This window comes from Mesorhizobium sp. STM 4661, assembly GCF_000359125.1.
In the GTDB taxonomy this organism is placed as follows: domain Bacteria; phylum Pseudomonadota; class Alphaproteobacteria; order Rhizobiales; family Rhizobiaceae; genus Mesorhizobium.
Window position 1 is genome coordinate 1 of sequence record NZ_CAAF010000031.1, and the last position, 57131, is coordinate 57131.

A 57131-nucleotide genomic window follows, 5' to 3' on the forward strand; every position below is an offset into this window, starting at 1 on the left:
CCTCTGAAGGTTGTAAACCTTCCTTTGGCCGGGCCGCATTCGAGCCCGGCCATTTTTCTGCACCCCGTGCAAATCGCCTTCGGTGAAAGTTTTGATGCTGTTCTTCGCTTCTAACTTCCCACCAATGACAATCCGCCGGCACGCTCGCGCAGCAGCGCGAGCAGTTCGCTCCGCCGTGCTTCCGGTGTGTCCACGGGCAGCACGAAGCACAGCGTCCTGTTGACGGCGCCGTGGCCGTCGCGGATGGGCGCTGCCATGCACCAGGTGAAGCGGTCGGCCAGAGCAGCGGTCTCGCTGAAGCCCTGCCGGCGCGCCAGGGCGACGTCGGTGAAGAACTCGTCGGGCGCGATAGTGCGGCCGTCGGGAAGCTTGTAGTCGCCCGCCGGAATGAAGGTCCTCAACGCCTCCTCGCTCATATGACCGACCAGCAGCCGCCCCGACGCCGTCCACGGGATCGGCACCTCGACGCCGACATCGCTTGAAATCCGGAACGGACCGGGCGAGTCCCGGCAGTCCAGAACGACATATTTGTTGCCGCGCAGGCCGCACAACTGGACGGTCTCGCCGGTCTCCGCGGCCATCTTGTCCAGCGTCTCGATGATGCGCCGGTAGTGGGCGTTGTGATGCGAATAGGCCCAGCCGAACAGATGCATCGCCCGCCCGAAATAGACGTAGCCTTCGGTTCCGACATTCTCGAGCATTTCGGCTTCGAGCAGGCTGTTGACGATTTCATAGGTGGTCGAGCGCGGCGCGTTGATCATCCTGGCGATATCGCCGACGCGCATCGGCGCCCGGTGCTTCAGCAAGGCCTCGAGCAGCATGATGACGCGGTCGATGCCGCGCCGCCGTTCGCCATTGCGCGGCTCCGCGCCGGCTTCCATTTCGATTCGACCCATGGCGCCATCGCTCATGCCAGCCGTACCCGCGCTAAAATCATTTCGGTCCTCGTCTCAAGACGCTTGAAAGATGTCAAGGCTGAGTCTAGCATCCAATTTGTCCGATATACAGACACATTGTCTGAAATATCAGACACCAATGAGCCAGGCGCAGAAGGTCCTGACGAGAGAACAGACGGTTTCCGTGACGCGGCAACCGGCGGGTTCTCTCGTCCCGAACCCGCACGTCCGGACACAACCACAGAAGGGGAACAATCATGATGAAATCATCGTTTTTCGCATCCGCCAGCGCCCTTTGCCTCGGTCTTCTCCTGGCGATAGGGGCCGGCTCGCAGGCCAATGCCGCCGCCAAATGCATCAAGGGCGACCGCAAGGCGCCGTATACGATCGGCTGGGCCAACATCTATTCCGTGCCGACCTGGATGAAGCAGACGCAAGGCACCATCGAAGCCGAAGTCGAGACCCTGAAGAAGCAGGGGCTGGTCGACAAGCTCGTCGTGACCGACGCCCAGGGCGACGCCAACGTCCAGATCCAGCAGATCCAGTCGATGATCGACTCCGATGTCGATGCCATCATCCTGATTGCCGGTTCGTCGACAGCACCGGCGCGTGTGCTGGCTGACGCCTGCGCCAAGGGCATCGCCATCATCAACTTCGACAGCCTCGTCGACACCGACGACGTAACCGCGAAGGTCAACACCGATTCCGCCCAATGGGGTGATCAGGCGGCCAAGTTCCTGATCGACGCCATCGGCGGCAAGGGCAAGATCCTGATCCTCAACGGTCCGGCCGGCGTTTCGGTCAGCGATGACAGGCGCAAGGGTGCCGACGCGGCACTCAAGGCCCATCCTGACGTGACGGTCCTGGCAGAGACCAACACGCCCTACAATGTCGCGCCTGCCCAGGAAGCCGTCACCAGCCTGCTCTTCGCCAATCCAGAGATCGACGGGATCCTGTCGCTCGGTGGCGCTCTCTCGGCGGGCGCCGTGCTCGCCCTCGACAAGCAGGGTCGCGAACAGGTGCCGATCACTGGCGAGAACGCCCGCCAGTTCCTCGAGCTGTGGAAGGAAAAGGGCCTCAAGAGCTGGGCGACCATGCAGCCGAACTGGCTGGGCGCCTTTGCCACCTACACCGCCGTCCAGGCGCTCGAAGGCAAGGACGTGCCGGCTTTCGTCAAGATACCGCTGCCGGTGATCGACAACTCCAACATGGATCAATACCTCGCCCGGGCGGCCGATTTTCCGGCTGACGGCTACATCTATTCGCCCTACGATGAGGATCTGTTCAAGAAGCTCCTGGCTGGAAAATAAGCCAGAAAGGCCGCAGAAATTGGTCACCAGGGCTCCGCTTCTTGCCGCGCGGGGAGTGTCGAAGTCCTTCTTCGGCAACCCCGTCCTGCGCGACGTTTCCATCGCTCTCCAGCCGGGCCGCGTGCATGCGCTGCTCGGCGAGAACGGCGCCGGAAAGTCGACGCTGATCAACCTCCTGTCCGGCGCCTTGCGCCCGGACGGCGGGACGATCGAGGTCGATGGATACACTGTGTCGCGCATGACCCCCACTTATGCGCGACAGGCCGGGATCGCCGTCGTCCAGCAGGAACTCAGCCTGACGGCCAGTCTCTCCATCGCCGAAAACATCGGCCTTGGTGCCTATCCCAAGCGGTTCGGCCTGATCGACTATCCCGAACTCGCCGCGCGGGCCGGGGCAGCCTGCGATCTTGTCGGGCTTCATGAGCCGCTGTCGACGCCGGTCGGACATCTGCCGCTCGGCCGCCGGCAGATGGTGGAGATCGCCAAGGCGCTTTACCGCACGCCACGCGTGCTCATTCTCGATGAACCCACCTCGTCGCTGTCGGCAACCGAAACAAAGATCCTGACGGACCTTTTGGAGAGGCTGCGCAGCGAGGGTATCGCCATTCTCTATATCTCGCACCGGCTGAACGAAGTCATGACGCTGTGCCAGCATGTCACCGTTCTGAAGGATGGCACTTGTACGGCGGACCGCACCCTGGAAGGAACCGACGCTGCCGGGCTGGTACGGCTGATGGTCGGCCGCGATCCCGGTGATCTGTTTCCGCGATGGCAACCTTCGGCACCGCCTGCCGACGTTATCTCGGTTCGCAAATTTTCGGCCGGCTTGATGCGCGACGTCGATCTCGACATCAGGGCGGGCGAGTTGCTGGGCATTGGAGGCCTGGTCGGGCAGGGGCAGGAGGACTTGCTGCTCGGCCTCTATGGCGCGATCCCGGCCGGCACGGCATCGGCGACTGTCAACGGTGCTTCGGGCTTGCCCGGCGGCGTGCCGAAAGCCAACGCGCTCGGCCTCGCCTATGTGCCCGCCGACCGCAAGCGCGAAGGCCTGCACCTGATCCACCCCATCATCGCCAACATGATGCTGCCCGCCTTCGCAAGGTTGCCGGCGCTGAAGCTGCGCAGCCGCCGCGCCGAGCGCGAGACGGCAAGAGGCCTCGCCGCCCAGCTTGCCATCAAGGGCGACCTCGACCGGCCGGCGCAAGCGCTCTCGGGCGGCAACCAGCAGAAGGTGGCGCTGGCGAAATGGATGCCGCACGATCCGCTTGTGCTGCTCCTCAACGATCCGACGCGTGGCGTCGATGTCGAGACCAAGCGTGAGATCTACATGATGCTTCGAAATTTCGCCGCGGCCGGCAAGGCGGTCGTGCTGCTCAGCTCCGACACACCGGAGCTGGTGCACCTTTGCGACCGCGTCGCTGTGGTCCGGGAAGGCCGCATCGTCGCCATGCTCGATCGCGGGGCATTGAGCGAGGAAGCCATCGTTTCCGCCGCGATGGGCGCCGAACAGCGGAAGGTTGCGGCATGAGCACAGTTCCTTCTGCAGGCCAGGCCGGTGCGCTCTACTGGCCAGTGCAAGCGCGCCGCAATGTCGGTGTGCGCGGCCTGTTTGCGGTCGTTCTGGCGTTCCTCTTCGCCTACGGCTTCCTCTTTCCAGGGCTCTTGACCGCTTCCGGCTTCGCCAAATTCACCCAGAGCTGGTTTCCGCTGGCATTGGTCGCCATGGCCCAGGCAATCCTCATGCTCACTGGCGGCATCAGCCTGGCCATCGGCGCAATGGTCAGCCTGGGTGCGGTCATCGCCGCAACCACGATGACCGGGCCGCTGGGCGTAGCCGGCGGCGCCGCCGCGGTGGCGCTGACCGGTCTTGGTATTGGTGCCGCGACCGGCTTCATCGTTGTAAGGCTTCGCTTGCCGGCCATCGTGGTGACGCTCGCCGGTTCGTTCATCATCGGCGGTGCGGCACTGCTCATCCTGCCAAGGCCCGGCGGCGCCATTCCGGAATGGCTTTCCGACCTGCTTGCCGGCAACACGCCCGCGGCATTCGTGGTGCTGGTGCTCATCGTTCTCTTGTGGAAGCTCTATCTCGCCACGCCGCTGGGTTTGAGCCTCTATGCGGCCGGCGAGAATCCGGTCGGCGCCTATCGCTCCGGCGTGCCGGTCGACGGTGCGCGGATCGCGGCCTACGCGATCAGCGGCCTGCTTTCCACCGGCGCCGGCCTGTTCGTCGCCGCGCAAACGGGCTCGGGCGATCCGGTCATCGGCGCCGCCTTCACACTGAACTCCATCGCCGCCGCCGTGCTCGGCGGCATCGGCTTCCTCGGCGGCCAGGGCACGATGCGCGGTGCGCTTGCCGGCAGCCTGCTGCTCAGCCTGATGATCAGCGTCATGTTCTTCCTCGGCTTCACGCCGGTCGCCCAGTATGTCGCCCAGGGCCTCATCATCATCGGGGCGGTTGCCATCCCGCAATTCCGCAAGGTGCAGCAATGACAGCATGGAAAGACAGCGCGTATGGCAGGCGCGCCTTGACGATCCTGCGCAGCCGGCCGTTCCTCACGGTTGCCATCGTTGCGGCGGTCTGGATCGCGGCAAGCTTTGCTTCGCGCGGCTTCGGCGCCTATGGCCATTTGCGCTATCTGGTCGAGCTGGGCGCCGTCATCGGCCTGGTCGCGGCGGGCCAGACCTTCGTGGTGATCGCCGGCGGCATCGATCTTTCCGTCGCGGCCATCGTCACGGTCAGTGCCGTCAGCCTGCCGCTGCTGTCGTGGCAGGCGGATCCGACCGGCGTTACCGGCATCCTCGCCGTTCTTGTCTTGACGACGGCGATCGGCTTGGTGAATGGGCTGGGCGTGGCGCTGTTGCGTGTTCATCCCATGATCATGACATTGGCGATGGCGACATTCCTGCAGGGTCTGCTGATCATCATCGCCGGCGGCAGCGCCGTGACCGCCGAGAACCCTGTGGTCCGCTGGCTCGGCAATGCGCGGCCGGCCGGGATTCCGGCAGGCGTGCTTTTATGGGTGCTTGTCTCCGTGATCGTGTTGACGACAATGCATGCGACCTCCTTTGGCGCCCGCATCTTCGCCATGGGTGCCAATTCGCTGGCCGCGGCATTGTCGGGGGTTCCGGTCACGTCCACGACGCTTGCGGTCTACGGCATCAGCGGCTTCACTTCAGGGCTCGCGGGCGTGCTGGTGCTCGGCATGAACGGACAAGGCTATGTCGGGATCGGCGATCCCTATCTGCTCGCCTCGATTGCCGCCGTGGTGCTCGGCGGCACCTCGATCCTCGGCGGGCTCGGCACCTATGCCGGCACCATCCCTGGCGCCATCCTGCTGGTCACGATCACCGCGCTGATCACCGTCGTCAACGCCTCGCCCGGCTGGCGCAGTGTCATGTTCGGTTCGCTCATCCTGGGCCTGTTGCTGCTCTCAGGCAGGGAGCAGGCCCGCCGATGACACATCGCCCTGCCGATAGATGCGCCTTGCATTGCCGAAGAACAGCGCCGTCTGATCGTCCGTGGAAAAGTTCTCGGTAATGGCCTTGAAGCTGTCATATACCGCATCGAACGACGCGTGCAGGCCGGCGACCGGGAAGTCGCTGCCAAACATGGCGCGTTCGATGCCGAAACAGTCGATGCAATGCAGGACCACCGGCCTCAAACTATCCAGCGTCCAGTCATGATCGTAGGCGACCAGATCCGATATCTTGATGGCGACATTCTCGCGCTTGGACAAGAGCCGCAGCCCGTCGCGCCACGCCTGCATGCCGTTGGCGTCGCGGTCGATCGGACTGCCGCAGTGGTTGAGGACGAACTGCTGGTCGGGAAAGGCAGCCGCAAGCCGCGCCGCATCGGCGAGCTGGCGCGCAAACACCATCAGGTCGAAGGCAAGCCGGTGTCCGCCGAGCAGGCCAAGGCCGGCGCGCCAGGCCGCGTCGTCCATGATGCCGTCGCGGGCAGCGAAGCGGCGGGCAGGATCGGGATCCCAGCTCAATATGTCGCGTACGCCGACGGCGCGATCGAAAGCGGCCTGCGCCTCGATCAGGGCCGGAGCGCTCGGGCTCGCCAGCGGCACGTGAACGACATAGCGCGCGGCCACGCCCCGCGATTTGTCGAGCGTTTCAAGCCAGCGCGTTTCGCCGACGCAGTCGTCGCTCGCCCAGCCGGCTTCGACATGGACGGTGGCGACGACATCGTGGCGGCTGGCGTCGCGCATATAGTCGTCGGGCAGATAGTTGCGGCGCAACGGACCGAGTTCGCCAAGGCCGCCGCGTTCGTCGGCGGTGGCGGCGAGCCAGGGATGCCGCCCAAGGCCGAGATCCCAAAGATGATGATGGGCATCGATGATCGGTCCGGAGTAAGGCTTTGGCATGCATCGCTCTCAGGGTGCGGCCGGCGCCGGCAATCGGCCCGGCTGTCGTTCCGTAGGGGTAAAAGGGCTAGCATCGTATGATAGAAAACGCACCGGTCCCGCCGCTCGCGGCCCAGGAAAAATTTTCGCTCGACGATCGCATCCGTGGCGTGCCTCCCGGCACCGCAGGGCTGGATGCCAGCCTTGTCGCATCCGAGCAATGGCATCCGGCCGATGGACGCATGTCGCTGCCGGTGCTGACCCTCGACGAGGCGGCCTTTGCCGCCAATCGCGACCTGTTCCTGCGCTATGCGCGCGAACAGGGAGCCGTGATCGCATCGCATGCCAAGACGCCGATGGCGCCCGACCTTGCCCGGTCGCTGGTCGAGGCCGGAGCGTGGGGCACGACTGTCGCCGATATCAGGCAGGCCACGGTGATGCTCAGAGCCGGCCTGACGCGGCTGATCATCGCCAACGAGGTCGGAGGACTGGGCGGTGCGAACCGGCTTGCCGCGCTCGCCTCCGCCTGGCCGGACGCCGAACTCCATGTCTTCGCCGATTCGGTTGACGCCGTGAACGCGCTTGCCGATGCGTGGCGCGCCAATGCGGCGTTGCCGCCATTGCGCGTGCTTGTCGAACTTGGCGCGGGCAGGGCGGGTGCCCGGACCACGACGCAGGCTGAGGCGATCGCCGATGCGATAGCAGCGGCGGGCGGACGGCTGCTGATCGCCGGCGTCGCCACCTACGAAGGCGCAGCGGCGCAACCCGAGCCTGGCCGCACCGACGAGGTGATATCCGCCTTGCTGACGATGGTGTCGGACATGTTCCTGCGGCTTCGCGCCCGCCTCGGCGGCGATGTGCCGCTGATCGCCACCGCCGGCGGCTCGGTCTTCTTCGACAAGGTGGTCGCAGCACTTTCGCCCGTTGTTTCCAGGGACGGCAATGCGACGCTGGTGCTGCGCAGCGGCGCCATCTTCTTCCACGACCACGGCATCTATGACCGCTCGCTGGGCGCGCTCGATTCCCGCAAGGGTTTTGCGGTCGGTGGCGTCAGCGCCTCGGCGCGAAGTTCCTTTCGCCCGGCCTTGCGCCTGTGGGCCGAAGTGCTGTCGCGGCCCGAACCCGGCCTGGCGATCTGCGGCATGGGCATGCGCGACGTGTCGTTCGATCAGGGCTTTCCAACGGTGCTGACGGTCTTCCGTGACGGCAGGCCGCTGCCGCAGCTGGGCGCGCGCGCCGAGGTCGTCAAGCTCAACGACCAGCACGCCTTCCTGTCGCTCGGCGCTGACGCCGACCTCGCCGTCGGCGACGTTGTCGAATTCGGCATCTCCCATCCTTGCACCTGCCTTGATCGCTACCGCGTGATCTTCGGCGTCGATGCGACCGGGCATGTCCGCAACGCTTTCCCAACCTATTTCGGCTGACCGGATCGTGCGGCGGCCGCCAAAAAGAGAACCTCGAAAGGATCCGATATGATCAAGTACTTCCAGTCCGGCTCCCGCATGTCGCAGGCGGTCGTCTATGGCGGCCTCGTGCACATAGCGGGCCAGGTGGCCGACGACCGCAAGGCCGGCATCGAGAGCCAGACCAGCGACGTGCTGGCCAAGGTCGAGGCGCTGCTGGCCGAGGCGGGCAGCAGTAAGTCGAAGCTTGTGGCGGTCAACATCTTCCTGCCGCAGATCGGCGACTTCGAGGCGATGAACGGCATCTACGATGCCTGGGTCGACCCTCAGCGCCTGCCGGCGCGCGCCTGCGTCGAGGCGCGTCTGGCCGATCCCGATCTGCGCATCGAGGTCACAGCGGTCGCCGCGGTCTGAGCCGGCGCCATGCACACCGGCCTCGCCCACACGCTCGACTTCGACCGGGATGGCAAGACATCAGGTCATCTCAGCATTCCCTTTTCGGTCGACCGTTCGCCCTATTTCCAGGTCAAGGTGCCGATCTGCCTCATCCGCAATGGCGAAGGTCCCTCGCTGCTTTTGATGGCCGGCAATCACGGCGACGAATATGAGGGCGAGCTGTCGCTGGCAAAGCTGATCCGCCGGCTCGATCCGAAGCGCATCAGGGGCCGCATCACCATTTTGCCGATGGCGAACGCGCCGGCGGTCATGGCCGCCAAGCGTTGTTCGCCGCTCGACGGCGGCAATCTCAATCGCGCCTTTCCGGGCGACCCGTCCGGCATGCCGACCAGCCGGCTCGCGAATTTCCTCGAGACGGAGCAGTTCCCACGCCACGACGTCGTCTTCGACATCCATTCCGGCGGCACGTCGATGGAACATCTGCCGACAGCACTTGTCGAGCGCAACTCCGATCCCGAGCGCCACCGGCGTGGGGTCGAGCTGATGCGCACGCTTGGCATGCCTTACGGCTTCGTGGCCGACAATGGTGAGGCCTCGCCAACCTCGATGGGTGCGGCGCGCCGGGCCGGCGCCATCGGCATCAGTGGCGAGTTCGGCGGCGGTGGCACCGCCACGGTCGATTCGATGGCGATCACCGCCCGGGCGCTCGACAGCCTGATGGTCGCGCTGGGCGTGGTCGACGCGCCGGTTCTGGCGCCGGCATCGAAACCTTCGGCGCCGACACGGCTGCTTTCGCTGTCCCGGCACAGCCAGGGCGTCTACGCCACCCGTCGCGGCTGGTTCGAGCCCGCCGTGAAGCTTGGCGACAGTGTAAGTTCAGGACAATTAGCCGGCTGGTATCACGATCTCGAACGGCTCGACCTTGTCGAGGAAGCCCTGTATTTCGCCGAAAGCGGCATCGTGCTGTCGCGCCGGCTGCATACGATGTGCGAGGCGGGAGACTGTCTCATGCAGGTCGCCGAACCGGTGGAAGGCTGATGGGAATCCAACCCGGCGTCCGCCCGTGACGTCTTTTCAGAAACTGAGGATATTTCATGCAGCTTTCGATGTGGACCTACCCCTGGGATGTTCAGGATATGGGCCTGGAAACGGTCGAACGCGATCTTGTCGAGCGCGCTGGGCTCAACATGATCAGCCTCGCCACCTCCTATCATGCCGGCCGCTTCCTGCAGCCGCGCAGTCCGCGCCGGAAGGCCTATTTCCCGGAAGACGGCACCATTTATTTCAGGCCGACGGCGGCACGCTGGGCCAGTCTCGCCATCCAGCCCAAGGTCGCGGACGTGATCGCCGAAGGTGGCGACGTGCTTGGTAGCCTTGTCCGCAGGCGCGATGCGGGCGGGCTCGGAGTTTCCTGCTGGACGGTCTGCCTGCACAACACCCGCCTTGGCATGCTGCATCCGCAGGCGGTCACCCGCAATGCCTTCGGCGATGCCAACTACTACAATCTCTGTCCGTCGCATCCGGATGCGCGCGCCTATGTCCGCGCGCTGGTCGCTGATGTCACGCACAGCTACAGGCCGGACAGGATCGAGCTTGAAAGCCCGTCCTTCATGGGCTTTGCCCATGAGTATCACCACGAGAAGGATGGTGTCGGGCTGACGCCGGAAGACGACTTTCTGCTGTCGCTGTGCTTCTGCCCGTCCTGCCTCGCCCGTGCGGCCGGCGCCGGCGTCGATGGCGAGGCGGCGCGCAGGCGCGTCGGCCAGTGGATCGTCGAGACCTGCGAACGCGCGGTGCCCGAACGGCGCTTTCCCGACTTTCCCGCCAGCGGCCTCGACACCTTTCTGCCCTGGCCGGAACTCCATGCCTATCTCATCTGGCGCTTCGAGCCGGTGACCAGCCTGGTCGCGGAACTGCGCGAGGTGGCCCATCCCGCAACGAATGTCGTCATCATCGATCTTAAGGACGGCTGGCTCGGCGGCTGCGATCTGGCGGCACTCGGCAAGGTCTGCGACGGGGCGATCCTGTGTGCATACGACATGCAGGCCGGCGATGTCGCAAGCCTGATGGCGGCCGGCCGCGCCACGCTCGGAACCGGGAAATTCTTCGGCGCCGGCTACCGGCTATTCTATCCGGAAATGGCCGCCCCCGACATCCTTGCCGCTAAGGTCAAGCCGGCGCTGGCGCCCGATGTCGACGGCATCAATTTTTATAATTACGGCCTCGTCCCCGCCGCGCGTCTGGACTGGATAGGAGCCGCGCTGCCTGTTTGAACAGATCGATCAGTGCCCGGTTGAATTCGGGAGCCGTGAACCTGAAAAAAGCACCGCCGGCGTTATCCCGTAAGTCATCCATATGTGCCTGCCTTCCACACTGCGATGCGTGGGAGGCAGCAAATGCGCAAGAATGCACGAGCAAAAAAGCCGGGTGGCGTCGCATGACGGCCGACGCCCTGTTGTCGCCGGCAACGGTGTCCGGCTTCGTGTTCGGCCTCGGGCTGATCTTTTCCCTCGGGCCCCAGAACCTCATGCTTGTCCAGGCGGGATTGACTCGCAGCCATCCTTTCGCGGTCGCTTCCACCGGCTACGTCTCGGAGATCGCCCTGGTGACTATGGGAATTGGCGGGTTTGGAACGCTGCTGACGCACAATCCCGCGATCTCCGGCATCCTGCAGGCGGCATGCGCCGGATTTCTTGCCTTGTGGGGAGCGCGCATCTTGCTTGCGGTCAACGGGACATCCCGCGTGGAGGTTGCGGCAGGCTGCAAGTCGCGATTTCAGGCGATCGGCTCGATGCTTGCCGTCACCTGGCTCAATCCGCTGGTCTGGCTCGAGGCGATGTTTCTCGTCGGGGTGCTCTCATTCAGCTATGGCAGCGAGGAACAGGCAGGCTTCGCCGCAGGGTTCCTCGCCGCCTCCGCAATCAAATTCTATGGCTGGAGCCTGGCCGGGTTGAGCCTGTCCCGCCGTTTCGACCGCCCGATCCATCGCAAGCGGATGGACATTGTCGCCGGCCTCGTTCTGATCCTCGCCGCCCTTGTCTTGGCTGCAAACATCCTGAAAGGCGCTTGAGTGATAGCCGGGCTCACGATTACCCGGAGTTTTGCTGGGCCGCGCGGAGAATTTTCGTCAGCGCGCCTGCCGCGCGAGATGCGGATCGACCAGGGCGCGGATTTCGGCCGCGGGCCCGCCTTCTCCGGCGGCACGCAGCGCCCGCTCGTAGCGTGCATAATCGTCGACCGCGCCTTCGAAATCACGGCGCGACAGCCGCTCCTTGATCAGCGCCTTGCAGATCGGGCCGGCATCCGGATAGAAATCCAAGACCCTGAGATAGACGGAACGCGCCTGATCGGCGTTGCCGGTCGCCTCCATCCGCTGGCCGATCCGCAACCCCAGATCGATCAGGTCGCGACGCACTCTTTCGGAAGCGGCGAGCGACCAGGAACTGGTTCGCTCGTGCACAAACAACGGGCCGGGGAATGCGAGGAAGAGCGCCTCAACGTCGAGGCGCAGTGCCCCGCCATTGGCTGTCGCGACGGCCTTGAGCCGAGCATCCCAGTCGGCAAGGTCGACCCAGACCCTGTCCGACGCCAGGCGAAGCTTGCCTTCGCGCTGGGCAATGAGGTCGGTCCGCCCGAGCAGCTTGCGCAGCCGGTGCAGCGCCTGCTCGCACGCCGCCCGCGCCTGATCGCCGTCAAGGTCGGGCCACAACCAGTCCTGAAGGGTTTCCATCGAACAGGTGTTGTCCTTCGAGATCGCCAGCACCCGCAATATGTCGAGCGCCTTGGTCGGTGGCTTGGCGCCGAGAGGGAGGGGTTCTCCGTCGAGTTCGAGCCGGAAGCCGCCGAGAGCATGGACCTTGAGCGGCCAGGGCCAGGCCGCCGGCCGCCGCTGCGGCACGCCCAGCCGGCGTTCGCGGATCAACGAGCGGCAGAGCTCCGGTTCGATGCCGCGCTCGAGCGCATCGCCAAGCAATTCGCCGAGCAGCTCCGGGACGTTGAGGAGCACCATCGGCCAGGAGATTTCGCGCAGCGCCTCCAGGAAGGCCTTCAGCCGGTCGCCATAATGTGGATCGTCGTCCCACAAGCTTTCCAGGGCGCCGGCCGCCAGGATGCATATCTCGCTCCGCTTGTGGGCGCCGCCGTCCAGCCTGGGCAGCAACTCGCCAAGAAGCATGGCCGCTTCGCGCGGCTTCCTGTCGGCGAGCAGCACCTGGAACTTCGTGATGTAATGCGGCCAGCGCTCGACCATGGGCTCGTTGGCGGCCTCGATCGCCGCCATGAAGCGCTCGCAGTCCCGGTAGGCGGCCGTGAAATCGCCTTGCCGTGCATGCAGCGCTGCGTGGCAATCGGCAACGACGGCCACCTGCGTGGTGAAGCGGCTGTCGCCGATCTCGGCCAATCGTCCGACCACCTGGTGGAACTCGGCAAAATCGTTGCGGACCTTCATCTGCATCTGGAGATGGTAGAGCCCGCCGAATTCCACGCTCTTGAGCGCTTCACGCTCGCCAATGGCGATCGCCGCCCGCAACGCCGCTTCGGACGACGGATAGGGAAAATTCCTTCTTTTGTAGGGAAAGTAACGACCACTCTCCGCGCCGAAGGCGACCAGCCACATGCCGAGAATCCAGGGCAGAACATCCTTGTCGCCCAAATCGTCGATGACGCTGTCGACGGCCTTGGCGAACAGATCGGCCCGCATGGTCGACGCCGAAAGATCGATCAGCGTTTCGCTCGCCAGCAACCGCAATCCGCTCGGATCCTGCCCGGCATTCCTGGTCAACCGCTCGAGCAGGTCGGTTTCCAGCGCCTGTCCGGCCGGGCTGCTGCGGTAGTAGTCCTCGGCGAAGTTCAGCGCCCGCATCATGCCGATGCGCACCAGCATCGCTTCCTCGGCAGGCAGTTCCGGCAGGCCGCGCTGGATCAGCTCGAACGCCCGGCGGGTCCACACGGAAAGGCCTTCGTAGGTCCGCCAACTGGCCGTCTTGACCAGCACCGCGCGCGACACGGTGAGACACAGGCCGCGCGGATCGTCGGCCTCGCCAAAGGCCTGCCATGCCTTCGCCAGCCAGCGCTCCGCGGCGACGTCGTCCGGCACATGGGCCACGCCCAGCCAATAAAAATGCCAGCCGTTCATCAGCGCTTCCGGCAATCGGCCGCACCAGTCGATAAAAGTCGCCCGGCCGCCTTGCGCCAGCACACTTTCCGCGCGGCTCAATATGAGTTTGCCGGCAAGGCCCCAGTCCTCGGCCTGCAAGGCAAGCGGTATGGCTTCATCCAGACGGCCTGCCTCGACGAGGATCGTCGCCGCCTTTCGTTTCAGCAACCTCTACTCTTCCCATGGCACGCGCTGCGCGAAACACCGATCGAGGAAATCCCGCAACAAATCGTGCAGGTAGAAGACGTCGCGGCTGCTTTCCGTACGTGTGACCAGCAACTGCCGTCTGTAGAGCCTGTCGAGCAGCTTTCCCGCCTCGCCCGATCCTATCATCTCGTCCGCCAGTTCGGCGCTGATTTCGGGCAGCAGGTTGAGCTTCAGCAGCATGTCCTGGTCGGTGGCGGGGAGGGAAAGGAAGAAGTGGCGGCCAAGAACATCCAACAGTGGGTTCTGCCCGCCGCTCGTGTCATCAGGTCCGACCGTCGAGCCGTGATCCGCGAGCAGAACCAGTCCGATCGCCCAGCCGCGTGCGGCTTCGACATCGACTGCGACGTTCTTTGAACGCAGTTGGACGAGATCGCGCGCTTCCGCGGTCGAGAATTCAAGCGCCGACCTGTCGACGACTGCCATCTGGCCCCTGAGGATGAGGTCGCCCAGTTCCTCCCGTGGCAGCGTTCGCGAGGCGCAAATACACCGAACCGTGTCCGGAAGCTCGCGGAACATCACCGAAAGCACCCCACGAAACTCCGGCGTGTCGGCATCGTGCAGATCGTCGAGGACCAGAATGGTACCGGGTTTCAGCCGCGCGAAATAGGCCCTGAAGAAGCGCCTGGCGAACTCCTTCGGTTGCTCGGCATATTCCACGCCGAACACCGGCATGTCCGCGGCCGAGGCGAGGGACTGAGTGAGATATTGAAAGAAGCGCGCAATGTCCTGGTCGCCCTCGTCGACGCGGAACCACACATGCGGCGTCTCGACGCTTTCGAGATAGTCGATGACCGCGGTCGTCTTGCCGTAGCCGGCCGGCGCCGCTACCCAGCACACGCTCGATCGCGACCGCCGGTCGATCGCTTCGAGGACACGGTTGCGTCTCAGTATCGCAGCACTGCGCGGCGCCGCCAGCTTGGCGATCAGGCCCTCGCCCGGAAGCTGGCGCGTCGCCTCGGTTTCGACGGCGTCTAGGGGGGTCATGGGGGCTCCCGTTCGACCAATCCTCGGACGCCGGTCGTGCCGCCAGGACCGTTCCGCCGCCCACATCTTTCCCCAGCGTAACGCAATCATGCGACAATTCTAGTGGCTTTGCAGGGTGAAGCGGCATGGCCGATCCGACGCACGGACCTCAATGTCCACGCAGTCGCGAAATCAAGATGCGGATGGCGCCGGGTTGCGTGAGGCGGCGGGCGACCGGTGGATCCCGCATTCCAGCTTCGGCAATCCGCTCCAGCGGCCCGCGCGCGGGTTGTCCGCGCTGCCGCCCGCGACCGTGCAGGGCGCGCAACCGATCGAGAAGTAGCCTTTTTCGAGCAGCGGATGCCGGGGCAGGCGATGGTGATCGAGATAGGCCTCGATCTCAGGGCGCGTGAAGCGGGCGAGCGGGTCGATCTTCAGGCGCCCGTCATCTTCCTCAAGCGTCGACACATCCGTGCGCAGCCCGCCATGATATCGCTTGCGGCCGGAAATCCAGGCCTTGAACCCAGCCAGGGCTCCTTCGAGCGGCAGAACCTTGCGGATGTGGCAGCACCGGTCCGGATTGCGGGAGTGCAGCGATCCCGCAGCGTCCAACGCCCGCAAGGCATCCGCGTTGGGCGTCACCACGCGCACATCGGTCAGGCCGAGCAGCGTTATCAGTTGCGCGCGATAGGCGATCGTCTCGGCAAACAGCTTTCCCGTGTCGAGCGTGATGACGGGAAGCGAACGATCGATCGAAGCGGCCATATGCAGCAGCACCGCCGATTCCGCGCCGAACGAGGAGACGAGCGCGATATTTCCACAAAACAGCCCGGCGACGAGTGGCGCCAGCAGGTCTGGCCCGTCGAGATCATCCAGCTCTGCGATGACGGCCTCATACATGGCGGTTCGACCGATCAACAACAGCGGGAGGCAGCCGGTTCATAGCTTTGCCACGAAATCGAGGATCGCCTGCCGGTCGGCGTCGCCAAGGTCGAAGAAGCGGTCGCGCACGATCTGCGCCGTCCCGCCATGGGCGAGAACCGCGTCGCGCAGCGTGGTGGCGCGGCCGTCATGCAGATAGCGTTCGCGCAGGCGGATGCCGACGAGCGGTGCGGTCCGCCATTCGGCGCCGATGGCGTCGCCCTGGACGATCTTGTCGTCGAGCGCCGGCCCCATGTCGTGCAGCAGCAGGTCCGAGTAGAGCCGTACCTCGCCCTTGACGCCCTCCAGCGCCGGCACATGGCATTTGGCGCAACCGGTCGAGGCGAACAGCCTTCCGCCCTGGCTGCCAAGCATCGCGCCTTCGCTCGACGAAGGCGCTGCGGCCTGGAAGGCCGCCGAGAAGGGGAGCAGCGCACCATAGGCCAGGGCCGCCGACAGAACCACCCCGACAAAACCGACACCAATCAGACGCCAGGCGCCGCCGGCCTCCCCGAGCCGCCCGATGCGTGTGGTGATCCCAAGCGCGACCATCACCATCAGGAACAGGAACTGGTCGACGTCGAGGATCGCGCGGCGCAGTTGCGGATCGAGGGTGATCGCGGAATTGATGAGCACGACGCCAACGAACGCGGCGATGAACCACGGGAACGGGATCGGCGCCGCCTCTTGTCCCTTGTTTCGGCCGCGAAGGACCAGGCCGGCGGCGAGCAGCAGCGGGATGAGCATCAGCACCTTGCTGAGCTTGACCAGCGTGGCGGTGTTCAGCGCCCCATCCGAGATGGCGAAGGAGGCGCCGTAAACCTGCGCCAGCTCGAAGATGCTCGCTCCGACGAACACGCCATAGAGGCGGTCGTCGAGATGCGGTAGCCAACCACTCAGGAATAGGACGGGATAGACGAGCAATGCCACCGTGCCGCTCAGCGTGATCAGGGCGATGGCGATGCCGGCGCTCTGGTCGCGCGCGCGTACCAGCGCGGCCATGGAAAGGATCGCCGCGGCACCGCAGACGGCGCTGCCGGTAGCGACAAGCAGCGCGACCTCGGCGTCCAGCCTGAACAGTTTGCGCGCGATGGCGTAGAGCAGGCTCAGGACCAGGACCAGCTCGATGGCTGCCACCGCAAGCGGCATGAAGCCCAGATCCAGGAACAGCCGCGTGGTGATGCGGAAGCCGACCAGCACCACGGCAAGCCGCAACAGATAGCGCTTGGTGAAATCGAGCCCCGGGCGCAAGGCGTCCGGACAGGCGAAACTGTTGCCGATCAGCAGTCCGAAAAGCATGGCGACGAGGACCGGATTGCGCGACAGCGGCTCGCCAAGTCCGCCGGCGATCCAGCCGGCCGCAAGGGCGAGCGCGGCGGCAACGATGACGCCAGACAGAACCGGGCGCGCCTTTCCCGGCGCGTGCGACAGCGTCAGGGCGAGGCTCATGGCCTGGCCTCGTCGGACAGCGTTCGCAGATAGGCAGCCACCGCGTCGATCTGCGCGGCATCCTGCTCGGCCGGCTGCGCCTGCGCCCCGATAGCGCTGGTGACGCCGAGTTCCTTGGCGAAAGCATCGGCCACCATCTCTTCGAGGTTGGCGATGTCGGCCTTCCAGCCGTAGCGGCCGACCCGCGATGCCCCGTTGGCGTCGACGACATGATGCGCGCGGCCCTTGATGCCGTCGCCCTTGCTGACCGCCTGGGCCTCGATGACGCTGTCGGGTATCTCGTCGATCCTGGCGATGCCGTAGAGCGCGGGCGGCATGCGCAGCGAGATCACATTGGCCTGGCGCGGCATCGCCGCCGGTACGGTCGCGTTGCCGTCGCCCAACGCATAGCGCCTGGCGACCGGGCTGTTGGGATGATCGATCGCAACCGTGCGCCCGGACCCTGGATCCATATGGGCTATCCTGCGCGCAAAATGGCTTTCATCGATGCTCGCGCCGCCGGGGCCGGGATGGCAGGCCACGCAGGACGTTGCGTTGAACAACGGGCCAAGGCCCGCGCGCGGGGTGAAATCGGTCTGGAACAGCTGTTTGCCGCGCGCCGCGAGATCGGCGTCGGCGGCTTTGCCTTGCGTCTCCGGCGTCGTTGCCGATGCGCCGTGCTCGTCGAAGGTGGGGATCTCGATGAGCGCGCCGTCGCGATCCGGGAATCCGGGAAGCTTGCCGCTTATCGTTATCCAGATCCGCTGTGCGTCCGCCGAGGTCGCGATCGCGCGGAGGCGATCGGGTCCCAGAGGCCCGAGGTCGGGAATCTCGATAGTCGCCCGGGCGAGAAGCCGACCGTCCTGGCTGAGCCGCAGCAGCGAACCGTCGCCGCGATTGGCGACGAAGAGATCGGAGCCGCCGGCGAGCGTCGTGTGGCTCGAGAATTGCGGATTGGCGATTTCGGGGATGGCCGGGGCGATGTCGACCGGACGGTCGAATTGCGGCAGTGCGATCGTGCGTGTCCGGGCGACCGTGAAATGCCGCCGGTCGTCCTCGAGGTCGAGCAGCACCAGCCGGTCGCGGCCGGGATCGGCGACATAGAGGACACGGTCCGGATTCCACTTGAAGGCGACGCCGATGACGCCGGGGTCGTCGCCGATGCCCTGGCCGGTGCTTACCGTGCCGTTGCCGGCGCTTACCGTGCCAGGACCGGCCAGGCCGTCGACGCCATCCTGGACATGGATCTGGACCACGCCGCCATCGGCTGTGACGGCGGCGAACACGGCAAAACCGCTGCCGTCCGGCGACGGACCGAGAAATGCGGTTCCGAGCGCGCCGGTCTGCAATCCGCCTGATGTCAGCTGGCCGCTTGCCCGGTAGTTCATGAGCTTGGCGAGCCATCCGCTGGGTTGCGCCTTCGGCGTGCGTTCGCGGTCGGTCAACCGGCCGGCGAACACGCCACCGGCCTCGCGGCTCGGCGCGTTGGCGAGCGGGGCTCCGTCGGGATCGACAACGCTGACGCTGCCCTCGCCATCCATCCCGTTCGGCGCGTTCGCGATCCAGGGCCTTCCGAACGCATTGTTGATGGAAATGTATCGTGGCCCGGACGCGGCCGCGAAAAGGGCGGTTCGGGCCCCCCCATTGTAATGGCGGTTGAGAAACGCATCGCTCTGCGCCGTGTAGAGCTGGACCCGGCCCTCTCCGGCGTCGCCGGTCAGGTCTTGCGGAACGACGATCGCGCCGCCCGACCCGGTCCCCTGCGGATCGATGGACAGGATCGCGCCGGTCGCATGTGTGCCATCGCTTGGCGGGGCGCCAAAATTGCTGCCCACCGCCACCAGAACCCTCCGCGGGTCGAGCACCCGCCCCTCGCGTGTCGCCATCAGGAATTCCGGATTTCCCGGTATCGGTCCGCCGACGTGGAAACGCCCCACCTCGCGCACGCCGGCCACGTCGGGCAGCCCGACCGCGACGATACGAGCGCTTAGGCGCCAATCGGGGATCCGATCGTCCGCGAGCCCCTGGGTCGGCAGCAGGCTGAAGGCCATCGCCGCCGCCATTGCCGTGTACCGGCGAGCGGAACAAGCCGACGGTACGGACCATCGCTGGGAGGGTCCGACGAAATCTGTGGCGGCCACCGCACGGTCTTTTCGCATCGCGACGTCTCCGCCATCTCTCATGCATCCGTGTGCGGACCGCAAGATTGCGGCTCTGCAATCGACCATGCTGCCTTCCACTCCGGTCAGGCCGAGGTGTCGACGGATGCCGCCTGATCCGCATAAGGATAACGGGGCTTACATCCCTGCCACATCCACCAAACGGTGGGCGCGGTGAACCGCGCACCAAGGTTTCGCTTGTCGCGGAATCTTTGAAACGCGCGCGCATACGGATGGCTTACGGCATCCACTATGACTGGCATTAATTCGCCAGCCTCATCGTAAACGCTGGCGGGCCCGCTTCAGCATTGTCAAGTCGATCAGTTGGCCACAGGCGAAGGAAGAGGAAAGTTCGCTGCAATCGTCAGAGTTCGAGAGCTTGTCTGAGCGCCGGACCGCCCCTGACACGCAGATCGAGGTCGGCCTCGATATGGTCGATGTGGTGCAGCATCAATGCGCTGGCACGTGGGGCGTTGCCGGTTTCAAGCGCTTCCAGGATCTGCATATGCTCGCTGTGTCCGCAGCTCGAGATACCGGAACGGCCGTAAAGCGCGATCACCAGCGACGACCGCGCCACCAGTTCCTCCATGAAGCGCTGGAGGATCACGTTTCCCGCGACCGACGCCAGCAGCAGGTGAAAATCACCCGACGCCTTGATCTCCGATCGTCTCGCGCTCGGTCCGCGTTCGACAATGAAGCGCCCCTCTTCGTCGAGCTGGGCCTTGAAGGCAACCACATGCGCCGGCGTCATGCGCCCGGCTGCGGCAATCGCGATGCCGGGTTCGATGAGCCGGCGCGAGGCAAAGACCTGGCGCGCTTCCTCCGGTGACGGATTGGCGACGAAGGCGCCGCGATTGCGCTCGGTTCGTACCAGGCCCTCGAAGGAAAGCATCTGCAGTGCCGCGCGCGCCACGGTTCGGCTGACTTCGAACAAGGTGCCGACCTCGCCTTCGGACAGTTTGGTTCCAGGCGCCAGACGGCGGTCGACGATCGCGTCGCGCAACTGGTCGCGGATGGCCTGGGCGCGATCCTCATTGGCGCTGTCGGCAGCAGGGAAAGTCTGGTCGGCGATGTTCATGGCAGCGGATCCTTAACGCCTTTCTATCCTGAATCGGATCGTTTGGACGAGAGCCAAAGTGAATACGAGGTTAGAAAAGATTGCATACGATTTTTGCGAGTATCGCCTACAATCGCCCATAATTTGTGCATCGCACAAACATGGCGTTTTGGGGGCATGCGATTGCGATGATGTTTTTCCCAAGAATTCAATCGCTTGGGGCAGCAGTGCGCAACTGGCACGCATGATGCTTTGGTTATCTCGACCAAAGGGGAAGCCGGATGTCCAAAGCTGCCGAAATCGACATCGTGTCCGTTTCGAAAGTCTATGGCGCAACGACTGCCGTCGAAGACATCAGCCTGAAAATCCCGGCGGGAACCTATTGCTGCCTGCTTGGCCCGTCCGGCTGCGGCAAGACCTCGACGCTGCGCATGATCGCCGGGCACGAGAGCATATCCAGCGGCGACGTGCGGCTCGGCAACATTGTGGTCACCGACCTGCCGCCGGCCAAGCGGGGCACCGCCATGATGTTCCAGTCCTACGCGCTATTTCCGCATCTCGACTTGATCGACAATGTCGCGTTCAGCCTCAAGATGAAGGGCGTCGGCAAGGAGGAGCGTCGCGCCAAGGCGCTCGACATGCTGAAGCTGATGCAGATGGAAGCCTATGCCAGCCGCCGCCCGGCACAGCTTTCGGGCGGACAGCAGCAGCGCGTCGCTCTGGCCCGCGCGCTCATCACCGACCCCGAGGCGTTGTTGCTCGACGAACCGCTCTCGGCACTCGATCCGTTCCTGAAGATCCGCATGCGGGCCGAGCTGAAGAAGCTGCAGACGTCGCTCGGCATCACCTTCGTCCATGTCACCCACAGCCAGGAAGAGGCGATGGCGCTCGCCGACCTGATCGTGGTGATGAACGACGGCCGTATCGAGCAGGCGACACATCCGCGCATCGTGTTCGAGCGGCCGGCCACCGCATTCGTCGCCCGTTTCATGGGCGCCCATAACGTCGTCTCCGGCCGCGTCAGCGGCAGCCGCGACGGCATGGTTGTTTTCGATGTTCCCGGCGGCGTCTCGCTTGCGGCCAGCGGGCAGGGCAGGGGGATCGGCGAGCCGATCGATATCGCCATTCGCACCGATCATGTGCGGATCGGCGACGCGCCGGCCACGGGGCTGGGCTTCACCGGCATCGTTTCCAACATCGAGTACCGCGGCTCGACCGTGAAGCTCTCGGTCAATGGCGCCGGCATCGAGGATTTCACGGTGATCGTCGACGACACCAGCTTCTTCGCCAAGCCGGTTGCCGTCGGTGACGCGGTGCCGATCGCCTGGGATGCCGAGGACGCGATCGTCCTTGGCCGTCTCGATTCCTGAACCATCACGACCAAACCAGAACAGGGGAACTGACCATGACCAACACCACCAGGAAGACAGGAATTTCCCGCCGCTCGCTGCTCAAGACAGGCGCCGCCGCCGTCGGTTTTGCCGCCGGCTCGGGCGCCATCACCGGCTTCCCGACCATCTGGGCGCAGTCGAACATCACGCTGCGCCAGTTCGGCACCGGCGTGTCGAACCTCAACGCCATCGCCGACAAGTGCAAGGCCGATCTCGGCATCACGCTGGAGATGACGGCGACCGATTCCGACGCCGCCGCCCAGCGCGCGGTAACCCAACCCGACAGCTACGACATCGCCGACATCGAATACTGGATCGCCAAGAAGGTGTTTCCCACCGGCGTGCTGCAGCCGATGGACGTCAGCAAGCTGAAATATTACGACGAACTGGTGCCACTGTTCAAAAACGGCAAGCTGACGCCGGACAGCGTCATCGCCCAGGGCACCGCGCCGCACACGGTCGGCTATGTCGAGGCACAGGACAGCAAGGTCTTCGCCAAGGCGCCGACCAACTGGTTCACCATGGTGCCGACCATCTACAACGCCGACACGCTGGGCATCCGCCCCGACCTCGTCGGCCGCGACATCACCACCTGGGCCGACATCATGGACCCGGCGTTCAAGGGCAAGACAGCGATCCTCAACATCCCGTCGATCGGCATCATGGATGCGGCGATGATCATGGAAGCCACGGGCAACATCAAATATGCCGACAAGGGCAACATGACCAAGGAGGAGATCGACAAGACGATCGACTTCCTGATCAAGGCCAAGCAGGCCGGCCAGTTCCGCGCCTTCTGGAAATCCTTCGACGAGAGCGTCAACCTGATGGCTTCAGGCGAAGTGGTCATTCAGTCGATGTGGTCGCCGGCCGTGGCCGCCGTTCGCTCCAAGGGTATCGCCTGCCGCTTCCAGCCGCTCAAGGAAGGCTACCGCTCCTGGGGCGGCGGACTTGGCCTCGCAGCCCATCTCAAGGGCGCCGAACTCGACGCCGCTTACGAATACATCAACTGGTACACGTCTGGCTGGGTTGGCGGCTACCTCAACCGCCAAGGCTACTACTCCGCCAACATGGTTTCGGCCAAGAAATTCATGTCCGAGGACGAGTGGGGTTACTGGATCGAAGGCAAGCCGGCAAAGGGCGACATCCTGTCGCCGGACGGCAAGGTCATGGAGAAGGCCGGTGCCGTGCGCGACGGCGGCTCGTTCGAAAACCGCATGGGCAAGGTTGCCTGCTGGAACTCGGTGATGGACGAAGACCGCTACATGGTGAAGCGCTGGAACGAGTTCATCGCGGCGTGATGCAAGGCAGGCAATAGCTGAGATGTTGCATTCCTTCGCGCCCCCCTCTGTCCTGCCGGACATCTCCCCCTCAAGGGGGGAGATTGCGCAGTCATCTCTGCTTTCGCCAATTGCCAACGCTGTTATCGGAAACCCATCGGCGGAGCTGCCAATCTCCCCCCTTGAGGGGGAGATGTCCGGCAGGACAGAGGGGGGGGCGAAGGATCACAGCTTGCCAGATTGTCGGCCCTCCGCGACACGCCCGGGCTGTTCCGGATGACCGTGGCTCTCGACCAGCCTGCAACCACCGCAGTGGCCAAGCCCGCCAAGCGCCGTCGTTTCTCGATCGGCGCCATCACGCCCTATCTGCAGTCGGCGCCGCTGGCTCTCATCCTGGGCGCGTTCCTGCTGCTGCCAATCATCATGATCATCGTCGTTTCCTTCTGGGACTACGACTTCGCGTCGATGTATCCAGACTTCCTGGCCACCAACTATTCCGACGTGCTCGGCTCCTGGGTGACCTGGAAGACCTATCTGAATACGCTGAAATACGCCGCCATCGTCTGGGCGCTGACGCTCGTCATCGGCTTCTGGGTCGCCTATTTCCTCGCCTTCCATATCAGGACCACGGCCATGCAGATGGTGCTGTTTCTTGTCTGCACGGTGCCGTTCCTGACCTCCAACATCATCCGCATGATCTCGTGGATTCCGGTGCTTGGCCGCAACGGCCTGGTCAACTCGACGCTGGTTCAGATGGGACTGATCCCGAAGCCGATCGAGTGGCTGCTCTATTCCGAATTCGCCGTGGTGCTCGCCATGGTGCATCTCTACACGCTGTTCATGGTGACCCCGATCTTCAACACGCTGATGCGCATCGACAAGTCGCTGATCGAAGCCGCGCGCGACGCCGGCGCTTCCGGCTGGCAGGTTCTGTGGAACGTCATCATCCCGCTCGCCAAGCCCGGCATGGCGATCGGCACCATCTTCGTCGTCACGTTGGTGATGGCCGACTTCTCGACGGTGCAGGTGATGTCTGGCGGGCAGAGCGCCTCTGTCGCGCTGATGATGAAGAACCAGATGTCGCTGCTGCAATATCCGGCCGCCGCCGCCAATGCGGTCGTGCTCCTGGTGCTGGTGCTTTTGATGGTCGCCGGCATCCTGCGCATCGTCGATATCCGCAAGGAGCTGTGACGCGATGAGCCACGAAAAGCGCACCTTTGAATTCTACGTGCTGGCGGTGTTCTTCGCCCTGTTCGTGCTGTTTCTCTACGGTCCGCTTTCGGCGATCCTCATCCTGTCGTTCCAGGGCGAGAATGGCGGCCTGACATTCCCGCTCAATGGCGTTTCGCTGCACTGGTTCGCCAACCTTTTCGAGCGCCAGGCGGTCGGCGATTTCGGCGGCAGTTTCAAGCGCTCCCTCGTCCTCGGCCTGATGGTGATGGTGGTGACCGTTGTCGTGTCGCTGCTTGCCGGTCTTGCCTTCCGCCAAAAATTTCGCGGCGCCACCGCGCTGTTCTATCTTGCTGTCGCCAGCCTCGTCGTGCCGTCGATCATCATCTCGCTCGGCATTGGTGTCGTCTTCCAGCAGATCGGCTTCCGCCCCGCCTGGTACACCTCCGCCTTCGGCGCGCATCTGACGTGGACCTTGCCCTTCGGCGTGCTGATCATGTTCGCTGTCTTCAACCGCTTCTCGCCGGCCTATGAGGAAGCCGCGCGGGATCTCGGAGCGTCGTCCTGGCAGACCTTCGCCCATGTCGTGCTGCCGATGATCGCACCCAGCCTGATCGGCGTCGGGCTGTTCGGCTTCACCCTGTCCTATGACGAGTTCGCCCGCACGCTGATGACCTCGGGCACCTTCAACACGCTGCCGCTCGAAATCTACGGCATGACGACGAATGTGACGACGCCGGTGCTCTATGCGCTGGGCACCGTGACGACCGTGTTTTCCTTCCTGGTGATCCTGCTGACGCTCGGCGCCATCGTCTATGTCGGCCGCCGCCGGGCGCGTGCTTGAGAACCGCGGTGCAGATCCTCGTTGTCAATCCGAACACCACCGCCAGCATGACTGAAACCATCGGCGCCGCGGCGCGCTCGGTCGCCGGGGCCCGGACGGAGATCGTCGCCGTCACCTCGTCGATGGGGCCGGCTTCGATCGAAGGCTATTATGACGAGGCGCTGGCCGTGCCGGGCCTGCTGGTCGAGATCGCCGCCGGTGAGCGCTCCGGCGTGCAGGCCGCGATCATCGCCTGTTTCGACGACACCGGCCTCGATGCCGCGCGCGCCATGGCCAACATTCCGGTCATCGGCATTTGCGAGGCGGCGCTCAGCATGGCCTCGTTCATCGCGCAGCGCTTTACCGTCGTCACCACGACCGGGCGCTCGCGCGTGCCGGTCGAAGGGCTGGTGCAACGTTATGGCATGGCGGGGCGGGCACGCGTGCGCGCCGCCGACATTCCGGTTCTTGCTCTCGAAGACCCGGCATCGGACGCAGTTCTGAAACTGCGGGGCGAGATCGCGCGCGCCATTGGGGAGGATCGCGCCGAAGCGATCGTGCTCGGCTGCGCCGGCATGGCCGACCTCGCGGCCGAGCTGCAGCGGGAGTTCGGCGTTCCGGTTATCGACGGTGTCGGCGCCGCCGTGAAGCAGGCCGAGGCGCTGATCGCGCTTGGCCTGTCGACTTCCAAGCGTGGCGCCTATGCAAACCCGCTGGCAAAGCCTTATCGTGGCGCATTGAAATCCTTCGCCCCCGGTACTCTCGCCGCCGAGTGAATCCCAATGCCCCGAACGATCCGAACGCTCGCACGTGACGAAGTGGAAACGCTTGTCGACTGGGCAGCGGCCGAAGGTTGGAATCCCGGCCTCGGCGATGCCGGAATTTTCCAGGCGGCTGATCCCGAAGGTTTCATCGGCGCGTTTGTCGATGGCGAGATGGTGGCCGGCATTTCCGCTGTCGCCTATGGCGACGATTTCGGCTTCATCGGCCTCTACATCTGTCGCCCGGAAAGGCGTGGCGAGGGTCATGGCAAGGCGGTCTGGGACGCCGGCATGGCGCGGCTCGGCAACCGCACGATCGGCCTCGACGGCGTTGTCGAACAACAGGCAAACTACCGCAGCATGGGTTTTGCGCCGCTCTACCGGACGATAAGGTTCGCCGGGCCGCCGGATGGCCTGGCAGATACCGGCAGTGGCATCCGCACCATAGGGCCGGAACTCGTGCCGGATATACTGGCCTATGATCGCCGGTTCTTTCCCGGTCCGAGGCGGTCGTTCCTGGAACCCTGGCTGCGCCCGCCGCACATGGCGCTTGCGATCGTCAGGGATGGCGCGATCGAAGGATACGGTGTCGCGCGCCAATGCCGGGACGGCTGCAAGATCGGCCCGCTCCATGCCGATCAGCTGGATGCGGCAAGCCATCTTTTCGCAGCACTTGCCAGCCTCTCCGGCGCCGGAAATATCCATCTCGACGTTCCCGAGACCAATGTGGATTTTGCAGCTTTGCTGTCGTCGGTGGGCCTGCAGCCGGGCTTCGAAACGGCCAGAATGTACCGGGGAAAAGCACCGCGGCTCATGCAGTCCGGGGTCTTTGCGATAACGACCCTGGAGCTTGGCTGAGCGTCAGTTAATGTGCGTCGGCGATGCCGGCTAATAAAGCGGCTTGGCCATGTGCCGGGGCGTCGGCCATTGCGTCGTGATGCCGGGCTGCACCGGCCGCTCGAGATAGGTCGATAGAACCACATAGCTTCGCGTCGAGGTGACGCCCGGCGTTTCGTAGAGACGCGACAACAGGCCTTCGAGCGCCCTTGTGTCCTCGGTGCGGACCTTGATCAGCATGCAGGTGTCGCCGGCCACCGAATGGATCTCCTCGACTTCCGGGTGCTCGGAAATCGCCATCAGTTCGGGGGTCTTGCCCCAACCCTTGGTGTCGATGTGCACGAAGGCGAGCAGGGGCTTCTTCACCGCCTTGGGATCGATGATTGCCGCGGTCGTGCGAATGGCGCCGCTGCGTCGAAGCCGCTTCACCCGTTCATGCGCCGCCGGCGGCGACAGGCCGACGCGATCGCCGAGCTCGGCATAGCTGATCGTGGCGTCGTCGACCAGAACGCCTAATATTCTTCGGTCGGTCGCGTCGAGGTCGCGTGCGACTGGCCTGTTCTGCGGAATGCCATCTGTTTCTTCATCCATATCGAAATTCCTTGTTGATACAGAATTTGATACGGCCATTATTGTCGTATGTCGAACAGTGATCAAGTCGTAACATTGGCAGCAAGGCCGCCCATTCCGGCGCTCGCCTATCTCCTGACCGGCTGCATCGCCGTCATCGGTTCGAACTCGCTGGTCCTCGGTCCGATTGCGCCGGCGGTGGCGACGTCGTTTGGAGCAAGCGTCCCGGCCGTCATGATCGCCTCCGCAGCCTTCGGCCTTGGCACCTCGGCAAGCGCCCTGCTCCTGGCGCGTTATATCGACCGGGTCGGTGCGCGCCGCATGCTCCAGGGCGCACTGTTGCTGCTGGCGATAGCGCTTGTCGCCAGCGCGCTGGCGCCGACGGTGATCGCGCTTGTCGCCGCCCAGTCCGTCGCCGGCATCGCTGCCGGCGTCGCCATGCCGGCCATCTACGCCAGCTCCGCGGCGATCGCGCCGCCTGGCCGCGAAAGCGGCACCATCGGCGTCGTGCTGACCGGCTGGACGCTCTCCATGGTGGCCGGCGTCTCGCTGTCGGCCGTGCTTGCCGATCTGGTGCATTGGCGAGCCGTTTTCGCCGCTGTCGCGCTGCTCGCGGCCCTTGCCGTGGCCGGCCTGACCTTGACCTCGCTGAGCGACGCCAGGAAGAGCGGCCCGGCGCCGACGCCGCTCGCCGCCCTGGCCGTTCCCGGCATCGTGCCGCTTCTGGTCGCCTGTGGCGCCTTCATGACCGCCTTCTATGGCGTCTATGGCTATCTCGGCGATCATCTTCACCAAGGCCTGGGCGAGCCCGTCAGCGCCAATGGGTGGGCCGCACTTGCCTATGGCGTCGGCTTCGGCATGGCGGCGCTTCTTGATGGCGTCATCGATCGCCTCGGCGCGCGGCGCGTCATGCCCTTCGCCTACCTGCTGGTGGCACTCGTCTATGTCGCGATGGCCGCGGCCAGCGGCAGCTTCGGCCCGACCTTGGCAATGGTGGCCATCTGGGGCCTTGCCAACCATTTCGGGCTGAACGTGCTGGTGATGCGCCTTACCGCGCTCGATCCGACGCGCCGCGGCACCATCATGGGCCTGAACAGTTCGGTAACCTATCTCGCAGTCTTTGTCGGCACGACCGGCTTCGGGCCGCTTTACACCGGCTTTGGTTTCGCCGCCTGCGCGATGGTCGCAGCGTTGCTGATGCTGGTCTCGGCCTTGGCGGCGGCATGGCGTTCGCCACCATCCATCCTGCCGTAAAGCTTGCGTCCTCGTCCCGTCCATGGATAAGGCTTGGCGTACGACCGAGCCGAGGTGCGATGAAGACGACGCTTGAGACCACCGCCGACCCCTTGCCGGAAGAACTCGCCGTTCTCGGCGAGCGGCTGAGCGCCTTCAACGACAGCGATGTCGGCGCTTCCAGGCGAAAGGCGCTCGCCGTCTTCGTCCGCGACGAACAGGGCAAGGTCGTCGCCGGAATTTCGGGCTACACCGCCTGGGGCTGGCTCTATGTGCAATGGCTCTGGGTCGATGAGAGACTGCGCGGCCAGCACATGGCCGGCCGGATGCTGGACGCCGCCGAGCGGGAGGCGGTCGCGCGCGGCTGCCACGGCGCCCTGATCGACACGTTCAATCCCAAGGCTGAGAAAGCCTATGAACGCCAGGGCTATCGGCCCTTCGGCATTCTTCCCGACTTTCCTGTCGGCCGCAGCCGCGTCTTCCTGCAGAAGAAACTGGTTGGCTAACCGGCGAGCCGGCCGCCCCGCATCGGCTGCGGCACGCCGGTCGTGCTGGGGAAACTGATCGGCAGGCCGCGCAGCACGCGCACCGCCAGGAACGCAAAACACTCGGCCTCGACCGCATCGCCTTTCCAGCCAAGCGTCTCGGCCTGCACGGCTTCGACACCGGCGCGGCTCGCTAGCATTGCCATCATCGTCGGGTTATGCCGGCCGCCGCCGCTGACCACCAGCTTGCCCGGCCGATGCGGCAGCAGGTCGAGCGCCTTGCCGACGGTGGCGGCGGTGAAGGCCGTCAGCAAAGCTGCGCCATCCTCGGCGTTGAGGCCGTCGGCCATCGCCGCGCCAAAGTCGAAACGGTCGAGCGATTTCGGGCAGGGTTTGGTCAAATAGGGATGTTGCAGCAGCTTGGCCAACTTGGCTTCGTCAACGCTGCCGGACAGCGCGAGCGCGCCATCGCGGTCCATCTCGCCAAGCCCTTTCGACTTGATGAAGTCGTTGAGCGGCGCATTGGCCGGCCCGGTATCGAAGGCGATGACATTGTCCTTGCCGTCCCACCAGGTGATGTTGGCGACGCCGCCGAGATTGAGCACCGCCATGTCGCCGCTGGCGTCCGCCGCACGTAGGAGCGCGGTGTGATAGGCGGCCGCCAAGGGCGCGCCTTGTCCGCCGGCGCGCATGTCGGCCGAGCGGAAATCATAGGCCACCTTGGTGCCCAGGATGGCGTGCATCAATTCGCCGTCGCCGAGCTGGCGAGTCTCGCCAAGCCGGTCGGCCTGCGGCGCGCGATGCAGCACGGTCTGGCCGTGGAAACCAACGACGCTGATATCGGCCATGGTCAGCCCATGGCTTTCGACGAGATCCTTGACCGCCGCCGATTGCGCCCGCGTCAGCGCCTCTTCGGCCTCGCGGAAGATCGCCGGCTCCGGCCCGGTGAAGTTCCACACCCGCGCCTGGCGCAGCGTTTCTTCCAGCAAGGTGCGTATCGATTGAGGGTAAGGCGCCAGCGTGTAGGTGCCGAAATCCGCGATCCGCTCGCCATCGGTCTTGATCAGCGCGACGTCGATATTGCCGTCCAGTACGGTGCCGGTCATCAGGCCGACGGCCCAGATTGGTCCCATGTTCAAATTCCCTGTTTGAGCATGATCTTATCCGAAAACCGGTTCCCACTTTTCGGGATCATGCTCTAGTCTCCGTTGACGAGATCGCCGACCGTCTGGCGAAGCTCCGCGATTCCGCTGTTGAAATGACGTGTCGGATGGATTCGGTTGGTGAGCAAGGTCCATGCCTTGCCCCCGTCGAAGTCGATCCACAACCCGGTGCCGGTAAAGCCGGTATGGCCGATCGTGCCGGGGCTGCACAGCCCGCCGCCGGACCAGTTTTCGTAAGCGTGCTCCCAGCCATGCGTGCGGGTGGCGGACAGCGGCGTGCGCATCAGCGCGATGGAGCGCTCGGAAGCGCCGGTTCCGTCCAGCAGCCCTTGCGCGAAATCGAGGATCGAGGCCGCGGTGCCGAACAGGCCGGCGTGACCCGCGCCTTGCAAGGCCGAGCAATTGTCGTCATGGACTTCGCCTGAGAGCACGCGATGGCGCCAGGTGCAGTCCTCCGTTGCCGCCGCTTGATCCGGCTCGGCGGAGAAGGCAAAGCCTGGGCCGGGGTCCATGTCGCGAATGGTCTTTCCCGACAGCCGCTCCAGCGCAAAGCCGAGCAGGATGAAATTGATATCGGAATAGACCGGCTGGCCGGCCTGCCATTCGCGCTGCAGGATGAAGGCACGCAGCAAATCCGCGTCTCGCCCGTAAGTGTAGATCGGCGCGACGGCGGGAATCGGCGTCTGATGCCCGAGGCACTGGCGAAACGTCACCTTCCGCTCCCACGCCATTTCGTCATACTGGCGAAGATCGGGCAGGGCTGAAATCAGCGGCGCATCGAGATCGATGACGCCGTCCTCCGCCAGCTTGAGGATGCGCGGCGTGGTGAAGATGATTTTGGTCAGCGACGCCAGGTCGAACCAGATGCCTTCATGCATCGGCCGGACGTCGGGCACGATTTGAGCCGAGCCGATTGCGCGGACGATGCGGGGGCCGTCGCGGTCGATAATGCCTAGCACGCCACCGGGAATGCGGGCGGCCGCCACCGCCGCTTCGAGCGGGGCGAAAGCGCGGTCGAAGAGGTGGGCGAGGGCGGTCAACGCCAACCTCCATCTGAAAAGCGGCGATCCTTCCCACCCCCCTCTGTCCTGCCGACCTCGTATATCCCATGACAACGCCCATCACGCCTCAACCCTCACCCTATGATCCGCCCCGAACTGCTCCCATCGCGACGGAACCGGCTCAAAGCCAAGCGGGCGCACCAGCGAAGGCACCTGCCGCGTATCCAGTTCGAAATGTTCACGCCGCCGGTCGATGGTTGGAACAGCCGCAATAAGCTTCTTCGTGTAGGCATGCTTCGGCGCCGACAGCACGGACTTGGCATCGCCGATCTCGACGATCTGGCCGGCATAGATGACCGCGATCCGGTGCGCGATCCGCTCCACCACGGCCATGTCGTGCGAGATGAAGAGATAGGCCAGACCGTATTCGCGCTGCAGGTCGACCAAAAGCTCCAGCACCCTGGCCTGCACCGAAACGTCGAGCGCCGAGACCGCCTCGTCGAGCACGACGACCGAAGGGTTGAGCATCAATGCGCGCGCGATGCACAGCCTTTGCCGCTGGCCGCCCGAAAATTCATGCGGGTAGCGCTCGAGGCTGTTTTCCGGCAGTCCGACGCGTTTCAGCAGCGTCGCCATCTTCGCCCGCGCCGCCGCATCCACGCGGCCGCCGGTGGCGATCACCGGCTCGGCGAGAATGCTCTCAATGGCGAGCCTGGGATTGAGCGAGGCATAGGGGTTCTGGAACACCATCTGGATGGGCAGCGCGCTCTGCCCGGCGGCGGCCTTGCGCGCGCTGACCGAGAAGCTGCCGCGCGTCGATCTCACCAGCCCAAGTACTGCCCGCGCCGTCGTCGATTTTCCCGAACCGCTCTCGCCGACGATGGCAAGCGTCTCGCCTTGCATGAGGTCGAAATCCACGCCATCGACGGCATGCACGGCGCCCGTGGCGCGGCCGAAAAACCCCGACTTGACGGGAAATCGCACCACGAGGTCGTTCACCTTCAGCGCTGGATCGGCGGCCGGCGCCTTCTCACGCGACCCATCCAAACGCGTCGCGCGGCCGCTGGCGAAATGCGGCACGTCCTGCAGCAAATGCTGGGTGTAAGCGTGCCGCGGCTGGTCGAGGATCTGGTTCAACTCACCTTGCTCGACCGCCTGTCCGTTTTGCATCACCATGATCTTGTCGGCGATGCCGGCGACGAGACCGATATCATGGGTAATGAAGATCATCGACATGCCGGTTTCGCGCTTCAACTCGGCGAGCAGCGCCATGATCTGCGCCTGCACAGTGACGTCGAGCGCCGTCGTCGGCTCGTCGGCGATCAGCAGGCGTGGATTGCAGGCAAGTGCGGTGGCGATCATCACCCGCTGCAGCATGCCGCCGGAAAGCTGGTTCGGCGTGTATTTCAGGCGCCGCGCCGCGTCGGGAATGCGCACGCGGTCGAGCGCGTCCTTGGCCGCCGCCGTCGCCTGCCGGCCGGTCAGGCCGCGGTGCAGCCGAAACGATTCCTCGATCTGCGTGCCGATGGTCAGCACCGGGTTGAGCGAGGTCATCGGTTCCTGGAAGATCATGCCGATCTCGGCGCCGCGGATCCTTGTCAACTGCGGCTCGCTTGCCGCCGTCAGGTCGAGGACGCTGCCGTCGGCGCGCTTGAGCTTGATCGAGCCGGCGGTGATGCGCCCGCCGCCGAAATCGACGAGACGGTTGATCGACAGCGCGGTGACGGACTTGCCCGATCCGCTCTCGCCGACGATGGCCAGCGTTTCGCCGTCGGCCAGCTCGAAGCTCACGCCGCGCACCACTTCGTTGGCTTGCGGCGCACGGCCGAAACCGACGCTGAGACCGGACACGGAAAGCAGCGGGATCACGCGATCGCCCTCCGCATCCTGGGGTCGAATATGTCGCGCAAGGCATCGCCAAGCAGGTTGAAGCCGAGGATGCTGATCATGATCGCCAGCCCGGGGAAGATCATCAGCCAGGGTGCCGTTTCCATCAGGTTGCGGCTATCGCTCAGCATCAATCCCAGCGACGCCGCGGGCGGCTGCGTGCCGAGGCCGAGAAAGCTCAAGCCGGCTTCGGTCAGCAGTGCCCAGGCCAGCGCCAGCGTAATTTGGACGGTCAATGGCGCCACCAGATTGAGCAGCAGGTGCCGCGTCAAGATGTAGCTCGAACTGCTGCCGAAAGTGCGCGCGGCGTCGACGAATTCGCGTGCCTTGAGCGACAGAGCAGGGCCACGCACGACGCGGGTGAAGATCGGCGTGTAGACGATGGCGATGGCGACAATGCTGGTCCACGTTCCCGGTCCCGCGACGGCGACGATCAGCAGCGCCAGAAGGATTGCCGGGAAGGCCAGCAGCACGTCCATGACACGCATGACGATGCCGTCCCAGCGGCGTCCGAACCAGGCCGCGGCGAGCCCCAGAACAGTGCCGGCGAGCGCGGCGAAAGCAACCGAGAAGAAAGCGACGGTGAAGGACTGGCCGATGCCCATCATCAGCCGGCTCGCCACATCGCGGCCGAACAGGTCGGTGCCCATCCAGTAGGTGCTGTCAGGCGCATGCAGCCGGTCGATCCGGTATTGCATCAGCGGGTCGTGCGGCGTCAGCCCGAGCAGGCCAAGCACGGCAAGCAGCAGATAGAGCCCGACGATGAACCCGCCGATGCGGCCGCTTGGGTGCGCGAAGATGGCCCGCGGCATGCGCATCACTGTTCCCCCAGCCGGATGCGCGGATCGAGCGCGACATAGGCGAGGTCGACCAGGAGATTGACGATCATGAAGTTGAAGGCGATGAACAGAACGCATCCTTGCACCAGCGCATAGTCGCGCTGCAGGATCGCGTCCAGCACCAGCCGGCCGAGGCCGGGCAGCGCGTAGATCTGCTCGACGATGACGGCGCCGCCCAGGAGATAGCCGAATTCGATGCCGCTCAGCGTGACCACCGGGATCAGCGCATTGGGCAAGGCATGGCGCCAGATCACGCCGCGTGCCGACACCCCCTTGCTGCGGGCGGTGCGGACATAGTCGTCGCTGAGCACATCGAGCATGGCCGAGCGCGATACGCGGGTGACCGAAGCGGCGAAGGCAAAGCCGAGCGTGATGGCGGGCAGGATCAACTGGCTAAGATTGCGCAAGGGGTCCTGCCAGAGCGGCGAAAATTCCCCCATCGCCGGCAGCACGCCGAAGCCGGCCGACAGTGTGTAGATGATCAGCAGCGCCAGCACGAAGTTCGGCGTCGACTGGCCGATCATGGCGGCGACGCGCACGCCGAGATCGGAGAGCTTTTCATTGTGCGTGGCGGCAAAGACGCCCGCCGGCACGCCGACCGCCAGCGCGATGATCATCGACAGCAGCGCAAGCTCGAGCGTCAGCGGGAAGCGCTCGATGATGACGTCGAGCACCGGCTTGCCATAGGTGGAGGAGATGCCGAGATTGCCGTGCAGCAGGCCGAGCAGCCAACGCCCGTACTGGACGAACCAGGGCTGGTCGATGCCGAAATAGGCCGCGAGCGCCTCACGCTGCGCCGGCGTCAGCAGCCCGGCCTCTGTCCCCAGCATCGCCGTGATCGCATCGCCCGGAACCATCCGGATCGCCACGAACACGACGATTGAGACGCCGATCAGAACGAGAGGAAACACCGCCAGGCGTCGCAGCAGATAGGTCACGCGAAGAATACCTCTCGTCCGATCACACAGGTCGCTACTGCTGGATCGTGACCTTGCTCAGACTGAACAGCGTGCCCGTCGGCGTCGGCACGAACCCCGCGATGTTCTTCTGCTGCGCCGTGTAGCTGTAGGAAGTGTAGAGCCAAATCCACGGCGACACCTCGGCGAGGTGCTTCTCGAACTCGGCGAAGATCGCCTTGCGCTTGGCTGGGTCGGTCTCGGCGCGGCCCTGCTGCATCTGGCTGTCCAGCGTGTCGTCGATATAGTTGGCCACCTTTTGCAGATTGCCCGCTTTGGTCCAGTAGCGATTGTACATGGTGTAGGGGTCCGCCCTGCCGCCATTCAAGGCGATGGCCATGTCGAAATCGCCCTTCAGCCAGGCGTCGACATAGACATTGAGCTCCATCATCTTGATGTCGAGCTTGACGCCGATTTCGGCGAGCTGCGACTGGATGACCTGGGCTTCCGCCGCAGCCGTCGGCGGCTCACCGGTGGCGCCGATCACGGTCGCTGAAAAGCCGTCGGCATAACCGGCTTCGCTCATCAGTTGCTTGGCCTTCTCGACATCGCGCTTGTAGCAGAACAGCTGGCTCGGATCGGTGGCCAGCGAAGGGATGGTCAGCGGCCCCGTGACCTTGCCCTCGCCGAGCGAGGCGGTGTCCAGCACGTCCTGCCGGTCGATGGCGCAGGAGATCGCCTGACGAACCTTGAGCTCGGTCATCGGCTTGCGCGACGGATTGAGCTGCAGCACGTGATAGGCAAGGACCGGCACCCGGTTGAGCTGCAGGCTGGCGTCCTTGGGCACCAGCGTGGCGACAAGCGGGTCGTTGAGCAGCGCGAAGTCGATCTGCTTGGTGCGCATCGCCGCCAGGATCGCCGTTTCGTCCGGCAGCACCGAGATTTCGATGCCGTCGACACCTGTCGCGCCGCCGGCCCAGTCCTTGTTGGCGCTGAGCACCTCCTTGGCGTTCGGATCCCATTTGTCGAGCTTGAACGGCCCGGATCCGATCGCCTTCGTGCCGACCGAGCCGGCGGCAATCTCGCCGGCCGGAACGATGGCCGCGTTGACGTCGCTCATCGCCGTCAGGATCGGCACATCCGGCTGCGACAAATGAAAGACGACGGTTGCCGGATCCGGTGTATCGATGCTGGCGATCGACAGGAAATTGGCGCGGGCGGCGGCACCCGTCTTCTCGTCGAGGATACGCTCGAAGGAGGCCTTCACGTCGGCCGAGGTGACGGCGGCGCCGTTCTGGAATTTCGCTTTCGGATTGAGCTTGAAGGTCAGTTCCTTGCCGTCGGCCGAGAACTGCCAGGAATCGGCGATGGCCGGCACGATCCGCAGGTTGGCGTCGACCCTGACCAGCGGCTCGTAGATCAGCTCCAGCAGCCTGAGCGACGAAAAGGCCGTCTGCTTGTGCGGGTCAAGCCCGGTGGCGTCCTGCGACCAGGCCATGTGCAGCGTCGCAGCATTTGCCTGGATTGGCACCGCCGCTGTTCCGAGCATTACCGCCAAGGCGATGCCAGGCAACGCCATGCCGGAAAGCAGTTTCCTGGTGAGATGCTGTACCATTGTCGTCTCCCATAGTGTTCGAACTTGATTTGCAGTTCCCCGGACCGCTTCACAGGGACACGCGCCCCGGAATGTCGGCCCAGAATTTCCGTGCGGCTTCACACCGTCTTTTCGCCGATTGCCTTGCGCAGGAAGCCTCCCGCTCTGCCGAGCGCATCGCGCGCCTCCTCTACCTCCATGCCGGTGATCACCACCAGGATCGCCAGCTTGACATCCTTGCCGGTCGCCGTAAGTGCCTGGCGCGCCTCCTGCGCCGTGCAGCCGCTGGTCTGCATGATGATCCTGACTGCCCTGGCAACCAGCTTCTTGTTGGACGGGTTCAGGTCCACCATCAGGTTCTGGTAGCTCTTGCCGATGCGGATCATGCTGGCGGTGGTCAGCATATTGAGGACGAGCTTCTGCGCGGTGCCCGACTTCAGCCGGGTCGAGCCGGTCAGAACCTCCGGGCCGACGACCGGCGAGATGGCGATGTCGGCAATACCGGCGATGGTCGAGCGCGGATTGCAGGACAGCGCCACGGTCGTCGCGCCCACTTCTCTTGCATAGTCCAGGCCGCCGATGACATAGGGCGTGCGGCCGCTGACCGCGATGCCGACCACCACGTCGTCAGCCGTCAGTGCAATGTCCTGAAGGTCTTTCATACCTTGCTTTGGATCGTCCTCGGCGCCTTCCGCGGCCCGCACCAGCGCGTCGGAGCCGCCGGCGATCAGGCCCATCACCATGGTCTCGGGCACGCCGAAGGTGGGCGGACATTCAGAAGCGTCGAGAACGCCCAGCCGGCCGCTGGTGCCGGCGCCCAGATAGATCAGCCGCGCGCCTTTCTGGAACGCGAGCACGATCCGGTCCACCGCTGCCGCTATCTCGGGGATGACTTTCTCAACCGCGGCTGCAACGCCTTTGTCCTCGTCATTGATCCTGCGCAGTACGTCGACGGTTGGCAGCAGGTCGATATCCATCGTCCTTGGATTCCGGTCTTCGGAAACCAGCCGCTCCAGCTCCGACATCAACGCTTGTTCGCTCATCCACTTGCTTTCAAACTTCATGCCGTCAGCAGGAATGTGACGCAAAGCGCGACCTTGACCAGTACCGGCGAAACATTGACTTCTCGTGTCGGCGGTTTGGTTTCCGTCTCGTTAACTTTCTAGAATTGGATATTCATAGTGTCAACGAGATACTGGAATAAAATATTCCTATCCTGATAGGCGTTAAACGGCAGCGAGCGACTTCTTGGCCAGGATGATTGCCCCCGAGACGGCATCGCCATCGGCTGGCTTCAGCCGCCGACGCACGTCGGGCGCAAGCCAGGGTTCGAGCGGACTGGACAGCCCTCCCAGCAACGTCACTCGTGGCGCGCCTTTCTCGAACAGCACCCGCACGAATGTGTCGACCTGTTCGGCGGCACTCTGCACGATGCGGCGCCCGACCGCATCGCCCTGGTCGGCATGGCGGATCACCATCGGCGCCAAGGCCGCGTAGTCGGTCGCGGTGGCGCGGTCCATCCAGGCGACTGCCTCGACCGGGTCGTCCTTGAACCGCTGCATGACTTCGCTCAGCAACGCCGTCCGCTCATGCCGCCCATCATGGGCGCGCAGGGCGAGTTGCACCGCCTTCAGACCGAGGTCGGCGCCGCTGCCTTCATCGGAGATCGGAAAGCCGTAGCCGCCGACGCGCAAATCGCGTCCCTCGACAAATCCGAGGCCGATCGAGCCGGTGCCGGCAATGACGATGGCGCCGTCGCGTCCGGAATGCGCGCCAAGGCAGGCGCCGACGCCGTCGCTGACAAAGGCGATGCTGGCGAAGGGATGCGCGATCGCCTTGAGCGCCTCCAGCGCACCCTTGCGGCCGATGCCGGCAAGGCCGACGCCGGCCCGGATCCGGGTGATCTCGCCTTTGCCGAAACCAGCCTCCTCGATCGCCGCGGCAAAGGCTTTCGCAACCGAACTCCAGGCTGCTGCGATGCCGAGCCGCGTCGTTGCCGGGCCTGACAGACCTTGTCCCAGCATCGTGCCTGCCTCGTCCTCGATGCGGGCCCGGCAGCCGGTGCCGCCGCCATCGACGCCGAGGAAATAAGGCGCGGGTGCCGCGTCGCTCATGCGCTGATCCGCTCGATCTCGGCGCCGCAAAGGCGCAGCTTGCGGTCGAGCTGCTCATAGCCGCGGTCGAGATGATAGACCCGGTTGATCGTCGTCTCGCCTTCCGACACCAGCGCCGCCAGCACCAGCGAAACCGAGGCGCGCAGATCGGTGGCCATCACTTGCGCGCCTCTCAGTTTCTCGCCGCCGCGCACCAGCGCCATGGTGCCTTGCAGCTTGATGTTGGCGCCGAGCCGCATCAGTTCGGGTACATGCATGAAGCGGTTCTCGAAGATCGTCTCGCGCAGCAGCGAGGCGCCCTCGGCGCAGCACATCAAGGCCATGAACTGGGCCTGCAGATCGGTCGGAAAACCCGGATAGGGTTCCGTCGTCACGTCGGCCGCCTTGAGCGGCCCACCCCTCGACACGATCAGGCCGCGATCGCCTGGCCAGATCTTCACGCCGGTGGCCTCGAGAAGCTGCACGACCGACGCCATGTGCTCGAGCCGCGCATGGGTCAGCTCGAGCTGGCCGCCGGTGATGGCAGCGGCGACCGCATAGGTGCCGGCCTCGATGCGGTCGGGGATGATGTCGTGCGTGGCGGCGCGCCAGCTCGAGCCGCCCTCGATCAGGATGCGGTGCGTGCCGGCGCCCTCGATCCGCGCTCCCATGGCGTTGAGACAGGCGGCGAGATCGGCCACCTCCGGCTCGCGCGCCGCATTCAGGATTTCCGTCTCGCCTTTGGCCGTGGTCGCCGCCATCATCGCGGTCTCGGTCGCCCCGACCGATGGCGAGCTCAGCACGATGCGCGCGCCTCTCAACCCGTTCGGCGCGGCAGCGACGATCAGTCCGCCTTCGATGGCAATCTCGGCGCCAAGCGCCGCGAGTGCCGCGACATGCATGTCGACCGGCCTCGCGCCGATCGCGCAGCCGCCCGGCAGCGAAACCCTGGCATGGCCGAAGCGGGCAAGCAGCGGACCGAGCACGAGCACTGTCGCCCGCATTTTCCGCACCGTGTCGTAGGATGTCTCCTTGGAAACGGCCTTGCCGGTGTCGATCGTCGCGGCATGGGCCGACCGGGTAACCACGGCGCCATGAAGACCGACCACGCCAAGCATGTTTGCGACGTCGGTGACACCAGGCAGGTTCGTCAGCTCCAGCGGATAGGGACTGAGCAGGGCGGCCGCGATCTGCGGCAGCGCCGCGTTCTTGGCGCCGGAGATCGTCACCGCGCCCTCAAGCCGCTGTCCGCCGACGATCCGCAATTTGTCCATGGCTCTGAACCCGATCCGACGTGCCCAATGCATGTCGCCCAAAAGTGCACAGCGGTTTTGGGATAACGACATGCATAACTCAAAGCGCGGTTTCGAGGTCGATTCTTGACCTAACCCCGCACGCGCTTGACAGTCGATCGATCATTCTTGGCTGTCAATTGGATTTGGAATAAATTATTCCTTGAAATAGCATCGCCGATAGCCGGCCATCGGCCCGGCATCGTCAACGCCGCGGGGGAATGCATGTCCGTCCTGAAGAAGATCGAGGCCAAGCTCGAAGCGATGGCGCCAGGCGATCGCGAGATCGGCCAGTACATTGTCGGCAATCCCGACCAGATGCTGCGCCTGTCGACGGCCGCACTCGCCGCCGAGATCGGCCGCAGCCAATCGAGCGTCGTCAAATTCAGCCAGAAGCTCGGCTATGCCAGCTATCAGGAGCTCAAGCTCGCGGTCTCCGAGGCCAAGGCGCAGGAATGGCAGGTGCCGGCCGGCGTGATCCACGGCTCGATCGAGGTCGGCGACAGCTACCAGGTGATCTTGAAGAAGCTGATCGGCAGCAAGCTTCTGTCGATGCAGCAGACCGTCGCCGCCAACAGCGAGCGGATCATCTCCAGGGTGCTGGAAAAACTGGACGGCGCCCGCCGCATCCACCTGGTCGGCGTCGGCGCCTCCTCGCTGGTGGCGCGCGATTTCTCCTACAAGCTGATGAAGCTCGGCCGCAATGTGCTGCACGACAGCGACAGCCATGTGCAGATGGCCAATGTCTCGACGCTCGGCCCCGGCGACGTGCTGTTCGCGCTCTCCTATTCCGGCGCCAGCATCGAAACCTTGCGCATCGCCGAGCTTGCCCGCAAGCGCGGCACCACGGTGATCGCCGTCACCGGCCTGCACGACAATCCGCTGAGCCGCGTCGCCGACATCCGCCTCTACACCATCGCCGACGAAGAGCGCGCGCGCTCCTCCTCGATCACCGCGCGCGATGCGCAGCTCACGCTGACCGACCTGCTGTTCATCCTGCTCGTGCAAAAGCAGCCGGACGCCAATGATTATGTCCACAACAGCGAGCTGGCGGTCTCGGTGCTGAAGGCCGATCGGTCCTCGTAGCCTCGCCTTAGGTCTTTGTTTTATGCATGTCGTTGCCCCAAAACCGCTGCACACTTTTGGGCGACATGCACTAGAGATCCTTGTTCTTGGGCGGGAGGCCCGCGCCATACGGTCCTTGTTCCTGCCAGGCGTAGACTTCCCAGGTGTTGCCGTCGGGGTCGGAGAAATAGAGGCAGAAGGCGTTCCATTCATAGACCTTCGGCGGCGCGAGCACCGTGACGCCCTTCTCGACCAGTTCGGCATGGACCGCGTCGACGATGTCGGGGCTGTCCACCCGGAAGGCCGTCATCACCTTGTGAACCGGCCGCTCGGCGCCGGCGGCGGGAAAGCCGACATGCTCGGCCAGGTGTTTGCTCTCCCACAAAGCGAGCGTGGTTCCCGCGGCGTCGAAGTCGGCAAAGCCTTCGTTGCGGCGCCGCAGGCGAAAGCCGATCCTTTCGTAGAATTCGATCGAGCGGTCGAGATCGCCAACCAGAAGGCAGACATCGGTTATCGGATGATCGAGGCCAAGCGCCATTGTCGTTCTCCAGAAATCGGTTTGGACATTCAGTTCGGCATCAGCGCGCGGGCGTAGACCGCGACGTTGTCGATATGGACGTTTATGGCCCGGATCAGCCGCGTCTCGTCGCGCGCCATCGTGGCCTCGAAGATCTCGCGGTGCTCGGCGGCGACGGTTTCGGGACCGGGCAGGGCGGACCAGGCAAGGAAACGGTAGCGCTGCGCCTTCATGAATATCTGCGCGCGCAGGAATTTGAGCCAGTGAAGCGGACAGGCCTCGCTGATCGCACCATGGAAGGCGGCATTGCGCTCCTCCCATTCCCTGTCGCCGCGCAGCCCCTTTTCGATCATCCGCCGCTCGGTGTGGGCAAGCTGGTGAAAGGCGGCGATGATGTTGCTTTCCCACACCTCGTCGCCGTGCCGCAGCGCCAGCCGCGCTATGTCGGCCTCCAGCAGCTTGCGCGTCTCGGTGAGGTCGTGGAGATCGGCCTTCGACATCGCACCGACCTGATAGCCGCGATGGCCCTCGAAATCGATGAACTGCTCGGCCGCCAGCCCCGCCAATGCCTCTCTCAGCGGGCTCATGCTGATGCCGTAGCGCTGGCGCAGCGCTCCCATGGCGAGGCGTTCGCCCGGCTTGAAGATGCCGGTGATGATGTCGTTTCGGATATTCTCGGAGACAATTTCGGCCAGCGTCTGCCGATTGTCCTCCGGATTTTTCTGGACCGCGGAATGCCTGCGCATGAAGCGTCTTTCCTCGAAAGATGCGGTCCGTCCGATCGGCGGAGCCGTTCTTCCTATTGGTAGCGTATGACCCGACGCTCGATCGTCGTGACGATGATGAAGATCACGACGGCGAGCGATGACGACAGGATGATGGCGGCGTAGAGCAGGTCCGAGCGGTAGTTGAAGGTGGACTGGATGATGAGCGCGCCGAGACCCTTGTTGGCGCCGATCCATTCGCCGACGATCGCGCCGACGACGCAGGCGGTGGACGAGATGCGCAGCGACGCGAACAGAAATGGCAGCGAGCGCGGCGCCCTCAGCTTCCAGAAGATTTCCAGCGGACTTGCCGAAAGCACGTGCATCAGCTCGCGCTCATTGGCGCTGACCGCGTCGAGGCCCCGCGTCATGTTCACCAGCGTCGGGAAGAAGCAGATGATCGAGGCGATGATGATCTTCGGGAAGATGCCGATGCCGAAGATCAGGATGATGATCGGTGCGATCGCCAGCACCGGAATGGTGTTGAGGAAGAGCACGACGGGGAAATAGGCCCGCTCCACGGTTTTGCTGTAGACGAAGGCGATGGCGAGCAGGATCGCAGCCAAATTGCCGATGAAGAAGCCACTGACGCTTTCGATGAGCGTCGGCAGCAGGTTCTGCCAAAGCAGATAGGGATCGGCCGCGATGCGCAGCGCGACCTGCGCGGGCGTCGGCACGATGAATTTCGGCACGCCGAGCCAAGGCAGCAGAAACTGCCAGATCGCCAGCAGCGACAACGCGCCGAAGGCCGGCAGCGCGATACGGGCGAGGGCGGAGCCTTCCGCGCCTGGGGAACTTGAATTCAGCACGTCCGCAACACCGCCCGCAAATGCGCCATGCTCTGGACGAAACCGGGATCTTCACGGATCGGCCCGACCGCCGCGGCCTTAACAGTGCGGATATCCTCCAGCTCGCGCAGACGCCCGGGGTTGGAGGCGAGCACCGCGACGCGGTCGCCAAGATAGGCGGCCTCCATGACGCTGTGGGTGACGAACAGGATCGTCATCTTCATCGATTGCCAGAGGCCGAGCAATTCGTCGTTGAGGCGGTCGCGCGTGATCTCGTCCAGCGCGCCGAAGGGCTCGTCCATCAACAGGATGCGTGGCCGCGACAGCAGCGCGCGCGCGATCGCCACGCGCTGGCGCTGGCCGCCCGAAAGCTGGTGCGGATAGGCGCTTTCCCGGCCTGCCAGGCCGATCATCCGCAGCAGTTCGGCCGCATCCGGCCCCTCGGCGCCCGAACGCCCGGCGCGCGCCTTCTTGCCGACCTCGTCCGGCAGCCGCAAATTCTCCATGACGGTGCGCCAGGGCAGCAGCGTCGAATCCTGGAAGACGAAGCCGATGTCGCGGCGCCGGCGTGCCGCGGCAGGCGTGTCGCCGAAAACCTCCAGCGACCCGGCTGCCGGGCTGAGCAGATCGGCGACAACACGCAGCAATGTCGACTTGCCGCATCCCGAAGGGCCGATGATCGTCAGGAACTCGCCTTCACGCACCTCGAGGTCGAGGCCGGTCAGCACCAAATTGACGCTGCCCTTGGCGGGATAGCCGACATCGAGGGCGCGCGCGCGGATCGCGAGCGGTCCTGAATCCGTCGTGGAAACGACTTCGGGGCTCGGCTGCAAGCCTGTCGTCATCCGTATTTCGGGCGGTCCGCGGCGGTCATATCGAGAATCTCGGTCGTCGCCGACTCTTCAAGGACCGGCTTGGTAGCGCCCTTGAACATGCCGATCTCGTCCATCAGGTTGATCTGGTCGCCAATGTCCGACGGCTTGAACGACCCCCAGCCGCCTTTCGCCGTATTGGCGTCGAAGGAAAGCCCGAGCACCATGTCGATGGTCTTCTTTTCGACTTCGAGGTCGAGGTTGGGGTAGGCCTTGACCGTGATCTCGACCGACTCCTGCGGATGCTCTTGCGTGTAGCCCCAGCCCTTGGCGACGGCGCCGAGGAAGCGGGCGAGAAGATCCTTGTTGTCGGCGAGTGCGGTCTCGGTGGCGAAATAGACATCGCCCGGGTCGATGACGCCGGCAGCCGATTGCATCATGGTGATGCGGTCAGGACCGATCACCGCAAGCGCGGCCGTGTTGGTCACCCAGCCGGTGACGACGTCGACCTCGCCGGCGACCAGTGGCGTCATGTCGAAGCCCATGGTCGATATATCGAGCTTCGAGGCATCGATCTTGGTCTTGGCCAGCAGCGCGTCGAGCGACGAGCGCGCCGTCGGCTGGATGCCGATGCGCTTGCCGATCAGGTCTTCCGGCTTGTGCACCGGCGCCTTGGGCAAGGAGAAATAGGCGAACGGTCCTTGCTGGTAGCCGGTGGCGAACATCCTGATCGGCGCCCCGGCGGAGCGCGCCAGCAGAAGCTGGGACGAGCCCGAGAACTGTCCGAGCTGCGCCTGGCCTGAAATCACCGGCGCCAGCGTCGCCGAATTCGGCCCGCCGGGGATCATCTCGACCTCGATGCCGGCATCCTTGAAGTAGCCGTTGTGGACGGCCACGACATCGCCGATCTGGCCGTTGCTCATCAGCCAGTCATATTGGATGACCACCTTGGCGGTGTCGGCGCGGGCGCGCGACGGCATCACCAGGCCGATGCCGGGACCGGCGGCGATCATGCCCATGGCGGCGCCGGTCTTCAGGAAATTGCGGCGGCTGAGATTTTTCGCCCAGCCCTTTTCGATCTCGCTCATTCAGACACCTCTCCAAACCGCTTGCCATCCAGCCATGAGTAGATCTCCCAGAGATTCTCATCAGGATCCGTGAAATAGACGCAGCGCGCCCGCCAGGGGTAATCCCTGGGTGGCGAGACGAAGCTCACCCCTTGCGCGACCAGTTGCTGGTAGAGCTCGTCGATCTGTTCGGGCCTCACCACTTCGATGGCCGCGACCGCCTTGTGGACACCCGGTCCCGAGCGCTTGTTGCTGATGCCGGTGGTGGCGGCGATGTGGTCGATTTCCCAAAGCGCCAAGGCGACATGTTCGGTGGTGAAATCGGCGAAACCCTCGGCCCGCGTGCGCAATTTGAAGCCGAGCTTGTCGCGGTAGAAGGCGACCGAGCGCTCGACGTCCTCGACGAGAAAGCAGAAATCCGTAATCGCGGGCATTCCGAAAGGCATCGGCAAAACTTTCGAAACTTGTACTAAGTTTCGAAAACGCTATCATGCTGCACTGCGGTCGTCCAGACGAAATTCGAGCCGGTTAAACAATGCTGAGCAGTTCCCATTGGGGCATTTTCCGACCGGTTGTCCGTGATGGACGGCTTGTTGCCGCTGAGCCATTTGCCGCCGATCCCGACCCGTCGCAACTGCTGCAGTCGGTCCCTTCGGCGATCCATCACAAGAGCCGCGTGCTGCGCCCGGCGGTGCGAAAAAGCTGGCTCGAAAGCGGGCCTGGCGCGCACCCTGAACGGCGTGGCAGCGACCGCTATGTCGAAGTCGATTGGGACGAGGCATTGGACCTGGTTGCAGGCGAACTGAAACGGGTCGTCGCCGGTTTCGGCAATCAGGCGATCTATGGCGGATCCTATGGCTGGGCGAGCGCCGGCCGCTTCCATCACGCCAAGTCGCAGGTTCGCCGTTTCCTCAACGTGCTGGGCGGCTTCACCGATTCCGTCGATACCTACAGCAACGCGGCCGGCACCGTGATCGCCAAGCGCATCCTCGGCACCATCCAGGCTATCGACGGACCAGGGACGAGCTGGTCGAGCATCGCCGCGAACGCCGGGCTGGTCGTGATGTTCGGCGGCATGCCGCTGCGCAACACCCAGATCACCGTGGGCGGGCTCGGCGAGCACACCAGCCGCGACGGTCTCGAAAAGGCAAAGGCGGCCGGCGTCGCCTTCGTCAACATCTGTCCGATCCGCGACGATGCCGCCGCTTTCCTCGAAGCCGAATGGCTGGCGCCGCGCCCCGGTTCCGACACGGCCATCATGCTCGGCCTGATCCACGCGCTGATCAGCGAAGGCCTGCACGACCGGGAATTCCTCGCCAGCCACGCCACCGGCTTCGAACGTTTCGCCGATTATGTGATGGGCGTGACGGATGGTGTGCCGAAGACCGCGCAATGGGCAAGCGACCTCAGTGAGCTGCCGGCCGAGGCGATCCGCGCGCTGGCGCGGCGCATGGCCACCACCCGCACGTTTCTTGTCGTCAACTGGTCGCTGCAGCGCAGCGAGCATGGCGAGCAGCCGTTCTGGGCGGCGATCGCGCTTGCAGCAGCTCTCGGCCAACTCGGGCTGCCGGGCGGCGGCCTGGGCTTCGGCTATGGCAGTATCGAGGGTCTCGGCGGGCAGCGCCGCGCGGCCCCGCGCCCGACATTCCCGACCTTGCGCAATCCGGTCGAGGCCTTCATTCCGGTGGCGCGGATCGCCGACATGCTGCTTAAGCCCGGCGCACCGTTCCAGTATGACGGCCGCGACCTGGCCTATCCCGACATCCGGCTCGTCTATTGGTGCGGCGGCAATCCGTTCCATCACCACCAGGATCTCAACCGGCTCATCGCGGCTTGGCGGCGTCCCGAGGCGGTCATCGTTCATGAGACCTGGTGGACGGCGACGGCGCGCCATGCCGATGTGGTGCTGCCGGCAACCTCGCCGCTCGAGCGCGACGACATTGGCGCGAGCTCGCTCGACCGCTTCATGGTCGCGATGCGGAAAGCCATCGAGCCGCTGGGCGAGGCGCGCAGCGATTTCGCCATCATCGGCGGCCTTGCCGAGCGCCTCGGCCTTGGCGCGGCATTTCACGAAGGTCGCGGCGAAGGGGAGTGGCTTCGGCTGATGTATCAGCGCGCCCGCGAGCGCGCCACGCAAGCCGATATGCAATGGCCGGATTTCGACGCCTTTTGGGACCAGGGCTTTGTGGAAATCCCCGCGGCTGAAAAACCCTATGTGCTGTTCGAGGCGTTCCGAAAGGAACCCGCCCTACACCGGCTCGGCACGCCGTCGGGTCGCATCGAGATCGTTTCCGAGGCGATCGCCGGGTTTGCTTACGAAGACTGCCCCGGCCATCCGACATGGATGGCGCCGCTGGAATGGCTGGGCGGTCCGCTCGCCGCGCGGTTTCCGCTGCATCTGCTGACGACACAGCCGGCCACCCGCCTGCATGGGCAGATGGACATGGGCACGGTCAGCCAGGCGAGCAAGGTCGCCGGCCGCGAGCCGATGCGCATCAATCCGGCGGACGCCGCCGCTCGCGGCATCAGGGATGGTGACATCGTGCGCGTTTTCAACGATCGCGGCGCTATTCTCGTCGGCGCGGTTGTTACCGACGCGATCCGGCCAGCCGTGATCCAGATCGCCACCGGCGCCTGGTACGACCCCGAGACGCCGGGCGAGATCGGCAGCCTCGACAAGCACGGCAATCCCAATGTGCTGACGCCAGACAGGGGCACGTCGAAGCTGGCGCAAGGCCCATCGGCGCAGAGCACTCTGGTCGAGGTAAGAAGGTTCGAGGGAGCAGCCCCGCTAGTGTCGGCATTCGACCCACCGATCGATAGCTGAACAGCTGCTATCAAGCGCTGCCGGCGGAAACGCTCAAGCGGTCATCCGCCTCGGTTGAAACACCTCCGTGCCCTGGCGCAACCCCGTCGCGACGACCGAGACCCTGAATTTTCCTGCCAGCGCCTTGTCGAAAATGGCGCCGACGATGATATCGGCGTCGGTGTCGACCTCTTCTCGTATACGGGTAGCCGCTTCGTCGACCTCGAACAGCGTCATGTCGGTGCCACCCGATATCGAGACAAGAACCCCCTTGGCTCCAGCCATGGAGGCTTCGTCCAGGAGCGGGTTGGCGATTGCCGCTTCGGCCGCTTTCCTGGCGCGGTCTTCGCCCGTGGCTTCGCCTGTGCCCATCATCGCGCGGCCCATGTCGCGCATCACGGACTTTACGTCGGCGAAGTCGAGGTTGATCAGCCCTTCCTTGACGATGAGGTCGGTGATGCAGCCGACACCCGCGTAGAGGACGCGGTCCGCCATGATGAATGCGTCCGCGAACGTCGTCTTGGCGTCGGCGACCCTGAAGAGGTTCTGGTTCGGGATGACGATCACCGTGTCGGCGCTCTCGCGCAGCCTTTCGATGCCTTCGTCGGCCGATTGCATCCGGCGCTTTCCTTCGAAGGTAAAGGGCTTGGTGACGACCGCCACCGTCAGAATTCCCGCTGCCCGCGCAGCATGCGCGATGACGGGTGCCGCTCCAGTACCGGTTCCGCCGCCCATGCCTGCCGTCACGAAACACATATGCGTTCCCGCAAGGTGGTCCATGATCTCGTCGATCGTTTCCTCGGCTGCCGCACGGCCGACCTCGGGCAGCGACCCGGCGCCCAAGCCTTCCGTCACATGGGCTCCCAGCTGGATCAGCCGGGATGACTTCGACATGGTAAGCGCCTGGGCATCGGTGTTGGCGACGATGAACTCCGCGCCCTGCAGGCCTTCGGCGATCATGTTGTTGACGGCGTTGCCGCCGCCGCCGCCGACTCCGACAACCGTTATCTTCGGTCTCATCTCGGAGATTTCCGGCCTCTTCTTGGCGTTCACTGCCCGTCCCTCCGTTGAAAATTCTGGGCGCTGCAAGCAATCAGATGCTTTTCCGAAACCGTCTGGGATCCGATGCCGGCAAGCTCGCGAATCAGGCCATGCTCCCCACCATCAGGGAATCAGAGCGCGAACGCGCCTGCAAGTGCCGCTAGCGAGATTTGCCTGCTTGGTGCTGCTGCGGCATGGGCGCAGATGCGCGAATCCGTCAGAAGCGATGGATGCGCAGCCCCAGCACCTTCTCCGACACGATCACCACCACCAGAGTCAGCACGATCGACACGGTCGAGACGGCTGCCGCTTCCGGCGTGAAATTGGTGCGCAGATAGTCGAAGAGCTGGATCGGCAGCGTCGACGTCCCGATCCCCTTCAGCATGAACGAGATGGTGAAGGTGTCGAAGGATATGATGAAGGCAAACAGCGCGCCGCCGATGACGCCGGGCTTGATCAGCGGCAGCATGATGCGCCGGAACCTTGTCAGGCGGTCGGCGCCCAGCGAGCGCGCCGCCATGTCCCAGGACGGATCGAAGCTTTCCAGCGAGGCCGAGACGTTGATGAAGACGAAGGGCAGCGTGATCAGCACATGGCCGGCGACCATGCCGATCATGGTCGTGGTGCCGATGCCGACCGCATAGACGAAGAACAGCAGCGCGATCGCCGTCAGCACTTCCGGCAGCAGCAGCGGCGCCAGCATGGCAATGCGCACCGCCTCCTTCCAACGGCCGGCATGCTGGACATAGTAGAGCGCGGCCATGGTGCCGATGGTTCCGGAAATGACGGTCGCCATCGCCGCCACCCAGAGCGAGGTGCGGATCGCGCGCATGAACACGTCGTTGTGGAAGAAGGTCACATACCAGCGCAGCGACAGGCCCTGCGGCGGGAACGTCAGGAAATTGCCGGCGTTGAAGGAGGCACCGACGACGACCAGGATCGGCGCCAGCAGGAAGGCGTAGACCAGCAGGCAGTAGAGCGTGAGCACCGGCCGCTTCATGTCCGCGCCACTTTCCATTTCATGCGCGTCAGCCGCGCGAAGATGACGACGCAGAGCGCGCCGGTGACGGACAGCATCAGCGCCAGCGCCGAGCCCCATGGCCACTGGAACGTGTCGATCAGCGCATCGACGACGGTGACGGCCATGGTCTTGACCCTGAGGCCGCCGATCAGCGACGGCGTCACATAGGCGCTGAGCGACAAGACGAAGACGAGGATGCAGCCGGCCTGGATGCCAGGCGTGCAGAGCGGCAGGACGATGCGGCGGAAGGCGGTGAAGCGCGACGCGCCGAGCGAGCGCGCGGCCGATTCCAGCGACGGGTCGACGCCCTGGATCGCCGCCATGATCGGCAGGATCATGAAGGGCAGGAAGACGTGGACCAGCGCGATGACGATGCCGAGCGCATTGTACATCAGCGGCAGCGGGCGATCGATCAGACCCATGCCGGTCAGCGTGCGGTTGATGAGGCCGTTATTGCCAAGCAGGATCGTCCAGCCATAGGAGCGGATGACGATACCGACCAGCAGCGGCGATAGCACCAGCCCATAGGCCAGTGCGCGAAAGCGCATGTTGCCGCGCGCCAATTGCCAGGCGACGGGAAAACCGACGACGAGGCAGAGCGCTGTGGTGATGAGGCCGATCCATAGCGTGTTGGCGACCTGGAGCAGGTAGAAACTGTCGGCGAAGAACTTCGTGTAATTGCCTGTTGTGAAGCCAGGACCGTAAGGCGTGCCTTGCCCCGGCATGCGAAAGCTCATCACCACGATGTTGAGATAGGGCAGGACGAGGAACACGCCGAGCAGCACGGCCGCCGGCGCGATCAGGATCAGCGGGCCAAACCCCTTGCGGCGCGTTGCCGTCATTTTGCCGCCCCGAGCAGCCAGAACCCATCCGCCGGCGCATGCACGCTGACACGGTCGCCTTCGGCGATCCTGATGTTTGGAAAGGTCTGGACGTGCAGCGTCTCGCCCGAATCCAGCGCGATGCGGTAGTCGATGATGCTGCCGGAATAGTAGCGCGCCGTGACCTTGCCCTGCGCTCCGCCCTGGCTCGCGGTTTTGAGCTCGATCGCCTCCGGGCGCAGCGACAGCGTGACGGCGGCGCCCGGCGCGTGGTCCGTGCGGCTGTCGACGGCGACCTCACCAAAGACCGACGCGACGCGGCTCTTGCCCGGTCCGGCCGCCCCGGTGATCGTGCCGCCAAGAATCGTGCCCTTGACCAGGTTCACCTGGCCGACGAACTGCGCCACTTCGAGGTTTTCGGGACGCTCATAGATGTCGGACGGCGCGCCGATCTGGGCGATACGGCCGCCGAACATAACCACCACCCGGTCGGACATGGTCATCGCCTCGGCCTGGTCATGCGTGACGTAGACAGTGGTGATGCCGACGCGGCGCTGCAGATCGCGGATGAAGACGCGCATTTCCTCACGCAGCTTGGCGTCGAGATTGGCGAGCGGCTCATCGAGCAGCAGGATCTTCGGCTCGATGACCAGCGCGCGGGCCAGCGCCACACGCTGCTGCTGGCCGCCGGAAAGCTGGTTCGGATAGCGGTCGGAATAGCCGCCGAGCTGCACCATGTCGAGCACCTCAGCGATGCGGCTCAGCATCTCGGGCTTGGCGATCTTGCGCATCTCCAGCCCGAAGGCGAGGTTCTGGACCACCGTCATATGCGGAAACAGCGCGTAGTTCTGGAACACCATGCCGATGTCGCGCTTTTCGGCCGGGACGTTGACGACATCCTTGCCGTCGAAGCGGATCGCGCCTTCGCTGGCCTCCTCGAAGCCGGCGATCATCTTCAGCGTCGTCGTCTTGCCGCAGCCCGACGGGCCGAGCAGCGAAATGAACTCGCCATCGGCGATGCGGATCGAGATGCCGTCGACCGCGCGTGCGCCGCCGAAGGTCTTGGTCAGCCGCTCGATGCTAACCTCTGTCATGAATGCTCCACTTCACGGGCGATCGACCGCCACCGGAGGCGCGGCTGGCGGGAGACGCGTCTCGAAAGCAAGACGCGTCATCCCGGTTCACTATCAGCCTTTAAAGGATCGTCTTGGCCCAGCGCTCGGCCAGCTCGCCCTGCTTCTCGTTGACGAAATCCCAGTCCCAGGTGAGGATCTTGGTCATCGCCTCGCCCGACACCGGCACGTCGGCCTTGAGATCGTCGGGAATGATCACCTTCGAGTTCGTCGGCGACACGAAGAATTCCTTCGCCATCAGCATCTGGGTTTCCGGCGACAGCAGGAAGTCAGCATATTGATAGGCCAGCTCCTTTTCCGGACCGTTGGCTAGGATCGAGACCGTCTGGTCGAACATGAACATGCCTTCCTCGGGAACGACGCAGTCGACCGGCAGGCCCTGCTTGCGCAGCCGTGCGATCTCGCCGAAATCAAACGGCGCGACCACGATTTCGCCCGAGGACAGGGCCGTGGAAAGGTTGAAGTCGACCTGGATCACCTGGCCCAGCTTGGCGAGAGCGTCGAAGCCGGCATCGACATCGTACTGGTCCTTGCCGAAGATCTTCGAGGCCAGCAGCAGCTCCATCTTGCCGGCGCTGTTGGCGAAATTGTAGAGGCCGATCTTGCCCTTGAATTCCTCGTTGTTCCACAGATCCTTCCAGGCCTTGGGCGGCGTCTTCACCAGATCGGTGCGGTAGCCGATGCCGATCGGGGAGATGGCGCCGGTGGCGCCGAAACCGTCGGCGATCTTGGCCAGCGGATAGAGGTCGTTGTAGTTCGGCAGTTTCGCCAGATCGAGCTTCTCGAAGAAGCCCTCCTTGCGCAGGCCGGAGGCGAACACCTCGTTGGTCATGATGATCGAATAGGGCGGCTTGTCGACGCCGGCGGCGCGCAGATTGGCGCCGAAGACGCGGCCATTGCCGACGTCGAGCGTCACCTTGGCGCCGGAGGCCTTTTCGAAGGCCGGTGCGATGGTCGAGCGCCAGAACTGCTCCCAGACGCCGCCGAGCGTCGGCACGATCAGCGTCTTTTCCTGGGCGATGGCTGGCATTCCGATGAGCCCGGCCGCACTGAGCGCGCCCATTCCGGCAAGCGTCTGTCGTCTGGTCAGTTTCGTCATCACAATTCCCCTTGTTGATTTCTTTTAATCAATTCGTTCTTTGGGACGGCCGAAGCCCTCCATCGTTCAGCGGCCGAAAGCCTGTTTAGTCTTCAGCTCGATATAGTCTCCATAGGTGATCGGCTCGTATTTGGCCTGCTTGCCGTCCGTGCAGAACGGCTCCAGGCAGGAGATCAGCGTCTCCTTGCTGGGATTGACGAAAAACGGGATCGACTGGCGGCGCGAGCTGCCTTTCTTGTTGCGCGGCGGATTGGCGACGCGATGCGGCGTCGACACCCATTCGTCATTGCTCCAGCGCATGAAGGCGTCGGCGATGTTGACGACATAGGCGCCGTCGATCGACGGCGCATCGAGCCAGCGGCCGTCACGGGTCTGCACCTGCAAGCCACCGGACGAGGCCTCCGAACGCAGGATGGTCATGAAGCCGTAGTCGCTGTGAACACCGGCGCGAAGCTGGCCGGGCAGGGGATCCACATCCTGCTCGGGATAATTGATGACACGCAGCGCCGACAGATGGTTCTCGAAGGCCGGCTCGAAATAGTCGGGTTCCAAGCCGATCGCCTGGCAGAAGATGCGGCGCAGGTGCCTCGCCAGCGTCTCCATTTCGGAGAAATAATCGCGAAAGGCGCTCTCGATACCTTCGGGCTGGTCGGGCCATGTGTCGCCCTTGAGGCGCAGGCCGAAATTCAGGCTTTCCTTGTAGTCGCCGGGCGTTTTGATGCCCTTGGTGGCGGCCAGCGCCTCATCGGCGATCGGCGAGAAGGCCATCCCGCCGGTCAGGGCGGCTCCACGCCCATGGCCGCGCTTGTAGCCCTCGGGCAAATCGAAGAAGGCGCGCGCCAGATTGTATAGCCGCATCGTCCGTTCCGGCGACACCCCATGGCCGGTGACGAGGAAGAACCCGGTATCCCGGCAGGCGGTCTCGATGGCTTTGACGACAGCGCCGGCGCCGGCCTCCCCGCGGATGAAAGGCCCGACATCGACGACGGGAATTCCCTGATCTGTTGCTTCGGCTTGAGGCGCGGGCTGCATGATCGCGATCACCTTTCTGTTGCCTTGTTCCGCCTTCGGGACAGACGGTGGAAACGCCGGTTGAACGAAACGTTATAGCTACAAACGAATGTTGACAAGATCATCTGTTGTTGTCCATATCGAAAATGTTCAGCCACGAATTGGACAGGGACGATGGACGACCTTGGAGCACAGGAACAGGCGGTTCTGGATCTCATCGCGGCGAACCCGTTCGCCGGCCAGCAGGACATAGCCACCGCGCTCGGCATCGCCCGCTCGACCGTCGCGGCCCACATCATGCAGCTGGTCAACAAGGGCTACATCCTCGGCCGCGGCTATGTCCTGCCGGCCTCCAAGCGCATGATCTGCATCGGCGGCGCGGTTCTGGACCGCAAGTACCACGCCAAGAAGGATCTGATCTTCGAGAGGTCGAACCCGGTCGACGGCTATCGCAGCTTCGGCGGCGTCGCCCGCAACGTCGCCGAGAACCTTGTCCGCCTCGGCGTCGACGTCAGCTTCGTCTCGATTGTCGGCGATGACGAAACCGGTCGCTCGCTGGTGCGGCATCTGCGCGACCTTGGCGCCGATGTCAGCCAGGTCATCACCACCACGGAGCGGCCGACGGCTGAATACGCGGCCATTCTCGATCTCAACAACGATCTCGTGCTCGGCATTGCCGATATGGAGATCTTCGATCTGTTCTCGCCGTCCTATCTCGACCGCTTCTGGCCGCATCTCGCTTCGGCGACCTGGGTGTTCATCGACTGCAACCTGCCGGCAGCCACCATCGAAGCGCTGATGTCGCGCAAGCAGGGCGCGCGCTTCAAGCTCGCCGTCGACACCGTATCGTCGCCGAAATCGGCGCGCCTGCCGAAGGACCTGACCGGCATCGACCTTCTGTTCACCAATCACGACGAGGCCAATTCGATGCTCGGCATCGCCGATGCCGACAAACGGCTGAAGCCGAAGGAGGCGGCAGCGGCGCTACGCGCGGCAGGTGCCGCCGAAGTGATCGTGACCATGGGCGCGCATGGATTTGCGGTGGCGACCGAGAGCGGCGTGGCGACGATGCGCTCCGTCCCGGCAAGGGCCGTCGACATCACCGGCGCCGGCGACGCGATGATCGCCGGGACCATGTACAAAGTCCTTTCCGGAGATCCCGTGCCTCACGCCGCGCGCACCGGCGCGCTGCTCGCCACGCTGACCACCGAGAGCGAATCCAGCGTCCATCCCGATCTGTCGCCGCGCTTCCTCACCGCCGGCATGTACCGCATTCCCGCCTGAAAGCGAGAAGACCTGAAAGCGAAACGACGATGAAATCTTCCCTTCTTCACCTGAACGACGAGGTTGCGGCGGCACTTCGAGAGGGCCGCGCGGTGGTGGCGCTGGAATCGACCATCATCACCCATGGCATGCCCTATCCGGCCAATCTGGAGACCGCCCGCGGCGTCGAAGCCGTGGTGCGCGAGAATGGCGCCGTGCCGGCGACGATCGCCGTGGTCGCGGGCAAGATCAAGGTCGGGCTCGACGACGGTGAACTGGAAAAGCTGGCGGCGGCAAAGGACGTGGTCAAGGCATCCGGGCGCGACCTTGCCGCCATCATGGTGCGCGGCGGCTCGGCCGGAACCACGGTCTCGGCGACGATGCGGATTGCCGCGCTCGCCGGCATCGGCATTTTTGCCACCGGCGGCGTCGGCGGCGTGCATCGCGGCGCCGAAGCCACCTTCGATATCTCGGCCGACCTGACCGAACTCGGCCAGACCGGCACGACCGTCGTCTGCGCCGGCGTGAAATCGATCCTCGATATCGCCAAGACGCTGGAATATCTGGAAACCCAGCGCGTGCCGGTGATCGCCTTTCAAAGCGACGACTTCCCGGCTTTCTACACGCGATCGAGCGGGCTCAAGGCCGATCATCGCCTCGACACGCCGGAGGAGATTGCACGCGCAATGCTGCTGCACGAGCAGATGGGATCGGGCACCGGCATCCTCGTCGCCAATCCAATTCCGCAAGCGGACGCGCTTGATCCCGCCTTCATCGACGGCACGATCGCGGCCGCGGTGGCGGAAGCCGAAAAACGCGGCATCGGGCGCAAGGAATTGACGCCGTTCCTGCTCGCCCGCATCAACGAGCTTTCGCAAGGCCGCAGCCTGAAGGCCAACATCGCGCTGGTCCGCAACAACGCCGCACTCGCCGCCCGCATCGCCGTGGCGCATGCGGGATCGAAGCGCGAGGCAGCGTAGAGGCGAAGACCAGTCAGCGCCTTGCGGGCTGTGACGTCCCTCTGATTTCGACATACCCAGGAGAACCGCATGAGCGCGCAGGCCACTTACGAGACGATCCTTTACGAGAAGGATGCGACCGACAAGTTCGCGACGATCACCATCAATCGTCCCGACAAGCTCAATGCGATGAACAAGACGGTGATCCGCGAGATCGACAAGGCCCTTGCCGCCGCCGTTGCCGATCCGGACGTCAATGCGCTGGTGATCACCGGCGCCGGCCGCGCCTTCTCCTCCGGCTACGATCTGCAGGGTGGCGATTTCGACGTCGACATCGATTTCTGGCGCGAGGACATGGGCGAGAACGCCGAAGCGCTGCTCAACATCTGGCGCGCGCCGATCCCGGTCATCGCTTCGGTCAACGGATATGCGCTGGCCGGTGCGCTGGAGCTGATGATGTGCTGCGACATGGCGATCGCCGCCGACAATGCAAAATTCGGCGAGCCTGAGGTGCGCCACAATTCCGGCCCGCCGGCGCTGATGATGCCCTGGCTGCTCGCCACCCGCGACGTGCGCTGGCTGATGTATACGGGCGATCTGGTCGATGCCGAGGAGGCGCTGCGCATGCATCTGATCAACAGGATCGTGCCGGCCGATCAGTTGAAGGAAAAGACCGAAAACCTCGCCCGCAAGCTGGCGCGCATGCCGGTGCCGGCGCTTAAATTCACCAAGGCGTCGATCAACAACCAGCAGATGGTGGCCGGGCTGCTGCCGTCCTTCCAGTACAATATCGAGGCGATCGCGGCGCTGCACGTGACCAAGCAGGGCCGCGAATGGATGGCGAACCTCGCCAAGATGAGCCTCAAGGAATACCTCGCGTTCCGCGACGGCCCCTTCAAGGGCCTCGACTGAGCCGTGATCGGCTTTGCCGCTTCGCGTGAGGCGATGCGGGCGCTGATGGCGCCGCGTTCGGTCGCCGTCATCGGCGCGACGGAACGCGCCGATGCGTCGTCGAGCTATGTCATGCGCAATCTCAAGGCGTTCGGATTCTCCGGCGCCATCATCCCGGTGCATCCGAAGGCCGAAACGGTGTTCGGCATTGCGGCCATCCCGTCGCTCGACCGGCTCGACGCGCCGGCCGACGTGGCGGTGATCGGCATCGGCGCGGCGCACGTGCTGGGCGCGCTCGAAGATGCCGGCAAGGCCGGCGTCAAGGCGGCCGTCGTGCTGGCCAGCGGCTTTGCCGAAACCGACGGGGAAGGCAAGGCGCGGCAGCAGGCGCTGGTCGGGATCGCGCGAAAATACGGCATGGCGATCTGCGGGCCGAACTGCCTCGGCCTGTTCAATTTGCAAAGCGGTGCGGCGCTTTACTCCTCGACGCTGTCGCCCAACCTCAGGAGAG

Annotated in this window: 53 protein-coding genes (1 of these 53 running past the window's edge); 23 read left to right on the top strand and 30 right to left on the bottom strand. The window is 64.6% G+C overall.

All coding sequences use genetic code 11. The features are described from left to right. Window positions 1–110: 110 nt before the first annotated feature. Window positions 111–896: an IclR family transcriptional regulator gene (locus MESS4_RS10790; RefSeq protein WP_244441113.1), complete on the bottom strand. Its 786-nt coding sequence runs from the start codon at window positions 894–896 to the stop codon at window positions 111–113. A gap of 257 nt (window positions 897–1153) precedes the next feature. Between MESS4_RS10790 and MESS4_RS10795 the strand changes: the two genes are divergently transcribed. The 4 genes from MESS4_RS10795 to MESS4_RS10810 are packed head-to-tail and all read left to right on the top strand — an operon-like array spanning window position 1154 to window position 5664. Further along, window positions 1154–2206 carry an ABC transporter substrate-binding protein gene (locus MESS4_RS10795; RefSeq protein WP_006329902.1) on the top strand — a complete coding sequence of 351 codons (1053 nt, stop codon included), beginning with the start codon at window positions 1154–1156 and terminating at the stop codon, window positions 2204–2206. 19 nt (window positions 2207–2225) lie between these two features. After that, window positions 2226–3734, top strand: a complete 1509-nt coding sequence (locus MESS4_RS10800) for a sugar ABC transporter ATP-binding protein (protein ID WP_006329904.1) — start codon at window positions 2226–2228, stop codon at window positions 3732–3734. Then, on the top strand, window positions 3731–4696 hold the full coding sequence (locus tag MESS4_RS10805) for an ABC transporter permease (protein WP_006329906.1): 966 nt from the start codon (window positions 3731–3733) through the stop codon (window positions 4694–4696). The genes MESS4_RS10800 and MESS4_RS10805 overlap by 4 nt, the downstream gene beginning before the upstream one ends. Then, a complete protein-coding gene (locus MESS4_RS10810; protein WP_006329915.1) occupies window positions 4693–5664 on the top strand; it encodes an ABC transporter permease in 972 nt (323 codons plus the stop codon). Before MESS4_RS10805 ends, MESS4_RS10810 begins: the two co-directional genes overlap by 4 nt. Here MESS4_RS10810 and MESS4_RS10815 read toward each other — a convergent pair. Further along, entirely contained in the window at window positions 5638–6579 is a 942-nt protein-coding gene (locus MESS4_RS10815) for an amidohydrolase family protein (protein WP_006329916.1), read from the bottom strand. The two genes, MESS4_RS10810 and MESS4_RS10815, sit on opposite strands and share 27 nt — an antisense overlap. 77 nt (window positions 6580–6656) lie before the next feature. On the opposite strand from MESS4_RS10815, the gene MESS4_RS10820 reads away from it, so the two are divergent. Genes MESS4_RS10820 through MESS4_RS10840 form a run of 5 tightly spaced genes read left to right on the top strand, consistent with a single transcriptional unit; the run spans window position 6657 to window position 11427 of the window. Continuing rightward, entirely contained in the window at window positions 6657–7982 is a 1326-nt protein-coding gene (locus MESS4_RS10820) for an alanine racemase (RefSeq protein WP_006329924.1), read from the top strand. Window positions 7983–8030: 48 nt separating this feature from the next. Beyond that, window positions 8031–8375: a RidA family protein gene (locus MESS4_RS10825; RefSeq protein WP_006329939.1), complete on the top strand. Its 345-nt coding sequence runs from the start codon at window positions 8031–8033 to the stop codon at window positions 8373–8375. A gap of 9 nt (window positions 8376–8384) precedes the next feature. Further along, entirely contained in the window at window positions 8385–9395 is a 1011-nt protein-coding gene (locus tag MESS4_RS10830; RefSeq protein WP_006329940.1) for a succinylglutamate desuccinylase/aspartoacylase family protein, read from the top strand. 56 nt (window positions 9396–9451) lie between these two features. Then, on the top strand, window positions 9452–10630 hold the full coding sequence (locus MESS4_RS10835; RefSeq protein ID WP_006329941.1) for a hypothetical protein: 1179 nt from the start codon (window positions 9452–9454) through the stop codon (window positions 10628–10630). Further along, window positions 10627–11427, top strand: coding sequence for a LysE family transporter (locus MESS4_RS10840; RefSeq protein ID WP_244441114.1), 801 nt, complete (start codon window positions 10627–10629; stop codon window positions 11425–11427). The genes MESS4_RS10835 and MESS4_RS10840 overlap by 4 nt, the downstream gene beginning before the upstream one ends. A 57-nt stretch (window positions 11428–11484) precedes the next feature. On the opposite strand, the gene MESS4_RS10845 is transcribed toward MESS4_RS10840, so the two are convergent. The 6 genes from MESS4_RS10845 to MESS4_RS10870 all read right to left on the bottom strand — a co-directional run bounded on the left by MESS4_RS10845 (window position 11485) and on the right by MESS4_RS10870 (window position 20268). Then, window positions 11485–13680 (bottom strand): hypothetical protein, encoded by a 2196-nt coding sequence (locus MESS4_RS10845; protein ID WP_006329943.1) that lies wholly within the window; start codon window positions 13678–13680, stop codon window positions 11485–11487. A 3-nt stretch (window positions 13681–13683) separates the two neighbouring features. Next, window positions 13684–14703 (bottom strand): hypothetical protein, encoded by a 1020-nt coding sequence (locus tag MESS4_RS10850; RefSeq protein ID WP_006329944.1) that lies wholly within the window; start codon window positions 14701–14703, stop codon window positions 13684–13686. Window positions 14704–14874: 171 nt separating this feature from the next. Continuing rightward, complete coding sequence (locus MESS4_RS10855) at window positions 14875–15582, bottom strand: phosphoadenylyl-sulfate reductase (RefSeq protein WP_006329945.1); 708 nt, start codon at window positions 15580–15582, stop codon at window positions 14875–14877. A gap of 39 nt (window positions 15583–15621) precedes the next feature. Further along, entirely contained in the window at window positions 15622–17052 is a 1431-nt protein-coding gene (locus MESS4_RS10860; RefSeq protein ID WP_006329946.1) for a putative sulfate exporter family transporter, read from the bottom strand. Beyond that, on the bottom strand, window positions 17049–19094 hold the full coding sequence (locus tag MESS4_RS10865; RefSeq protein ID WP_006329947.1) for a di-heme oxidoredictase family protein: 2046 nt from the start codon (window positions 19092–19094) through the stop codon (window positions 17049–17051). The genes MESS4_RS10860 and MESS4_RS10865 overlap by 4 nt, the downstream gene beginning before the upstream one ends. A 460-nt stretch (window positions 19095–19554) precedes the next feature. Beyond that, entirely contained in the window at window positions 19555–20268 is a 714-nt protein-coding gene (locus MESS4_RS10870; RefSeq protein ID WP_006329948.1) for a GntR family transcriptional regulator, read from the bottom strand. Window positions 20269–20528: 260 nt separating this feature from the next. On the opposite strand from MESS4_RS10870, the gene MESS4_RS10875 reads away from it, so the two are divergent. The 6 genes from MESS4_RS10875 (at window position 20529) to MESS4_RS10900 (ending at window position 26530) form a co-directional block, all read left to right on the top strand. Next, window positions 20529–21617 (top strand): ABC transporter ATP-binding protein, encoded by a 1089-nt coding sequence (locus tag MESS4_RS10875; RefSeq protein ID WP_006329949.1) that lies wholly within the window; start codon window positions 20529–20531, stop codon window positions 21615–21617. Between the two features lie 35 nt (window positions 21618–21652). Further along, complete coding sequence (locus MESS4_RS10880) at window positions 21653–22939, top strand: PotD/PotF family extracellular solute-binding protein (protein ID WP_006329950.1); 1287 nt, start codon at window positions 21653–21655, stop codon at window positions 22937–22939. 255 nt (window positions 22940–23194) lie between these two features. Beyond that, entirely contained in the window at window positions 23195–24109 is a 915-nt protein-coding gene (locus tag MESS4_RS10885; protein WP_006329952.1) for an ABC transporter permease, read from the top strand. Window positions 24110–24113: 4 nt separating this feature from the next. Then, window positions 24114–24932, top strand: coding sequence for an ABC transporter permease (locus tag MESS4_RS10890; protein WP_006329953.1), 819 nt, complete (start codon window positions 24114–24116; stop codon window positions 24930–24932). An 8-nt stretch (window positions 24933–24940) separates the two neighbouring features. Beyond that, window positions 24941–25687 (top strand): aspartate/glutamate racemase family protein, encoded by a 747-nt coding sequence (locus tag MESS4_RS10895; protein WP_036241063.1) that lies wholly within the window; start codon window positions 24941–24943, stop codon window positions 25685–25687. A gap of 6 nt (window positions 25688–25693) precedes the next feature. Then, window positions 25694–26530 carry a GNAT family N-acetyltransferase gene (locus MESS4_RS10900; RefSeq protein ID WP_006329955.1) on the top strand — a complete coding sequence of 279 codons (837 nt, stop codon included), beginning with the start codon at window positions 25694–25696 and terminating at the stop codon, window positions 26528–26530. A gap of 30 nt (window positions 26531–26560) precedes the next feature. Here MESS4_RS10900 and MESS4_RS10905 read toward each other — a convergent pair whose 3' ends face one another. Then, a complete protein-coding gene (locus tag MESS4_RS10905; RefSeq protein ID WP_006329956.1) occupies window positions 26561–27100 on the bottom strand; it encodes an Lrp/AsnC family transcriptional regulator in 540 nt (179 codons plus the stop codon). A gap of 48 nt (window positions 27101–27148) precedes the next feature. On the opposite strand from MESS4_RS10905, the gene MESS4_RS10910 reads away from it, so the two are divergent. Beyond that, on the top strand, window positions 27149–28333 hold the full coding sequence (locus MESS4_RS10910) for an MFS transporter (protein WP_006329957.1): 1185 nt from the start codon (window positions 27149–27151) through the stop codon (window positions 28331–28333). A gap of 59 nt (window positions 28334–28392) precedes the next feature. Continuing rightward, window positions 28393–28818, top strand: a complete 426-nt coding sequence (locus MESS4_RS10915; RefSeq protein WP_006329959.1) for a GNAT family N-acetyltransferase — start codon at window positions 28393–28395, stop codon at window positions 28816–28818. Here MESS4_RS10915 and MESS4_RS10920 read toward each other — a convergent pair. The 9 genes from MESS4_RS10920 to murA form a co-directional block, all read right to left on the bottom strand. Continuing rightward, window positions 28815–29930 (bottom strand): anhydro-N-acetylmuramic acid kinase, encoded by a 1116-nt coding sequence (locus MESS4_RS10920; RefSeq protein ID WP_006329960.1) that lies wholly within the window; start codon window positions 29928–29930, stop codon window positions 28815–28817. The genes MESS4_RS10915 and MESS4_RS10920 overlap by 4 nt on opposite strands. Before the next feature lie 65 nt (window positions 29931–29995). Next, window positions 29996–31000: a serine hydrolase gene (locus MESS4_RS10925; RefSeq protein WP_006329961.1), complete on the bottom strand. Its 1005-nt coding sequence runs from the start codon at window positions 30998–31000 to the stop codon at window positions 29996–29998. Between the two features lie 81 nt (window positions 31001–31081). Beyond that, a complete protein-coding gene (locus tag MESS4_RS10930; RefSeq protein WP_006329962.1) occupies window positions 31082–32830 on the bottom strand; it encodes an ABC transporter ATP-binding protein in 1749 nt (582 codons plus the stop codon). Beyond that, window positions 32827–33666 carry an ABC transporter permease gene (locus MESS4_RS10935; protein WP_006329963.1) on the bottom strand — a complete coding sequence of 280 codons (840 nt, stop codon included), beginning with the start codon at window positions 33664–33666 and terminating at the stop codon, window positions 32827–32829. The genes MESS4_RS10930 and MESS4_RS10935 overlap by 4 nt, the downstream gene beginning before the upstream one ends. Further along, window positions 33666–34625: an ABC transporter permease gene (locus MESS4_RS10940; protein ID WP_006329964.1), complete on the bottom strand. Its 960-nt coding sequence runs from the start codon at window positions 34623–34625 to the stop codon at window positions 33666–33668. Before MESS4_RS10940 ends, MESS4_RS10935 begins: the two co-directional genes overlap by 1 nt. 34 nt (window positions 34626–34659) lie before the next feature. Further along, window positions 34660–36198 carry an ABC transporter substrate-binding protein gene (locus tag MESS4_RS10945; protein ID WP_006329968.1) on the bottom strand — a complete coding sequence of 513 codons (1539 nt, stop codon included), beginning with the start codon at window positions 36196–36198 and terminating at the stop codon, window positions 34660–34662. Window positions 36199–36296: 98 nt separating this feature from the next. Then, on the bottom strand, window positions 36297–37220 hold the full coding sequence (gene murQ / locus MESS4_RS10950; RefSeq protein ID WP_036241065.1) for an N-acetylmuramic acid 6-phosphate etherase: 924 nt from the start codon (window positions 37218–37220) through the stop codon (window positions 36297–36299). 183 nt (window positions 37221–37403) lie between these two features. Beyond that, the gene (locus tag MESS4_RS10955) at window positions 37404–38291 is read right to left on the bottom strand and encodes an N-acetylglucosamine kinase (protein WP_006329971.1); all 888 of its coding nucleotides are present in this window, start codon (window positions 38289–38291) and stop codon (window positions 37404–37406) included. Next, window positions 38288–39544 (bottom strand): UDP-N-acetylglucosamine 1-carboxyvinyltransferase, encoded by a 1257-nt coding sequence (gene murA, locus MESS4_RS10960; protein ID WP_006329972.1) that lies wholly within the window; start codon window positions 39542–39544, stop codon window positions 38288–38290. The genes MESS4_RS10955 and murA overlap by 4 nt, the downstream gene beginning before the upstream one ends. 243 nt (window positions 39545–39787) lie before the next feature. Between murA and MESS4_RS10965 the strand changes: the two genes are divergently transcribed. Then, window positions 39788–40648: a MurR/RpiR family transcriptional regulator gene (locus MESS4_RS10965; protein ID WP_006329973.1), complete on the top strand. Its 861-nt coding sequence runs from the start codon at window positions 39788–39790 to the stop codon at window positions 40646–40648. 70 nt (window positions 40649–40718) lie between these two features. Here MESS4_RS10965 and MESS4_RS10970 read toward each other — a convergent pair whose 3' ends face one another. The 6 genes from MESS4_RS10970 to MESS4_RS10995 are packed head-to-tail and all read right to left on the bottom strand — an operon-like array spanning window position 40719 to window position 45009. Further along, on the bottom strand, window positions 40719–41165 hold the full coding sequence (locus MESS4_RS10970) for a VOC family protein (RefSeq protein WP_006329975.1): 447 nt from the start codon (window positions 41163–41165) through the stop codon (window positions 40719–40721). 29 nt (window positions 41166–41194) lie between these two features. Beyond that, entirely contained in the window at window positions 41195–41890 is a 696-nt protein-coding gene (locus tag MESS4_RS10975) for an FCD domain-containing protein (protein ID WP_006329976.1), read from the bottom strand. A 53-nt stretch (window positions 41891–41943) separates the two neighbouring features. Further along, the gene (locus tag MESS4_RS10980) at window positions 41944–42717 is read right to left on the bottom strand and encodes an ABC transporter permease (RefSeq protein WP_006329977.1); all 774 of its coding nucleotides are present in this window, start codon (window positions 42715–42717) and stop codon (window positions 41944–41946) included. Then, window positions 42711–43541, bottom strand: coding sequence for an ABC transporter ATP-binding protein (locus tag MESS4_RS10985; protein ID WP_006329978.1), 831 nt, complete (start codon window positions 43539–43541; stop codon window positions 42711–42713). The genes MESS4_RS10980 and MESS4_RS10985 overlap by 7 nt, the downstream gene beginning before the upstream one ends. Beyond that, window positions 43538–44596, bottom strand: a complete 1059-nt coding sequence (locus tag MESS4_RS10990) for an ABC transporter substrate-binding protein (protein WP_006329980.1) — start codon at window positions 44594–44596, stop codon at window positions 43538–43540. The genes MESS4_RS10985 and MESS4_RS10990 overlap by 4 nt, the downstream gene beginning before the upstream one ends. Beyond that, a complete protein-coding gene (locus MESS4_RS10995) occupies window positions 44593–45009 on the bottom strand; it encodes a VOC family protein (RefSeq protein ID WP_006329982.1) in 417 nt (138 codons plus the stop codon). Before MESS4_RS10995 ends, MESS4_RS10990 begins: the two co-directional genes overlap by 4 nt. A gap of 101 nt (window positions 45010–45110) precedes the next feature. Between MESS4_RS10995 and MESS4_RS11000 the strand changes: the two genes are divergently transcribed. Beyond that, window positions 45111–47402, top strand: coding sequence for a molybdopterin-dependent oxidoreductase (locus MESS4_RS11000; RefSeq protein ID WP_006329984.1), 2292 nt, complete (start codon window positions 45111–45113; stop codon window positions 47400–47402). 33 nt (window positions 47403–47435) lie between these two features. On the opposite strand, the gene ftsZ is transcribed toward MESS4_RS11000, so the two are convergent. From ftsZ to MESS4_RS11030, 6 genes are all read right to left on the bottom strand, one after another. Beyond that, window positions 47436–48434 (bottom strand): cell division protein FtsZ, encoded by a 999-nt coding sequence (ftsZ, locus tag MESS4_RS11005; RefSeq protein ID WP_006329985.1) that lies wholly within the window; start codon window positions 48432–48434, stop codon window positions 47436–47438. Between the two features lie 205 nt (window positions 48435–48639). After that, complete coding sequence (locus tag MESS4_RS11010; RefSeq protein WP_244441115.1) at window positions 48640–49440, bottom strand: ABC transporter permease; 801 nt, start codon at window positions 49438–49440, stop codon at window positions 48640–48642. Continuing rightward, complete coding sequence (locus MESS4_RS11015; protein WP_006329987.1) at window positions 49419–50285, bottom strand: ABC transporter permease; 867 nt, start codon at window positions 50283–50285, stop codon at window positions 49419–49421. The genes MESS4_RS11010 and MESS4_RS11015 overlap by 22 nt, the downstream gene beginning before the upstream one ends. Beyond that, on the bottom strand, window positions 50282–51358 hold the full coding sequence (locus MESS4_RS11020; RefSeq protein WP_006329988.1) for an ABC transporter ATP-binding protein: 1077 nt from the start codon (window positions 51356–51358) through the stop codon (window positions 50282–50284). Before MESS4_RS11020 ends, MESS4_RS11015 begins: the two co-directional genes overlap by 4 nt. Window positions 51359–51458: 100 nt before the next feature. Further along, window positions 51459–52496, bottom strand: coding sequence for an ABC transporter substrate-binding protein (locus MESS4_RS11025; protein WP_006329990.1), 1038 nt, complete (start codon window positions 52494–52496; stop codon window positions 51459–51461). A 66-nt stretch (window positions 52497–52562) separates the two neighbouring features. Then, on the bottom strand, window positions 52563–53528 hold the full coding sequence (locus tag MESS4_RS11030) for a 2OG-Fe(II) oxygenase family protein (protein WP_006329992.1): 966 nt from the start codon (window positions 53526–53528) through the stop codon (window positions 52563–52565). A gap of 153 nt (window positions 53529–53681) precedes the next feature. Between MESS4_RS11030 and MESS4_RS11035 the strand changes: the two genes are divergently transcribed. The 4 genes from MESS4_RS11035 to MESS4_RS11050 all read left to right on the top strand — a co-directional run. Then, a complete protein-coding gene (locus MESS4_RS11035; RefSeq protein ID WP_006329994.1) occupies window positions 53682–54791 on the top strand; it encodes a carbohydrate kinase in 1110 nt (369 codons plus the stop codon). 29 nt (window positions 54792–54820) lie between these two features. Then, window positions 54821–55750: a pseudouridine-5'-phosphate glycosidase gene (locus MESS4_RS11040; RefSeq protein ID WP_006329996.1), complete on the top strand. Its 930-nt coding sequence runs from the start codon at window positions 54821–54823 to the stop codon at window positions 55748–55750. 69 nt (window positions 55751–55819) lie between these two features. Further along, on the top strand, window positions 55820–56641 hold the full coding sequence (locus tag MESS4_RS11045) for an enoyl-CoA hydratase/isomerase family protein (protein ID WP_006329998.1): 822 nt from the start codon (window positions 55820–55822) through the stop codon (window positions 56639–56641). A gap of 3 nt (window positions 56642–56644) precedes the next feature. Then, on the top strand, window positions 56645–57131 hold the 5' portion of the coding sequence (locus MESS4_RS11050; protein WP_006330004.1) for an acetate--CoA ligase. The gene runs 1640 nt beyond the window's last position; only the first 487 of its 2127 coding nucleotides appear in the window; the start codon lies at window positions 56645–56647; its stop codon lies beyond the right edge, outside the window.

Bases quoted from the DNA above. Each gene is read 5' to 3' on its own strand.
- MESS4_RS10850 (WP_006329944.1), bottom strand. From the start codon at position 14,703: ATGACCCCCCTAGACGCCGTCGAAACCGAGGCGACGCGCCAGCTTCCG.
- MESS4_RS10890 (WP_006329953.1), top strand. From the start codon at position 24,114: ATGAGCCACGAAAAGCGCACCTTTGAATTCTACGTGCTGGCGGTGTTC.
- MESS4_RS10835 (WP_006329941.1), top strand. From the start codon at position 9,452: ATGCAGCTTTCGATGTGGACCTACCCCTGGGATGTTCAGGATATGGGC.
- MESS4_RS10990 (WP_006329980.1), bottom strand. From the start codon at position 44,596: ATGAGCGAGATCGAAAAGGGCTGGGCGAAAAATCTCAGCCGCCGCAAT.
- MESS4_RS10865 (WP_006329947.1), bottom strand. From the start codon at position 19,094: ATGGCGGCGGCGATGGCCTTCAGCCTGCTGCCGACCCAGGGGCTCGCG.
- MESS4_RS10900 (WP_006329955.1), top strand. From the start codon at position 25,694: ATGCCCCGAACGATCCGAACGCTCGCACGTGACGAAGTGGAAACGCTT.
- MESS4_RS10875 (WP_006329949.1), top strand. From the start codon at position 20,529: ATGTCCAAAGCTGCCGAAATCGACATCGTGTCCGTTTCGAAAGTCTAT.
- MESS4_RS10905 (WP_006329956.1), bottom strand. From the start codon at position 27,100: ATGGATGAAGAAACAGATGGCATTCCGCAGAACAGGCCAGTCGCACGC.
- MESS4_RS10860 (WP_006329946.1), bottom strand. From the start codon at position 17,052: ATGAGCCTCGCCCTGACGCTGTCGCACGCGCCGGGAAAGGCGCGCCCG.
- MESS4_RS10935 (WP_006329963.1), bottom strand. From the start codon at position 33,666: ATGCGCATGCCGCGGGCCATCTTCGCGCACCCAAGCGGCCGCATCGGC.
- MESS4_RS10995 (WP_006329982.1), bottom strand. From the start codon at position 45,009: ATGCCCGCGATTACGGATTTCTGCTTTCTCGTCGAGGACGTCGAGCGC.
- MESS4_RS10790 (WP_244441113.1), bottom strand. From the start codon at position 896: ATGGGTCGAATCGAAATGGAAGCCGGCGCGGAGCCGCGCAATGGCGAA.
- MESS4_RS11040 (WP_006329996.1), top strand. From the start codon at position 54,821: ATGAAATCTTCCCTTCTTCACCTGAACGACGAGGTTGCGGCGGCACTT.
- MESS4_RS10970 (WP_006329975.1), bottom strand. From the start codon at position 41,165: ATGGCGCTTGGCCTCGATCATCCGATAACCGATGTCTGCCTTCTGGTT.
- MESS4_RS10825 (WP_006329939.1), top strand. From the start codon at position 8,031: ATGATCAAGTACTTCCAGTCCGGCTCCCGCATGTCGCAGGCGGTCGTC.
- MESS4_RS10910 (WP_006329957.1), top strand. From the start codon at position 27,149: ATGTCGAACAGTGATCAAGTCGTAACATTGGCAGCAAGGCCGCCCATT.
- MESS4_RS10870 (WP_006329948.1), bottom strand. From the start codon at position 20,268: ATGAACATCGCCGACCAGACTTTCCCTGCTGCCGACAGCGCCAATGAG.
- murQ (WP_036241065.1), bottom strand. From the start codon at position 37,220: ATGAGCGAACAAGCGTTGATGTCGGAGCTGGAGCGGCTGGTTTCCGAA.
- MESS4_RS11035 (WP_006329994.1), top strand. From the start codon at position 53,682: ATGGACGACCTTGGAGCACAGGAACAGGCGGTTCTGGATCTCATCGCG.
- MESS4_RS10985 (WP_006329978.1), bottom strand. From the start codon at position 43,541: ATGACGACAGGCTTGCAGCCGAGCCCCGAAGTCGTTTCCACGACGGAT.
- MESS4_RS10920 (WP_006329960.1), bottom strand. From the start codon at position 29,930: ATGGGACCAATCTGGGCCGTCGGCCTGATGACCGGCACCGTACTGGAC.
- MESS4_RS11020 (WP_006329988.1), bottom strand. From the start codon at position 51,358: ATGACAGAGGTTAGCATCGAGCGGCTGACCAAGACCTTCGGCGGCGCA.
- MESS4_RS10855 (WP_006329945.1), bottom strand. From the start codon at position 15,582: ATGTATGAGGCCGTCATCGCAGAGCTGGATGATCTCGACGGGCCAGAC.
- MESS4_RS10965 (WP_006329973.1), top strand. From the start codon at position 39,788: ATGTCCGTCCTGAAGAAGATCGAGGCCAAGCTCGAAGCGATGGCGCCA.
- MESS4_RS11025 (WP_006329990.1), bottom strand. From the start codon at position 52,496: ATGACGAAACTGACCAGACGACAGACGCTTGCCGGAATGGGCGCGCTC.
- murA (WP_006329972.1), bottom strand. From the start codon at position 39,544: ATGGACAAATTGCGGATCGTCGGCGGACAGCGGCTTGAGGGCGCGGTG.
- MESS4_RS11030 (WP_006329992.1), bottom strand. From the start codon at position 53,528: ATGCAGCCCGCGCCTCAAGCCGAAGCAACAGATCAGGGAATTCCCGTC.
- MESS4_RS11015 (WP_006329987.1), bottom strand. From the start codon at position 50,285: ATGACGGCAACGCGCCGCAAGGGGTTTGGCCCGCTGATCCTGATCGCG.
- MESS4_RS11010 (WP_244441115.1), bottom strand. From the start codon at position 49,440: ATGGAAAGTGGCGCGGACATGAAGCGGCCGGTGCTCACGCTCTACTGC.
- MESS4_RS10815 (WP_006329916.1), bottom strand. From the start codon at position 6,579: ATGCCAAAGCCTTACTCCGGACCGATCATCGATGCCCATCATCATCTT.
- MESS4_RS11045 (WP_006329998.1), top strand. From the start codon at position 55,820: ATGAGCGCGCAGGCCACTTACGAGACGATCCTTTACGAGAAGGATGCG.
- MESS4_RS10810 (WP_006329915.1), top strand. From the start codon at position 4,693: ATGACAGCATGGAAAGACAGCGCGTATGGCAGGCGCGCCTTGACGATC.
- MESS4_RS10885 (WP_006329952.1), top strand. From the start codon at position 23,195: ATGACCGTGGCTCTCGACCAGCCTGCAACCACCGCAGTGGCCAAGCCC.
- MESS4_RS10880 (WP_006329950.1), top strand. From the start codon at position 21,653: ATGACCAACACCACCAGGAAGACAGGAATTTCCCGCCGCTCGCTGCTC.
- MESS4_RS10830 (WP_006329940.1), top strand. From the start codon at position 8,385: ATGCACACCGGCCTCGCCCACACGCTCGACTTCGACCGGGATGGCAAG.
- MESS4_RS10805 (WP_006329906.1), top strand. From the start codon at position 3,731: ATGAGCACAGTTCCTTCTGCAGGCCAGGCCGGTGCGCTCTACTGGCCA.
- MESS4_RS10955 (WP_006329971.1), bottom strand. From the start codon at position 38,291: ATGAGCGACGCGGCACCCGCGCCTTATTTCCTCGGCGTCGATGGCGGC.
- MESS4_RS10795 (WP_006329902.1), top strand. From the start codon at position 1,154: ATGATGAAATCATCGTTTTTCGCATCCGCCAGCGCCCTTTGCCTCGGT.
- MESS4_RS10945 (WP_006329968.1), bottom strand. From the start codon at position 36,198: ATGGTACAGCATCTCACCAGGAAACTGCTTTCCGGCATGGCGTTGCCT.
- MESS4_RS10975 (WP_006329976.1), bottom strand. From the start codon at position 41,890: ATGCGCAGGCATTCCGCGGTCCAGAAAAATCCGGAGGACAATCGGCAG.
- MESS4_RS11000 (WP_006329984.1), top strand. From the start codon at position 45,111: ATGCTGAGCAGTTCCCATTGGGGCATTTTCCGACCGGTTGTCCGTGAT.
- MESS4_RS10915 (WP_006329959.1), top strand. From the start codon at position 28,393: ATGAAGACGACGCTTGAGACCACCGCCGACCCCTTGCCGGAAGAACTC.
- MESS4_RS10820 (WP_006329924.1), top strand. From the start codon at position 6,657: ATGATAGAAAACGCACCGGTCCCGCCGCTCGCGGCCCAGGAAAAATTT.